The following is a 57671-nucleotide window of genomic DNA, read 5'->3' as shown; positions in this document are numbered from 1 at the left end:
GTCAAGGTCCGACACGTGCTGGTCCGGCACGAGCAGGGCGCAGGTCACGCGGCGACCGGGTACGCGCAGGCCACGGGCAGGGTCGGCGTGTGCATGGCCACCTCGGGCCCCGGGGCCACCAACCTCGTCACCCCGCTGGCGGACGCGCAGATGGACTCGGTTCCGATCGTGGCCATCACCGGCCAGGTGGGCACCGCGCTCATCGGCACGGACGGTTTCCAGGAAGCCGACATCTCCGGCATCACGATGCCGATCACCAAGCACAACTTCCTGGTCTCGCACGGGGACGACATCCCGCGGATGATCGCGGAGGCGTTCCACATCGCGCAGACCGGCCGGCCGGGGGCGGTCCTCGTGGACATCCCCAAGGACGTCCTGCAGGCCGAGATGACCTTCTCCTGGCCCCCGGAGATGAAGCTGCCCGGGTACCGACCGGTGACCAAGCCCCACGGCAAGCAGATCCGGGAGGCGGCACGGCTCATCGCCAAGGCCCAGCGCCCGGTCCTCTACGTCGGCGGGGGAGTCATCAAGGCGGACGCCTCGGCCGAGCTGCTGGCCCTGGCGGAGCTCACGGGAATCCCCGTGGTCACGACGCTGATGGCGAGGGGCGCGTTCCCCGACTCACACCGGCTCCACTACGGCATGCCCGGCATGCACGGCACCGTGGCCGCGGTCGCCGCACTGCAGAAGTCGGATCTGCTCGTCACGCTGGGTGCCCGTTTCGACGACCGGGTGACCGGCCAGCTCGACACCTTCGCACCCGGGGCCAAGGTCATCCACGCCGATATCGATCCGGCGGAGATCGGCAAGAACCGCGCCGTCGACGTCCCGATCGTCGGCGACATCAAGGAGGTGCTGGTCGAGCTCGTCCAGACGCTGCGCGGAGAACGCGACGCCGGCTCGCTCGCCGAGCCCACCGGGTGGGTGGGCGAGCTGGACGCGATCCGGTCCGAGTACCCGCTGGGCTACGGGCCGCAGTCCGATGGATCGCTCTCCCCGGAGTTCGTGATCGAGCGACTCAGCGCGGCCGCCGGGCCGGACGCGATCTACTGCGCGGGAGTCGGCCAGCACCAGATGTGGGCCGCGCAGTTCGTCCAGTACGAGAAGCCGCGCACGTGGCTCAACTCGGGCGGACTCGGGACCATGGGGTACTCGGTGCCCGCGGCGATGGGCGCCAAGTTCGGTCGGCCGGAGGCCGAGGTGTGGGCCATCGACGGTGACGGCTGCTTCCAGATGACCAACCAGGAGCTCGCCACCTGTGCGATCGAGGGCGCCCCCATCAAGGTGGCCCTGATCAACAATGGAAACCTCGGCATGGTCCGCCAGTGGCAGACGCTGTTCTACGACCAGCGCTACTCGCAGACGGACCTGTCGACCCAGTCCATGCTCATCCCCGACTTCGTCAAGCTCGGGGAGGCACTGGGGTGCGTCGCGCTCCGGTGTGACCGCGAGGAGGACGTCGACCGGGTGATCGCCCGCGCCCGGGAGATCAACGACCGACCGGTGCTCATCGACTTCATTGTGGGCAAGGACGCCCAGGTGTGGCCGATGGTCGCGGCGGGCACGTCCAACGACGAGATCATGGCGGCGCGGGACATCCGGCCGCTGTTCGACGACACCGATTCCGTGGCCGACGACGCCGCGGACGTCCACGAGGTGACCGAGCGGATCGACGCCGCCGTGCTCGCCGCCCAGGAGGAGGACCAGTGACCGCCCGCTCCCACACCCTGAGCGTGCTGGTGGAGGACAAGCCCGGCGTGCTCGCGCGCGTGGCGTCGCTGTTCTCCCGGCGCGGGTTCAACATCGAGTCCCTCGCGGTGGGTCCCACGGAGACCGACGGCCTCTCGCGGATGACGATCGTCGTGGCCGTCGAGGACTTCCCCCTCGAACAGGTGACCAAGCAGCTCAACAAGCTGGTCAACGTGATCAAGATCGTGGAGCAGGACCCGGCCGGTTCGGTCGCCCGGGAACTCACGCTGGTCAAGGTCCGCGCCGACACCACCAACCGCGGCCAGATCGTCGAGATCGCCAGTCTGTTCCGCGCCCACGTCGTGGACGTCTCCCCGGAGTCGCTCACGCTCGAGGCGACCGGCACCCCCGACAAGCTCGACGCGCTGCTGCGCATGCTCGACGGCTACGGGATCCGCGAGATCGTGCAGTCCGGCATGGTCGCGCTGGGACGCGGCCCCAAGTCCATCACCACCACTCGATAGTCTCGACTTCTACACAAGTCTCGGCTTCACGAAAACAACACGAAGGGAATCCACCATGGCAGTGGAGATGTTCTACGACGACTCGGCGGACCTGTCGCTGATCCAGGGCCGCAAGGTCGCGGTCATCGGTTACGGCTCGCAGGGGCACGCGCACTCGCTGAGCCTGCGTGACTCCGGTGTCGGGGTCGCGATCGGTCTGCGCGAGGGATCCAAGTCGCGCGCGAAGGCCGAGGAGGCCGGACTGAAGGTCATGACCGCCGCCGAGGCCACCAAGTGGGCCGACGTGGTCATGCTGCTGGCCCCCGACACCTCGCAGGCCCAGATCTTCACAGAGGACATCGAGCCCAACCTGAACGACGGCGACGCGCTGTTCTTCGGACACGGCCTCAACATCCACTTCGGTCTGATCACGCCCGCCGAGGGCGTCACCGTCGCGATGGTCGCCCCGAAGGGCCCCGGCCACCTCGTGCGTCGCCAGTTCGTCGACGGCAAGGGCGTCCCGGCGCTCATCGCCGTGGAGCAGGACCCCAAGGGCGAGGGCGAGGCGCTGGCGCTGTCCTACGCCAAGGCGATCGGCGGAACCCGCGCGGGAGTCATCAAGACCACCTTCAAGGACGAGACCGAGACCGACCTGTTCGGTGAGCAGGCCGTGCTCTGCGGCGGCACCGAGGAGCTCGTCAAGACGGGCTTCGAGGTGATGGTCGAGGCGGGATACGCACCCGAGCTCGCCTACTTCGAGGTGCTGCACGAGCTCAAGCTCATCGTCGACCTGATGTACGAGGGCGGCATCGCGCGGATGAACTACTCGGTGTCCGACACCGCCGAGTTCGGTGGTTACCTCTCGGGCCCGCGCGTCATCGACGCCGGCACCAAGGAGCGTATGAAGGAGATCCTGGCCGACATCCAGAACGGCACGTTCACCAAGCGCCTGGTGGCCAACGTCGAGGGTGGCAACAAGGAACTCGAGCAGCTCCGCAAGGAGAACGCCGAGCACCCGATCGAGGTCACCGGCCAGAAACTGCGCGATCTGATGAGCTGGGTCGACCGGCCGATCACCGAGACCGCCTGAGACCCATGTAGGGTCCAGCGGGATCGTTTCCCGACTGTCAGGAGGACCGCCGTGCGCTACTTCAACCGAGGAGTGGGGGCGGCGGTTCTCTCGTTCTGTCTGGTCGCGTCCACCGCCGCGTGCACCTCCGGGCCCGACGACGCCGCGCCGGGCATCACCGCCGCGCAGGTCGAGGGCGCGAGGGTCGCCGAGGACACCGACGAGTCCGGTGTCGAGGCGACCCGCCTGCTGGTGGAGTCCGCGCCGGTGGTCGTGGTGGCGGCGCCGGACGAGGCCGCCCAGGCCCGCGCCGCGTCGGTGGCCGTGGGGCTGCGCGCGCCGATGCTCACCGCGGTGGCCGGTGGCGATGACGCGCTCGCGGGCGAACTCGACCGGATGGGCACGGAGCGGGTGCTGCGGGTCGGCGAGGTGACGTTCAACCCCGACGACGGCGAGGTCGTCGATTCCCCTGAGGACCGCGCCGATCTGGAGGAACTGACCGGGATCACGTTCCACTCGGAGCAGCAGATCCCCGGCGACCGCGTGGACGACGTCACCGTCCACCAGTCACCGGGTTCGCCATCCCTGATGGTGGTCGGGCAGTTCACCGCCGGCGGCGAGACCGCGTCGGACACCGAGCAGTTCACCGCGGGCGGGCCCGCCTGGTCCGCGGACGACGCCCCCCGCGTGCTCGTCCACGACCAGACGCCGGTGGCCGCGGTCGCGACCGCCGTTGCGGGCGGGGCGGCGGTCTCCCACCTCCGGGCACCGGACCCGCGCGTCGACGGCGGTTCGGTCGAGGCGGTGACCGACGCCGACACCGTGATCGCCCTCGGGCCCGGATGGGGCACCGAGGATGAGTTGGCCGAGAGGATCGACGAGGCCCGGTCCGTTCCCGAGCTCCCCGGCGGGGGGCAACTGCTCTTCCCGGGCCGACGGTTCGTGGCGGCGTACGGCTCGCCCATCACGCCGGCGCTGGGCATCCTCGGCGAGCAGGGACCCGCGGAGAGCGCGGAACGGGTGCGTCGGTTGGTCGAGGAGTACCAGCCGTACTCTCCCGAGCCGGTCATCCCCGCGTTCGAGATCATCGCCACCGTCGCGGCGACCGAACCCGGGCCCGACGGCAACTACACCAACGAGTGGCCGCCGGAGGAGTTCGAGCCGCTCGTCGACGCGATCACCGAGGCCGGCGGCTACGCCGTGATCGACCTGCAGCCCGGGATGGCGGACCTGCTCGACCAGGCCCGGTTGTTCGAGGATCTGCTCCGGCGGCCCAACGTGGGACTGGCCCTGGACCCCGAGTGGAAGCTCGAGCCCGGACAGCGCCCGGGGGCGCAGATCGGCAGCGCGAGCGCCGAGGAGATCAACCGGGTCACCCACTGGCTCGCCGACCTCACCCGCGACTCCGGTGGCCCGCAGAAGCTGCTCATCCTGCACCAGTTCAGCCTGGCGATGATCACCGACCGCCAGGACATCGACACCTCGCGGCCCGAGGTGGCGATCTCCCTCCACGCCGACGGGCACGGCACGCCGGAGATGAAGATGGAGACGTGGGAGGTCCTGCAGCAGGGACTGTCACCCGACATCTGGATGGCGTGGAAGAACTTCTACGACGAGGACACGCCGACCTTCACTCCGGAACAGACGATGGCGGTCGAACCCCGGCCCTGGTTCGTGTCCTACCAGTAGGCGGCCCGACCGCCCGACCGCCCGGCCGAGACGGGTCGGGCGGTCGAGCCGACCCGTCAGCCGCGGAGGATCCGCTCGGCGACGTGCTGGCCCGCCATTCCGTGGACGCCCGGCCCCGGGGGCGTCGACCCGGACGCGTGCCACACACCGGGCACGCCGGTGGCGAAGGGGTCGACACGGGGGACCGGACGGGCGACGAGGCCGCGCAGGTCCACGCGGCCCGCGGCGATGTCCCCACCGGCGTAGCTCGCATTGTGCCGATCCATCCGGGACGCGGGAGTGCACCGGGTGGCCACCACCACGTCGCGGACCCCGGGTGCGACCGCCTCGAGCGCGGCGAGCACCTGCTCGGTCTGGTCCTGCCCCGAGTAGGCGGGCACGTGGGCGTAGGTCCACAGTGGCCGTCGTCCGTCGGGAGCGATGCGACCCGGATCCGTCACCCACGGCTGGGAGACCAACACCATCGGACGGTCCGCGTGACGGCCGTCCGCCACCGCGCGCTCGGCCGCGTCGATGTGGGCCGAGTTCCCGCCCAGGTGAATCGTGCCCGCATCGCGCAGGCGTCGGTCTCTCCACGGCACCGGACCCGACAGGACGATGTCGACCTTCGCCGCGGCGCCACCCACGGGCGCGCGGGTGAGTCGGCGGGCCCGTCGCTCCACGGCCGGCGACGGCGAGGACGACAGCAGGATCTCGCCGAGGATCCGCGAGGAGGTGCTGAAGACGATGTCCCGCGCGTCGATCCGCGCCAGCGACTCGACGCGGACCCCCGTGCGGATCTCCCCGCCGGCCCGGCGCAGCGCCTCTGCCAGTGCGCCGGTGATCGCACCGCTCCCCCCGACGGGAAGGGCCCACCCGAGCGGGGAGTGCAGGAGGGAACCGAGGACCAGTCCGACCCCGGTCGCCGCCGGCGAGGAGAGGCGCGAGATCGCGTGGGAGGCGATCCCCGAGAGCAGTGTCCGGCCATCCGGTCCGAACCGGTCGCCCGTGATCCCCAGGGGATGTGCCCGGGCGAAGGCCCTCGCCAGCGCCGCTACCGCCGTGACCGGCGGGATCGACCGCTGATCGGACAGCGCCGTGGCCGCCACCTCGAGCGACCGCCCGGCCAGCGGTCCCATGACCTGCCACCAGGCCCGGGCCTCCGCCTCGGACCCCATCCCCTCGGCCAGGGTCGCGGGGGAGGGGTCGGAGGGCACCACGATCGCGTCGCGACCGGGGAGCGCGTGGCCCAACTGAACCGGCGGCGTTCTCAACTCGACGCCGTGCGCGGCCAGGTCGAACTGCCGGAAGAACGGTGCGGCTCCGGCCATCGGGTGGACAGCCGAACACGGGTCGACCAGCAGGCCCTCGCCGAGATCGCCCGGCATGCCGTCCATGGGCAGGGTGCGACACCCGCCCCCGATGGTGTCCTCGGCCTCGAGGACCACGACCCGTCGGCCGGCGCGGGCGCACAGGAGTGCGGCGGCGAGTCCGTTCGGACCCGACCCCACCACCGCGACGTCGGCGCGAACCGGGGCGGAACGGGTCATTCGAAGACTGCCAGACCGTAGGTGCGTCGCAGTTCCTCGAGCAGGACCGCCTGTGCCGCGGCCTGTTCGGCCAGGTCCATCAGGACGCGTCGGGTCCCGGGGCCGCCCACCGTCGCACCCTCACCACCGGAGGGCGCGTCCGCGACCCAGGACTCCGCGAGCAGGTCCCACATCGAGCGTTTGGCCACGACAAGGGTGCGTAGCGCCTCCAACACCCCCAGGCGGGCGAGCGGGTCGCTGAGCACCGGCCCCACGGGCAGGACGCCCAGCGCGATCCCGGAGGATCGGCGCAACAGCCCCCGACCCGGCGTCCCGATGGGGGTCAGCCGGGACAACACCTCGGAGGCGAAGGTGATCTCCTGCTCGAACTGTTCCCGCAGTGGCTCGAGGCGGGCCCGGTCGGGATCGTCGACCGCCCGGATGCAGCGGTCGAGCAGGCTGCGCCCCACTGCAGCCCCGTACAGGTGAGCCCTCAGGTAGGTGGCCACCGCGGTCGAGCCGCGAGCGGGCGCGAGGACGGGCAGCCAGGGACTGGGCAGGCCGGCCGGGAATCCGGTCGACCGGGGAGTGCGCGGCATAGGTGTTCCGTTCGTCTGGCGGAGGTCGGGTCCTGCGGTGACACGGTCGGGTGCTGCGGTGACATCAGCCACGGTAGGCCTCCGTCGCCACCCCGGCCACTGGTCGTGGGCGGGGTGCGGTGACCTAGACTGTCGGTGCCCGAATTGACACCGAGGAGATCCCACTGTGACAGCATCCGGACGTCCCGTCGTCCTCATCGCCGACAAGCTCGCCCAGTCGACCGTCGACGCACTCGGCGACGCCGTCGAGGTCCGTTGGGTCGACGGCCCGGATCGCCCCAAGCTCCTCGACGCGGTGAAGGACGCGGACGCGATCCTCGTCCGCTCGGCCACGACGGTCGACGCCGAGGTGCTCGCCGCGGCGCCCAAGCTCAAGATCATCGGCCGCGCGGGTGTGGGACTGGACAACGTCGAGATCCCCGCCGCCACCGAACGCGGCGTCATGGTGGTCAACGCGCCCACCTCCAACATCCACTCGGCCGCCGAGCACGCGGTGGCGTTGCTCATGTCCGCGTGCCGCCAGATCCCCGCCGCCGATCGCACGCTGCGCGAGCACACGTGGAAGCGGAGCTCCTTCAACGGCGTCGAACTGCTCGGCAAGACCGTCGGTGTGGTGGGCCTGGGTCGGATCGGCCAGTTGGTGGCACAGCGCCTGGCGGCGTTCGAGACCACCCTCATCGCCTACGACCCCTACCTGCCCGCCGCCCGCGCCGCGCAGCTGGGCATCGAGTTGGTCGACATCGACGAGCTGGTTTCCCGCGCCGACATCATCACCATGCACCTGCCCAAGACCAAGGAGACGGCCGGTCTCCTGGACGCCGAGCGGCTGGCCCGCGCCAAGGACGGCGTCGTGATCGTCAACGCCGCCCGCGGTGGGCTGATCGTCGAGGACGCCCTCGTCGACGCACTGAAGTCCGGCAAGGTCCGGTCCGCCGCCCTCGACGTGTTCGACACCGAGCCCTGCACCGATTCGCCGCTGTTCGAGCTGGAGAACACCGTCGTCACCCCCCACCTGGGCGCCTCCACCAGCGAGGCCCAGGACCGCGCCGGCACCGACGTCGCCCGCAGTGTGCTGCTGGCCCTGCGCGGCGAGTTCGTCCCGGACGCCGTGAACGTCTCCGGCGGCCCGGTCGGCGACGAGGTCGCCCCCTGGCTCGACCTGGTCCGCAAGGTCGGCCTGATCGCCGGCCACCTCTGCCCGGGTGTGCCGACCACGGTCAACGTCGACGTCGCCGGTGAGCTCGCCGCCGAGCAGGTCGACGTGCTCGGGCTCGCGGCCCTGCGTGGCCTGTTCTCCGCGATCACCGACGAGCCGGCCACGTTCGTCAACGTGGGTCAGATGGCCGAGCAGCGCGGCGTCACCCACTCGGTGGAGACCCGCAGCGAGTCTAAGTCCTACCGCAGCACCGTGACCGTCACCGCGGTGGCCGCGGACGGCGCGACCGGAAAGGTCACCGGAACCCTCTCGGGCCTCGAGAAGGTCCAGAAGATCGTCCGGATCAACGAGCGCGGCTTCGACCTGCGCGCGCAGGGCCAGAACCTCTTCGTGCACTACTCCGACCGACCGGGTGTGCTCGGCAAGGTCGGTTCCATCCTCGGCGGGGAGGGCATCGACATCCAGGCCGCCGCCCTGAGCCAGGACGCCACCGGTGAGGGCGCGTCGTTGATCCTGCGGGTCGACCGCGCGGTCGCCGATCCGACGGTCGACCGGATCGTCTCCGAGCTCGGGGCCACGGCCACCCAGATCAACCTGGACTGAGAGAGACGGGACCGGTGGAGAGGAACACGCAGACGATGAAGCTCGCAGTCATCCCCGGCGACGGGATCGGTGTCGAGGTGACGGCCGAGGCGATCCGGGTACTGGACGCGCTCGTCCCGGGGGTCGAGAAGACGGAGTACGACCTCGGGGCGCGACGCTATCTGCGCACCGGTGAGACGCTCACCGACGCGGATGTCGAGAGCCTGAAGAGCCACGACGCGATCCTGCTCGGCGCTATCGGGGACCCGCGCTCCGTGCCCGCCGGCGTGCTCGAACGCGGGATGCTGCTGCCCCTGCGGTTCGCGCTCGACCACCACGTCAACCTCCGCCCGTCGCGTCTGTACCCGGGCTCGGCGACCCCGCTCAAGAACCCGGGGGAGATCGACTTCGTGGTCGTCCGCGAGGGGACCGAAGGGCTCTACACCGGCAACGGTGGTGCGATCCGGGTCGGGACGCCCCAGGAGATCGGGACAGAGACCTCGGTCAACACCCGGTTCGGCGTGGAGCGGGTGGTGCGCGACGCCTTCGACCGCGCGCGGGCCCGCCGCGGCAAGCTCACACTCGTCCACAAGACCAACGTCCTGGTCAATGCGGGCGGACTCTGGCAGCGCACGGTCGACGAGGTGGCCCCGGAGTTCGCGGACGTCGAGGTGGATTACTGCCATATCGACGCGGCGACGATCTACATGGTGACGGAGCCCTCGCGCTTCGACGTCATCGTCACGGACAACCTCTTCGGCGACATCATCACCGATCTCGCCGCGGCCGTCACCGGGGGGATCGGCACCGCGGCGTCGGGGAACATCGACGCATCCGGGACCAATCCTTCCATGTTCGAACCGGTGCACGGTTCCGCCCCGGACATCGCGGGCCAGGGGAAGGCCGACCCCACCGCGGCCATCCTGTCCGTCGCTCTGATGTTGCGGCATCTCGGGAAGGCCGCAGAAGCCGACCGGGTGGAGGCCGCGGTCGAGGCGGACCTGGGGTCCCGCGGGGACGGGCCGGTGTCGACGTCCGAGGTCGGGAACCGGATCGTGGCGGCGCTCGGAGGCTAGGACCCGCCACCCACCCTCGCGGCCCGCGGGTGTGAATCGCAGGAAGCGCGTCACACCGCGGGCCGTCGACGTCCACAGTGGACCCATGGACGTCGAACTCGTCGAGGTGAGAGATTTCCTCGCCCGGTGCGCCCCTTTCGACCAGCTGACCGTCGATCAGCTCGACCGGATCCCCGCGCAGCTCTCGCAGCGGTACCACCGCCGGGGGACGGTGATCCTCGACGCGGGTGCCCGGAACGACACCCTGCACCTCATCCGCTCGGGCGCCGTGGAGGTGTGTGATCCGGACGGGGCGCTGCTCGACGCGCGAGGAGAGGGGGACTGCTTCGGCTACTCGTCCCTGGCGAGTGGCGGGCCGTCGCGCTACCGGATGGTGGCGGTCGCCGACACCCTGCTGCTCGAGATGCCCCGCGACGTCCTGGACTCGCTACTCACCGACCACCCGCAGCTGGGCCTGTTCTTCGGCGAACGCAGCGAGCGGATCCGTCAGGACCTCGCCTCGGCCCGACTCGAGGCCGCGGGAGGGGACGCGCTCGGTACGCCGGTCGGGGAGTTGCTCGCCCGCGACGCGGTGACAACCGGACCCGACACCGCCATCCGTGACGCCGCATGGTTGATGACCGAGCGCCGCGTATCCGCGCTGCTCGTCGTTGAAGCGGGTCGCGTGGTGGGCATCTTCACCGACCGGGACCTGCGCTCGAAGGTCGTCGCGGTCGGCGGCGACACCGGGGGCCCGGTGTCGGCCATCATGACCCCGGACCCCGTCACGGTCGACGCCGGGACCCGCGCGTTCGACGCCACGCTCCTCCAGATCGACCGCGGGGTCCATCACCTGCCGGTCTGCGAGGACGGCGCGCCGGTGGGGATGGTGACCAGCGGGGACCTGCTCCGCCTGGCGCAGACCGACCCCGTCTACCTCGCGGCCCGCATCGCCCGCGCACCCGACGCAGAGGGGGTCGCGCACCTGGCCGCGAGGCTGCCCGCGCTGGTCGGGGAGTTCGTCCGCCGCGGCACCGCCCCCCAGGACATCGGGCGGGTCGTCACGGCCACCGCGGACGCGGCGACCCGTCGACTGATCTCCCTGGCCGAGGGCGAGCTGGGACCACCGCCGGTGGCGTACTGCTGGGTCGGGCTCGGTTCCCAGGCACGAGGGGAACTGGGCGTGGCGAGCGACCAGGACAACGCGCTCATCCTGGCCGATGCGGCGGAGACGACACCCGACGCGGACCGGTACTTCGCCGAGCTGGCCGGGCAGGTGTGTGCAGGTCTCGACCGGTCGGGGTTCCCGCTGTGTCCGGGCGACGTCATGGCCTCCACCCCGGCGTGGCGTCGCACGTGCGCGTCCTGGGAACGCCAGGTGGGGGACTGGGTCCGGGCACCGGGAGCGGACGCCGTCCTGAACACCCAGGTCTTCCTGGACATCCGCCCCGTCCACGGGGACACCTCGCTGTTCATGAGGGTCCGGGACGAGATGCTCGCGCGCGCCGAGGGCAGCCTGCGGTTCCAGGCCCACCTCGCCCGGATCGCCTGCGAGTGGCGTCCGCCGCTGGGGTTCTTCCGCGGGCTGGTGGTGGAACGGCGGGGCGAGTACCGCAACACCCTCGACCTCAAGGCCGGGGGGATCGCGCCGGTGGTGCAGATCGCCCGCGTGTACGCCCTCTCCGCAGGGCTCGACGAGGTCTCCACGCTCGGTCGCCTCGACGCCGCGGCCGGGGCGGGTGTGATCGCGCGCGCGGATGCGGAGGACCTGTCCGAGGCCTTCCGGTTCCTGCGCGGCCTGACCTACAGCCATCACGCACGCCAGATCGCGGACGACGACCCGCAGGACAACCACCTCGACCCGGGAACGCTGAGCTCCGCCGACCGCCACCGTCTCCGCGCCGCGTTCCGGATCATCGCCGGGGTGCAGGGCTCGCTCGGCTTGAAATACCGGGTCGGGCAGATGTGATGCGCGACTTGTTCACCCGGTCGGGGCGTCGGCGGCGCACTGCACGGCGGCTTCCCGACGGCCCGCTGCGTCGCTACCTCGAGACCCCGCCGCCGGCGTCGTCGACCCCGTTGGCCGATCTGCGGCTGCTGGCGGTGGACGTGGAGACCACGGGGCTCGACCCCCGGCGCCACCGCGTCCTGTCCGTGGGGCTGGTGCCCGTGGACGGCGACCGGATCGACCTCGGCGGTGCGCGGTCCATGATCCTCCGAGACGACCACGCCGACGAGGCCGAGGGGGTGGGGCAGAGCGCCACGCTGCACGGCATCACCGACGACACGGTGGCCACCGGAGTCGGGGTCGGCGCGGTCCTGGACCAGGTCTTCGCCGCGTTGACCGGGCGGGTGCTCGTCGCCCACTACAGTCGTATAGAGACAGAGTTCCTCGGCTCGCTGTGCTCCACCGCCCACGACGTGCGGCCACCGTTCGTGCCGGTCGACACCCTCGAGCTGCACCGCCGCGTGCTCGGTGGGGGGGTCGACATGGGTTTCGCCCCGGAAGCCTCCCCGGACGAACTGCGGTTGTGGCGTGCGCGGCGGCGGTACGGACTCCCGCGCTACCGGGCGCACGACGCACTGATCGACGCGCTCGCCTGCGCGGAGCTGTACCTGGCGCAGACGGCCGAGCTGCGCGACCGCGGGGTCACGACGCTCCGGGATCTGGGAACGGCATAGGATCGCGGGTATGCGTCTCGCCCGTATCGCCCACCCGCAGGGATTCGCCTTCGTCGAGGTTCGAGGGGACGTCACCGACCCCGCCACCCTCACCTGCGCGGAGATCTCGGAACACCCCTTCGGCACCCCGGAGTTCACCGGTCGCGAATGGCCGCTGGCCGACGTGCGCCTGCTCGCTCCGATCCTCGCCTCAAAGGTGGTGTGTGTGGGCAAGAACTATGCCGAGCACGCGCAGGAGATGGGCTCCGAGGCGCCCGCCGAGCCGCTGATCTTCCTCAAGCCCAACACCTCCGTCGTCGGCCCCGAGGCCGCGATCGCCTACCCTCCCAGCTCCGAGCGGGTGGACCACGAGGGCGAACTCGCCGTGGTGATCGGGCAGCCCTGTCGCGACGTCGCGGCCGCCCGGGCCCACGAGGTCATCCTCGGCTACACCTGCGCCAACGACGTGACGGCCCGTGACCAGCAGCTCGCGGACGGTCAGTGGACGCGGGGGAAGGGGTACGACACCTTCTGCCCGCTGGGCCCGTGGATCGTCACCGACCTCGACCCGAACGGCCTCGACGTCCGCACCACCGTGCACCACCCGGACGGCTCCTCGGAGGTACGCCAGGACGGCAACACCTCCCAGTTCATGCACACCGTGGGGGAGATCATCGAGTACGTCAGCAGGGTCATGACGTTGCTTCCGGGCGACGTCGTGTTGACGGGCACGCCCGCCGGGGTGGGGCCGATGCTGCCCGGTGACCAGGTCACCGTGGAGATCGAGGGCATCGGGTCGCTGAGCAACCCCGTCGTCGACAGGTAGGTCGGGTCACACGGCGCCCAGGGCGGTGAGGACCGTCCGGAGCTTGGCGGCGGTCTCGGCGACCTCGTCGTCCGGGTCGGAGTCGGCGACGAGGCCCCCGCCCGCCCAGGCGAGCGCCCCGGTGCGATCCGCGTCGATCTCGGCGCAGCGGATGGTGACCATCCAGTCCCCGTCGCCGCCCGCGTCCGCCCAGCCGACCGCCCCCGAGTAGAAGCCGCGCTCGCCCTCGAGTCCCGCGATCACGCGCCTGGCCTCGTCGGTGGGGGTCCCGCACACCGCGGGCGTCGGATGCACGGCCAACGCGAGGTCGAGCGCCGTGGTCCGGGGGTCGGCGATCCGTCCGCGGATCCGGGTCCCCAGATGCCACATCTCACGGGTCGAGGTGAGCGAGGGGCGCTCCGGGATCTGCAAGTCCCGGCAGAAGGGCGCCAGGGCCGACGCGAGGGAATCCACGACGAACGCGTGTTCCGCGGCGTCCTTGCCCGAGGCCCGCAGTGCGCGCCCCGCGGCCTGGTCCTCGGATGTGTCGCGGGAACGGGGAGCCGAACCGGCGAGGGGGTGGCATTCCACCACGTCCCCCCGGCGGCGCACCAGGAGTTCCGGGCTCGACCCCACCAGTATTCTGCCGGTGTGTCGCCCACCGGCGGGGGTCAGGTCGACCAGGAACCCGTCGGCGGACGGGCTCGAATCGATGAGCGCCGCGCACACCGCGTGGGGGTCTATCGGGTCCTGCGCGAGCAACCGGACCGCGCGGGCGAGCACCACCTTGGACAGTCCACCGGCGCGGATCCCGGCGATCGCGGTCGCCACGCGGTGCCGGTGGACCTCCGTGGAGGGGATCTCCTCGGCGACGCGGGCACGTGTGCGGATCGAGCGGAAGTAGGCGGGGGGTTCGAGGGGGCCGTCGGTCCGGACCACGATGTCGGGCTCCACCAACGCCGCCCGCGCATCGGGTTCGAACCCCAGGGCGCCCACCACCAGGCCGCAGTCCCCGGACCTCAGCGCCAGCGCGGCGTCCGCCGGATCGGGGAAGGAGCGGAGGGACCCCTGGGTGCGCAGTGAGCCCGTGGGGCGGGACAGGAGGAAGTCCGGAGCGGTGACAGGCCTGGCGGCGTCGGGGTGGAGCCCTGACGCCACGGTTCGCCTCCTCGACTCCGACCGGGTGTGGATCGCGCGTGAAGGGCGCACCACGGGTACCCGGCCGATCCTAGGCCGGTCCTGCGCGGGGGTGCGAGCCGGGACCGTCTCTAGGATGGTGGGCATGACAGCACAAGACGTCCGTGTCCGCTTTTGCCCCTCGCCCACCGGGACACCCCACGTGGGACTGGTCAGGACGGCGCTGTTCAACTGGGCCCACGCGCGGCACACGGGCGGGACCTTCGTCTTCCGTATCGAGGACACCGACGCCGCACGCGACTCGGAGGAGTCGTACCAGGCGTTGCTCGACGCGCTCCGGTGGCTGGGACTGGACTGGGACGAGGGGCCGGAGGTGGGCGGACCGTACGCCCCCTACCGCCAGTCCGAGCGACGCGACCAGCACCTCGACGTGGTGCGCAGGCTCGTCGACGCCGGCGAGGCCTACGAGTCCTTCTCGACGGCCGAGGAGGTCGAGGCCCGCCACCGCGCGGCCGGGCGTGATCCCAAACTCGGGTACGACGGGTACGACCGCGACCTGACGGAGGAGCAGAAGCAGGCCTACCGGGATGAGGGGCGTGGCGCGGTGATCCGGCTCCGGATGCCGGACGAGGACCTGGGGTGGGACGATCTCGTCCGCGGCGAGACCGTCTTCAAGGCCGGCACCGTTCCGGACTTCGCGCTCACGCGGGGCAACGGGGTCCCCCTCTACACCCTGGTGAACCCGGTGGACGACGCACTCATGCAGATCACCCATGTGCTCCGGGGCGAGGACCTGCTCAGTTCCACTCCCCGGCAGATCGCGCTCTACCGCGCACTGACGCGGATCGGGGTGGCCGAGCGTGTCCCCGAGTTCGGGCACCTGCCGTTCGTCATGGGCGAGGGGAACAAGAAGCTGTCCAAGCGGGACCCGGAGTCGGATCTGTTCCTGCACCGTGATCGAGGGATGTTGCCCGAGGGACTGCTCAACTACCTGGCGCTGTTGGGGTGGGGGTTGTCGGACGACCGCGATGTGTTCTCCCTGCAGGAGATGGTGGAGGCCTTCGACGTACGTCAGGTCAACGCCAACCCCGCCCGCTTCGACCAGAAGAAGGCGGACGCGATCAACGCCGAGCACATCCGGCGGCTCCCCCCTGAGGTGTTCGCGCGACGGCTGCGGGACTACCTCGAGGCGCACCCGTCCGAGGACGGCCTGACGCTGCCGGCCGGGCTGGACGGCGAGCGGTGGGCGGTCGTGGCCGATCTGCTGCAGACCCGCATCGTCGTCCTGTCCGACGCGTGGAACCTGATCCGCTTCCTCGTGGTGGACGAGGCGCAGTTCGTCGTCGATCCCGGATCCGCCGCCAAGAACCTCAAGGCCGACTCCCGCGAGGTCGTGGACGCGGCCGTGGGCGCGTTGGACGCGATACCGGAGTGGACCACCCCGGCGATCGAGGCGGCGCTCTCCGGTGCGCTGGTGGACGGCCTCGGGATCAAGCCACGCAGGGCCTATGGTCCGATCCGGGTCGCGGTGACCGGATCGCACATCTCGCCGCCCCTGTTCGAATCGCTGGAACTGCTGGGTCGTGAGCTGACCCTGGCCCGGCTGCGGGCCGCGCCGATCGCAGACTGACCAGGCGATTTGCTATTCACCCTCGGTGCTTTGATAGTCTCTTCGAGGTCGCCCCGCACGGGCGGACAAGTGAATACAGTGGCCTATGGTGTAATTGGCAACACAGCGGTTTCTGGTACCGTCGTTCTAGGTTCGAGTCCTGGTAGGCCAGCTGAGCGCGCACAGCGCTCACTGCAGCGGTTCCTTCAGCGGAACCGCGTCCTGAGCCCCCGTCGTCTAGCGGCCTAGGACGCCGCCCTCTCACGGCGGTAGCGTGGGTTCGAATCCCATCGGGGGTACACACGAGAACACCCGGAGCGCTCATGCTCCGGGTGTTCTTCTCGTCATGGCCTTTCCCGTGTCGCCCGCGGTGGCCGCCGCTCATGCGGCCCCGACGACCCGTCCCCGTCCCCGCAGCCGGATGAGGTGCCGCGCGTGCTCGTCGAGGGCGTGGTCCTCCGCGCTCCTCGGGGTCCAGTGCGGTACCGGGGTGGGGGTGAGATCCGGTCCCAGCGCTGCGCACACCGCCAGGCAATGGGTCGTCAGGACCCGATCCGGCGACGTGGGCTCACCGGACCGGACGTGGACGGAGACGTGCATGGTCTCATGGCCGGTGTGCAGGAGTCGGGCCTCGACCTCCACGACGTGGCCGATGCTCACCGGGTGGTAGAACCGCACGCCGCCGGCGTACACGGACGTACACGGGGTGCCCGACCAGTGGGTCGCGCAGAGGTTCGCGGCGTCGTCGATCCACGACATGATCCGCCCACCGTGGACGTTGCCACCCCAGTTCACGTCAGCGGGTGCCGCGAGGAACCGCAGGGTCGACCGGGGTGCGGTCCCCTCGGTGGTGTAGCGCTGCTGTGCCATGGCGTCCTCGATGTCCCTGCGCAGCGCGATACGCATCACCGCTTCATCGGACTCGTGCACCTCCAACCGGGAGGCGGGTCGCCACGACGGCACTGGGGTGGGTCTGCCCTCGCGCACGGCGATGAAGACCACCAGACACTCGGCGCAGTGGCGGTACTCGAGCGCGACGGGATCGCAGGCCCGGACATCACACTGGATGTGCATCGAACTCGACCCGGTATGGACGAGGCGCGCTGACACCTCGACGAGTTGCCCGGCCTCGATCGGCCGCGAGAAGCGGACGTTGCCCACGTACGCGGTGACGGCATACCCACCCGACCACACCGCCGCCTGGGCGTACGCGGCCTTGTCGATCCACTCGAGGATGCGGCCTGTGTGAACCTGGTTCCCGGTGCCCACGTCGGTCGGAGCGGCGAGGAATCTCAGGACGGTCTCTCGGGGAGTCTGCACGCCGGGAAAACTATCGGCGTCGCGTAACGGTGCGGTTGCGGCGGATGTGGATCTCGTGTCGGTGTGCTCACCCCGGGATGGCGACGCGGTGAGGGCGGAGCGGGCCCGCTCAGGCCCGCTCAGGCCCGCTCAGTCAACGGTCTCCTTGAGCGGGTCCTCGCGGATGAACAGCAGCAGTCCGGTGGCGACCACCAGCAGGGGCACCACGACGAGGAAGATCGGCACCAGGGCGTCGTTGTAGGAACCCACGATCGCGTCGTGGAGGGGTCCGGGCAGTCCGGCGAGGATCTCGGGACTCATCGAGTTGGCCGCTCCGGAGCCGTTCGAGAACGACGTGGCCATCTCAGCCCCCTCCGGTCCCATCGCCGCCGCTGCGGCCGGGATGCGGTCGCCCATGAGATCGGACAGACGACTGACGAAGAGCGACCCCACGATGGCCGATCCCAGGGTCCCGCCGATCTGGCGGAAGAAGTTGTTGGACGCCGTGGCGGTCCCGACCATCGACACGGGAAACGAGTTCTGGACGATCAGCACGAGCAGCTGCATGCACAGGCCGAGACCGAAGCCGAAGACGAAGAGGACCACGCCGAGGTGGAGCAGGGTGTCCGTCTCCTCGAGAGTGCTGATGAGAAACAGTCCCACGGCCATAATGATGCTGCCCACGACCGGGTACCACTTGTACCGGCCGGTACGGCTCACGATGTTGCCCACGATGATGGAGGTCCCCATCATCCCCGCCATCATCGGGGTCATCATGAGGCCGGCGTGGGTGGGTCCGAGCCCGTGGACCATCTGGATGTAGGTGGGCAGGTAGGTGATGGTGCCGAACATGGCGATGCCGATGATGAGCCCCGCTGCCGTCGAGAGTGCGAAGTTGCGCTCGGCGAACAGGGTCATCGGGATCAGGGGATGCGGTGACCGCAGTTCGACCCGCACGAACGCCGCCGCGCAGACCAGGAAGAGGGCGGCGAGGCCGAGGATGACCGGGTCGGTCCAGGAGTAGCGGTTGCCGGCCCACGAGCAGACGAGGATGAGCGCCGTGGTGCCCGTGACCATGAGCACGGTGCCCGGCCAGTCGGTGCTCCGGCCGGTGCCGCGGGCGGGCAGTCTCAGGTAGAGAACCGCGACGGCGAGGGTGAGCAGGCAGATCGGCAGGTTGAACCACAGTGCCCAGCGCCAGCCCGGGCCCTCGGTGAAGAACCCGCCCAGGAGCGGACCGAGGATCGACGAGAGCCCGAACACCGCCCCCATCACTCCCATGTACCGACCCCTCTGACGGGCGGGGACGACGTCGGCGACGATGGCCTGGGACAGCACCATCAGGCCTCCGCCCCCCAGGCCCTGGATGGCCCGGGAGACGATGAGGACGTCGATGCTCCACGAGAGGGCTCCGAGTACGGAACCACCGAGGAACAGCAGGATGGCGGCGACGAAGAGCGGTTTGCGTCCGATCTGGTCTCCGAGCTTGCCGTACACGGGCAGCCCGATGGTCATGGTCAGGAGATAGACGGTGATGACCCAGCTCATCTTGTCGACCCCGCCGAGGTCCGCGACGATCGTGGGGAGCGCGGTGGCGAAGATCATCTGCCCCAGGGACACGATGAGCATCCCGAGCAGGAGCGAGGTGAACACCAGCGGCACGTTGTGGGACGGCGCGCGCTCGGCGGTCTCGTGACCGTCCGCCGCGAGGGTGCTGGTGTCACTCATGACGTGGATCCCGTCTTCTCGGAAGAGGTCGCCCGTACCGACGCCGTGTCGGTGCCCGCCCTGTCGTTGGGTGAGCTGACGAGGAGTGCGAGCTGTCGCAGGGCGAGGGCGCACTCGGAGTCGAGGTCGTCGAAGGTCGCGGCCTCCCGTGCCAGCCAGCTCGACAGGCCCAGGTTTGCCGATGCGGCCACGAGGGCGACGCAGGCGCGTGCCTCGGCCTCCGCCGCGACCCCCTCGAGTCGGCGGAGATGCGGCTGGCGTTCGAAGAGCTCGGTCACCAGGTCCACCAGGCGGAGCTGGAAGCGCGAGGACGCGGTCACGCGGGCCACCCCGAGGTCGGGCTCGGCCCGGAAGATCGCGCCCCGACGGTGGGCGAGTCGCGCGGTCTGGGCGTCGTTCCCGATGCGCGCGGCGGCGAATGCCGCGAGGAACAGCCGGAGGAGCGCCCCGGGCACGTCCGGGTCGGCGGCGTCGAGGAACTCACGGCGGGGTGTCGGGGGGACGTCCCGGGGCGGGGAACCGATGACGGCGGCTTCCTTCGAGGGGACATAGTTGAAGAAGGTGCGCTTGGAGACGTGGGCCGCCGCGCAGATCTGATCCACCGTCACGCAGTCGTACCCGTGCTCCAGGACGAGGGAGGTCGCGGCGTCTTCGATGGCCAACAGCGTGGCTCGACGCTTTCGCTCGCGCAGGGAGTCCTGGTCCGGGGGGGAGGTCACCGAAGCAGTCTATATGGAAAGTGCACCGAGTGCATATTTGCACCTGGTGCACGGGTGTCGGTGTCGTGATTTTGTGGTGGACCGGTGGTGTCGCTAGAGTTGACGTGTACCAGGCCCCCGTCGTCTAGCGGCCTAGGACGCCGCCCTCTCACGGCGGTAGCGTGGGTTCGAATCCCATCGGGGGTACATGAGCGACAGGTCCCGGTTCCTCGCGAGAGCGAGGAGCCGGGACGTCGCGTTTGTCGGGGCGTGAGACGATCTCCCCGTGAACTCTCGTCGCGACGTCCTCCGGGTGGCCCTCGGCGCCGGGCTCGGGCTCGCGTGCCTGACCGCCTGCGGGCCGGACGGCGGGACGACGAGCCCGGCCACCACATCGAGGGACCCGTTGGCCCCACCGAGTCCCGTCCGCACTCCGACCGACGACCCGCCCGTCCGGCGTGTCGTCGCCCTCTCGTCCGCGGACCTGGACGCCCTGGTGGCGCTGGGGATGGAGCCGGAGGCGGCCTGGGCCGTGGACGGCACGGGCCCCCGGCCCTGGCGGGACCGTCCCTCCCCGCCCGCGCCGGACTGGGGCGGGCCGGGGTTGCCGAGTCTGCGTTCCCTCCTGCCGTTCGGGGCCGACGCCTTCGCTCTCGCCGCGGCCGACGTCTCCGAGGCGCAGCTGAGAGGGTACGAACAGCTCGCCACGGTCATCGCCGACCCCGACGGGCGTCCGGGCTGGCGGCGGCACCTCGAGTTGGTGGCCGAGGCCGTCCACCGCGACCCGAACCGGGCCGCCGCGTCCGCCGAGGAGGCACTGGACGGGTGGGCGGAAGGCCAGCGGCGGCTCGGAGTGGAGGCGCTCGCCGTCGTCGTCGGGACCGGCGCGCGCCCCGACACCCCGGTCGCCACCCTCGACGGACGGTCGCCGCTCGCAGACGAGATACGCGAGCTGGGATTCGACATCGTGTCCCACCGGGAGCCCGTCCCGTATCGACAGCTCAGGCGACCGGGCGTCCAGGTGGTCAGGGTGGATCCGCGCGACGACGACCTCGTGGCGGCGGTCCGGCAACCGAGCGTGAGCAGCCTCCCGTGGGCGCTCGGCCGTCTGGTCGAGGGCCGGCGGCCGGCCTAGGTGGTCGGGGCGACCTGGGCGCACGGGCCTACAACCGCTTGTGGATCGCCTCCGCGGCGGCCAGGAGGTCGGCCGCCCAGCGCACCCCGGGGCGTCGACCGATGCGGTCCACCGGGCCCGAGACGGAGATCGCGGCCACGACGCTGCCCGCCGAGTCCCTGATCGGAGCCGAGATGGAGGCGACACCGGCCTCTCGCTCGGCGATGGACTGAGCCCACCCGCGTCGCCGTACCTCGGCCAGCTGCCGCTCGGTGTAGGTGGCGTCCGCCAGGAGGGCGCGCTGGGTGGTGGGGTCGGCCCACGCGGCCAGGACCTTCGCTCCCGACCCCCTGCTCATGGGCAGGATGGCCCCCACGGGGACGGTGTCCCGCAGGCCGGTGGGGGGCTCGGCCGAGGCCACGCAGATCCTCCGGTCGCCGTCGCGGCGGTACACCTGGACGCTCTCCTCCGTCGCCTCGCGCAGGCGCGGGAGAACGCTGGACGCCGCTTCCGCCAGGGAGTCGGCGGCGTGGGAGGCGAGTTTCGCCAGCCCGGGGCCGAGGCTCCACACCCCGGCGTCGTTCCGGGACAGGAGCTGGTGGATCTCGAGGCCCACCGCGAGCCGATGGGCGGTGGCCCGGGGGAGTCCGGTGCGCTCGCAGAGGTCGGCGAGGACACACGGTTGCTCGGCCACCGCGTGGAGCACCGTCATGGCTTTGTCGAGGACTCCGATCCCGCTATACTGTCTCACAGTTCGACTATAGCGTCCTACATGGTGAGAATCCATCGGTTCGTCACCCGGGGCGGGTACTGGAGGCGTGATGAGTGTGACACCGTCCGGAGGCGCCCGGGGCCGAACCCTGGCGGAGAAGGTGTGGGACGACCACGTGGTGGTCAGGGGCGAGGGGGAGGGCGAAGCCCGGCAACCGGACCTCATCTACATCGATCTCCACCTCATCCACGAGGTCACCAGCCCTCAGGCCTTCGACGGGTTGCGACTGGCGGGCCGCGGTCTGCGTCGCCCGGACCTCACCCTCGCGACAGAGGACCACAACGTCCCGACCGACCTCGTCGGCGGCGCCGTCGACCTCATCGCCGACCGCGTCTCGCGCACCCAGATCGAGACGCTGCGCACCAACTGCGAGGAGTTCGGCGTCCGGGCGTACCCGATGGGTGATCCGGGGCAGGGCATCGTCCACATCATCGGGCCCCAGCTCGGACTGACCCAGCCCGGCATGACGGTCGTGTGCGGCGACTCCCACACCTCCACGCACGGTGCCTTCGGCTCCATCGCGATGGGTATCGGGACGTCCGAGGTCGAGCACGTCATGGCCACCCAGACGCTCTCGCTTCGGCCGTTCCGGACCATGGCCGTCACCGTCACCGGCGAACTGCAGCCGGGGGTCTCGGCCAAGGATCTCATCCTCGCGGTGATCGCCCAGATCGGGACCGGTGGGGGGCAGGGGCACATCATCGAGTACCGCGGGGAGGCCATCGAGAAGCTGTCGATGGAGGCGCGGATGACCATCTGCAACATGAGCATCGAGGCCGGCGCCCGGGCCGGGATGATCGCCCCGGACCAGACGACCTACGACTACCTCCAAGGGCGCCCCCACGCCCCGGCGGGCGACGAGTGGGACGCCGCGGTCGACTACTGGAACGGTCTGAAGACCGACGACGACGCGGTGTTCGACACCGAGGTGGTGATCGACGGCTCGGCCCTCACCCCGTTCGTCACCTGGGGGACCAACCCCGGTCAAGGGGCGCCCCTCGGGTCCGCCGTCCCGCATCCGGAGTCCTTCGGGGACGAGAGCGACCGGGTCGCCGCCGAGGGTGCGCTCGAGTACATGGATCTGGAGGCCGGGACACCCCTGCGTGAGATCGCAGTGGACGTGGTCTTCGTGGGGTCGTGCACCAACGGACGCATCGAGGACCTCAGGACGGTGGCGGAGATCATCGACGGCCGCGAGGTCGCCGACGGCGTACGGATGCTGGTCGTCCCGGGATCGATGCAGGTGCGTCAGTTGGCGGAGCAGGAGGGCCTGGACGAGGTGTTCACCGCGTTCGGCGCCGAATGGCGTCAACCGGGCTGCTCGATGTGTCTCGGGATGAACCCGGACTCGCTGGAGCCGGGTCAGCGCTGCGCCTCGACCTCCAACCGCAACTTCGAGGGTCGTCAGGGCAAGGGCGGCCGGACCCATCTCGTCAGCCCGGCGGTCGCCGCGGCCACCGCCGTCGTCGGGCGGCTGGCCTCGCCCGCAGATCTCGAGCCCGCGAAGGGGGCATGATCCACATGGAGCCGATCACCACCCACACCGGCATCGGGGCCCCGCTGCACCGGTCCAATGTGGACACCGACCAGATCATCCCGGCCGAGTACCTCAAGCGCGTCACACGCACCGGGTTCGAGGACGGGCTCTTCTCGTCCTGGCGAGGAGGCGAACCCGACTTCGTCCTCAACCGCGCTCCGTACGACCGGGCGTCCGTGCTCGTCGCGGGCCCGGACTTCGGCACCGGCTCGTCCCGCGAGCACGCGGTGTGGGCCCTGAAGGACTTCGGTTTCCGCGTGGTCATCTCCTCGCGGTTCGCCGACATCTTCCGGGGCAACTCGGGCAAGTCCGGTCTGGTGGCCGCACAGGTCGAACAGCAGAACGTCGATCTCTTGTGGAAGATAATGGACGAGCGTCCGGGGATCGAGCTGACCGTGGACCTCGGGTCCAGGACCGTGACCGCGGGCGACCTGACCGTCCCGTTCGAGATCGACGACTACACCCGGTGGCGTCTCATGGAGGGGCTGGACGACATCGGTCTCACGCTCCGGAAAGCGGAGGCGATCGCCGCGTTCGAGGAGCGTCGACCGTCGTTCAAGCCGGTCACCACCGTGCCCGACCGGGGGTGACCGGCGGATCGCGTCGGCCCGTCCGGAACGGCCCCCGAGCCAGCAACGTGTGAGTATGCTTATCTTTATGTGGCGCGGTGCTCTGCCGCGTCGGCGTACTCACCTCTAGGGGGACACCCGTGAACAAGGCCGATCTGATCGCCGAGCTGGCGGAACGTATGGACGGAGACCACCAGCTCGCCACAGAGGCGTTGGAGAACACTCTCGACATCATCGTGCGGGCGGTAGCGGCGGGTGAGTCGATCACCATCATGGGATTCGGCATCTTCGAGAAGCGCGCGCGTGCGGCCAGGGTCGCGCGCAATCCGCACACCGGTGAATCCATTCCGGTGCCGCCCACCTACTCACCGGCGTTCCGGCCCGGTCAGTACTTCAAGTCCGTCGTCCAGGGCTCCGAGACGCTCCCCGAGGGCCGCCTCGCGGCGAAGCGCACCAGCTCGCACCAGTCCTTCGGCGGAGTCGGCAAGAACGGCGTGAACCGCCGCGACAAGGTCGGCTGAGCAGCCGCCTCACCTCGCGGGGAGCGGGCTCGGATAGTAGTCGGCGAACGTTAGCCGCCCGTCCGCGAACCCCAGCCCCCACGTCCCGGACTTCTTGGTGGAGGTGTCCGCCACGTCGAGCCCGGCCTGCCGGGACAGGTCCCCGATCAGCCCGGGGATGGCCGTCCCCTGTGAGCTCACCGCCGCGACCCCGTCGCCGTCGGCGATCTCGATCACTCTGGTGCGGGCGGCGACGGGGTCGTCGAGGTAGGCCTCGTCGCTCAGAGCCGGCTCGAGGCGGACCTCGACCCCCAGCTCATCGGCGAGGGGGCCCACCGTCTGCTCGCACCGCACCCGGGGAGCACTGTGTAGCCTCCGGACACCGAACGCCCTGAGCATCGGTGCCAGGAGCTCGGCCTGGGTTCGTCCGGTCTTGTCGAGCGGACGCGCGGAATCGTCCCCACTCCACTCGGAGCGGCTCCCCGCCTTGGCGTGTCGGACCAGCAGGAGCACCGAGTCCACCGGCCGGGCCGCGGCGAAGCGGCCGAGGATCTTCCGGTCCAGGCCGTACGAGACCACATCCTTGGCCTCGTCCACCGGAAGCCACCGGATCTCGTCGACCTCGGAGTTCGGCTCGAAGTCACCCCCGGTCGCGCGAGCGGACCAGTAGGTGACCTCTTTCCTGGTGTTCTCCTTGAGGGGGTATGCGGTGGTCCCGATCCTCGATTCGAGGACGGCGGTGTGGCCCGTCTCCTCCTCGATCTCCCGCACCGCGGTGACCGGAAGTGACTCGCCGGGATCGACCTTGCCCTTGGGCAGCGACCAGTCGTCGTACCGGGGACGGTGGACCACGGCACAGCGGGCCTCCCCGCCGTTCATGCGGTAGAGGACGGCTCCCGCAGCGGGGACCACCCTGACGCGGTTGCCTCCGTTCGACTTCCTGCTCATCGGTCCCGGAACCCCGCGTGGACGGAGGCCATGCGCTCCTGGTGGTCGACCGAGTCGGACCGGTCCCCGGGGGCGGGCATCCGCGCCCACGAGGCGTCTGGACGCAGGTGGAAGCTGCGGGTGGCCGGATCCAGAGCGGAGTCGAAGATGCGGTGGATCTGACCCTTGAGCCGGGGGTCGGTGACGGTGGTCATCACCTCGACCCGGCGGTCGAGGTTCCGGTGCATCATGTCGGCGCTGCCGATGAGCACCTCGTCCGCCCCGCGGAAGTTGAGGATCCGCGAGTGCTCGAGGAAGCGTCCGAGGATCGAGCGGACGTGGATGTTCTCGCTGAGCCCGGGGACACCGGCGCGCAGGGCACAGATCCCGCGGACCACGATGTCGACCTGCACGCCCGCCTGCGAGGCCCGGTAGAGGGCGTCGATGATCTGCTCGTCGACCAGCGCGTTGGCCTTGAGCCGGATCCCCGCCTCGCGACCCTCGGCCGCGAAGCCGATCTCGCGGTCGATCCGCTCGATGATCCCCGAGCGGATCCCCTCGGGGGCCACGAGCAGTCGTCGGTACTTGGAGACGTTGGAGAACCCGGTGAGGTGGTTGAACAGGTCCGTCAGATCGGACACGACCTCCTCGTCCGCGGTGAACAACCCCACGTCCTCGTACAGGCGGGCCGTCTTGGGGTTGTAGTTCCCGGTGCCGATGTGGGCGTAACGCTGTAGCCGGTCGCCCTCCTTCCGGACCACCAGGCAGGTCTTGCAGTGTGTCTTGAGTCCCAGCAGGCCGTACACCACGTGGACACCGGCCTGTTCGAGCTCTCGCGCCCAGCGGATGTTGTTCTGCTCGTCGAAGCGGGCCTTGATCTCCACCAGTGCGACGACCTGCTTGCCAGCCGCCGCGGCGTCGACGAGAGCGTTGACGATGGGGGAGTCGCCGGAGGTCCGGTACAGGGTCTGTTTGATCGCCAGCACGTTCTCGTCCGCAGCAGCCTGTTCGATGAACCGCTGGACGGTGGTCGCGAACGAGTCATACGGGTGCTCGACGAGGACGTCGCCCTCCTGGAGGGACGCGAAGATGTTCCGGGCGGTCTCACGCTCACCGAATGCCGGGGGGGTGGCGGGGACCATCGCCGGATCCTTGAGGTCGGGCATGTCCAGGCCGTGGATCTGCCACAGCCCCGTCAGATCGAGCAGTCCCGAGAACCGGATCACGTCCTCGGAGTCCACGTCGAGTTCGTGCTGGAGGATCCGGAGCATCCGCGGCGTCATGTCCTCGGCGATCTCCAGCCGCACGGCGGAGCCGAAGCGGCGGCGGGCGAGCTCGCGCTCGAGCGCCTGCAGCAGGTCCTCGTCACGGTCCTCCTCGACCTCCATGTCCGCGTTGCGGGTCACGCGGAAGACGTGGTGCTCGACCACCTCCATGCCCTGGAACAGGTCGCCGAGGTGGGCCGCGATGATCTCCTCGGCGGGCACGAACGAGTACTCGTCCTCGACACCCCGGTCGACCCTGACGAACCGGGGCACGTTGTGGGGGATCTTGACCCGGGCGAAGTGCTCCTGCCCCGAACCGATGTCGCGGATGATCACCGCGAGGTTGAGGCTGAGTCCGGAGATGTAGGGGAAGGGGTGCGCCGGGTCGACGGCGAGCGGCGTGAGGACGGGGAAGATCGAGTTCCTGAACAGCTCCGCCAGGGAGAACCGCTCGTCGGCGGTGAGCTCGCCCCAGGGCAGGATCCGGATCCCGTGCTCCTCGAGCTCCGGCCTGATCTCGTCGTGGAACAACCGGGTCTGCTCGTCGCAGAGTTCTCGTGTGCGGACACTGATGCGGCCGAGCTGCTCGGCAGGCGTCTGACCGTCGGCGGACCTGACCGACAGACCCGTCTTGTCGCGGCGCTTAAGGCCGGCCACCCGCACCATGTAGAACTCGTCGAGATTCGATGCGAAGATCGCGAGGAACTTGGCCCTCTCGAGTAGCGGCAGGTCGTTCTCGCCCGCCAGGGCCAACACCCGGGCATTGAAGTCGAGCCAGCTGAGTTCTCGGTTGAGGTAGCGGTCACGGGGTCGGGGGAGTTGCTCGAGCACGGGATCGTCTGCGGTCACCGGACCATTGTGGCTGATACACCCGCGGCGTGAGGACGTTGACGTGCCGAGGGGGTCCGGATGACGGCGGCGGTGGCCGCACCCACCGTTCGACCGGTCAGCGCCAGGACGTCCTCGGGGGTGTCGACGTCGCGACCGGATGCGCCCGACGGGTCGGCACCGTCGAGCGCCACCGCGCCGCCGTCGGAGACGTGGCGAGCCGCCGACCCGGGCCCGAAACGAGGCCGTCGCTCCTCGACCGGGCCCGTCCAGAAGGCCATGGTCGTCCCGGCGCCGTGATGGTCGGGGACGATCGAATGCGGGTGCCCGGAGGCGGCCGACAGGACCCGGGCGAGTTGGCTGGTGCCGAGCTCGGGCAGGTCGGCGGTCACCACGCCGACCGGCCCGGGCACACCGCGGATCGCCCCGGTCAGCGCAGCGTTGAGCGGGTCGTCCCCCGTCATCCCCGCGGTGCCGGGCGGCTCGGCGACGATCTCGACCGGGAGCAGGCGCGCGAGTGCCGCCACGTCCGGATCCGAGGTCACCACTCGCACCCGTGAGACACCGGGGGTCGCGACGCAGGTTCTCAGGACGTCCGAGGCCATGGCCAGCGCCAGCTCGCGGCGGTCGGACGCGGGCAGAGCGCGGGCGAGACGGCTCTTGGCGCGGTCGAGGGCCTTGACGGGGACGACTATCGTCCACCCGCCGTCAGTCGCCCCGTGACCCGACACCGTACTCATCGACCGCCATCCTGCCAGCAGACCCTCGCGAGCGCGCCGGGCCGGGTAGCGTTTGCTCACGATCCACCGGCGAGGGCCCCGGTGGTGAACGACGAGCCAGGAGGCGAAATGGCGCGGGTCGCGGTGATGGGTGCGGGGTCGTGGGGGACCGCCGTCGGGAAGGTCCTCGCGGACGCGGGGTCGGAGGTCGTGATGTGGGCGCGCCGTGACGAGGTGGCCCAGGGGATCAACGAGCGGCACTGTAACGAGAAGTACCTGCCGGGCATCGTCCTGCCCGCGACGGTGACCGCCTCGACGGACCCCGCCGAGGTCCTCGCGGGCTCCCACGAGGTCGTCCTGGCCGTTCCGTCCCAGAGCCTGAGGGGCAACCTCGAGACGTGGGTCGGCCTCCTCGAGCCGGACGCCGGGGTCATCTCCCTGGCGAAGGGTATCGAGACGGGGACGCTGATGCGTATCAGCGAGGTCGTCGCAGAGGTGACGGGATTGACGGAGGACAGGATCGCCGCGCTGTCCGGACCCAACCTGGCGCGGGAGGTCGCCGAGGGACAGCCCGCGGCGACCGTCATCGCTTGTACGGACGCCGACCGGGCCGCCCGGCTGCAGGACGCGTTCGCCACCCCCTACTTCCGGCCGTATACGAACTCCGATGTGGTGGGCTGCGAGATCGGTGGTTCCACCAAGAACGTCATCGCGCTCGTGTGCGGGATCGCCTCCGGCATGGGCCTGGGCGACAACACCATGGCGTCGTTGGTCACGCGCGGATTGGCGGAGTCGACGAGGCTGGGGGTGGCGCTCGGCGCCAACCAGATGACCTTCGCAGGCCTCGCGGGGCTCGGCGACATGGTCGCCACCTGCACCTCGCCGCTGTCGCGCAACCGCACCTTCGGAGAGCGACTGGGCAGGGGCGAGACCCTGGAGCAGGCACAGGAGGCCACAAACGGCCAGGTCGCGGAGGGGGTCAAGTCCTGTACGTCGATCCGTGCGCTCTCCCGGCAGGTCGGGGTCGAGATGCCCCTGACCGAGGCCGTCCACGAGATCTGCCACGAGGGGGGTGACGCCGTCGAGGTGGCGGTGCGCCTCATGAGACGCAGCACCAAGCCCGAGTAGCCTCGGCCCGGTGAATCGCATCACCGTTGCCGTCCTGTACGGCGGGCGTAGCTCGGAGCACTCCGTGAGCTGCGTGTCCGCCGGTGCCGTCATGACACACCTCGACCGAGCCGTGTACGAGGTGGTCCCGGTCGGGATCACCGGATCGGGGACGTGGACCCTGGGTCCCGACGACGTCTCGGGGTTGCGGATCATCGACCGTGTCCTGCCGGAGGTCGACCCGGGACGACCCCGGGTGGCACTCGGCCTGTCCGCCGACGACCGCGGGGTCCTGCGGTTCGCGGACGGCGAGCGTGCCGGCGAAGAGGTGGCCCGGGTGGACGTGGTGTTCCCCGTCATGCACGGCACCCATGCGGAGGACGGCACCGTCCAGGGGCTGTTGGAGCTCTCGGGCGTCCCCTACGTGGGCCCGGGGGTGTTCGCCAGCGCGGCCGGCATGGACAAGGAGTTCACCAAGGTGGTGTTGGGCGCGGCCGGACTGCCGATCGGCGAGCAGGTGGTGTTGCGTCCGGGGTCCGGGACGGTGCCGGAGTCGGAGTTGGACCGGCTCGGGCTGCCGTTGTTCGTCAAGCCCGCCCGCGGTGGGTCGTCCATCGGGATCACCAAGGTCTCCCGCATCGAGGAACTCGAGGCGGCCATCGCCGAGGCCCGCCGGTTCGACCCCAAGGTGATCGTCGAGGCGGCCATTGTGGGTCGCGAGGTCGAATGCGGCGTCCTGCAGTATCCGGACGGGCGCGTGGAGGCTAGCCTGCCCGCCGAGTTGCACATCCCCGGGGAGCCGACCGGTCTGGACGGCGAGACCGAGGGCGACTCCTTCTACGACTTCGACACCAAGTACCTCGACGACGTCTGCACGTTCGACCTGCCCGCGCGGCTGCCCGCCGCGGAGACCGATCGCCTGCGGGCCCTGGCCGTCGAGGCGTTCCACGCCCTCGACGCCCGCGGGTTGAGCCGCGTCGACTTCTTCGTCACCGACCACGGGCCGGTGATCAACGAGGTCAACACCATGCCGGGATTCACCCCGATATCGATGTACCCACAGATGTGGGCGGCCTCCGGAGTCGACTACCGGACCCTGCTCGACACCCTCGTGCGGACCGCGCTGGCCCGGTGTTGACAGAGTGCTGACCGTGCGGGTCAGCTGATCGGCGCGGGCCGCGGTTCGACGGCCTCGAGTCCGGCGGAGAGCGCGTCCGACAGGTCCTGGATCGGTCCCGTGCCGCCGGCCGCGGGGAGCGTGACCGCGATGTACTCGGGCCGGTCCACGGCCACCCAGGTGGATGAGGTCACGGCCGGGTCCGGATCCGGTTCGTTGAACCACTGCACACCGTTGACCTCCTGGAGAGACACCCCGACCGTGAACGTCGGCGGTGCGGGCAGACCGCAGCGGACGACGACGGTCTCGGCGTCGGGCAACCGGTACGCGGCCGCGCCCGGCGGCGCGGGCTCGACGAACGGGACCCGGTTCGCCTCCCCCAGGGAGTCCGGAAGCGACTCCAGCAACGACAGGCACTCCTCGGATTCGGCCCCGGGGGCCGGTATGCTCACGGCGGTGACGGGCTCGCTCGCGGCGGTCTCGGCCGCCTCGTCGCTGACGTTGCGTACCAGGACCAGGACCACCGCGAACAGCACTAACGGGATGAGGACCGCCGCGATCACGACGACGGTCGAGACCGGTGGCCGGTGGCCGTCGTGGGGTGCCGGGTCCTGCGCTGCCGCGGGTCCGGACGAACCCGCGTCGTGCCGATCACCCGAGTTCGTGTCCGTCGTGTCCACCTCGAGGCGTCCTCTCTCCTACGATCGGCCGCCCGGGTCGCGGCCGCTAGCCTGTCGGCAACGCTACAGACACCCGCCGGGTCTCCCGGCGCCTGACCACCGAGGACACCGATGAGCGCTGCCAGCGACCGGCCACCGACCGTGGCGGAGGCCGGGGAAGCCGCGGTCCTGGAAGTGTTGAGCAGGCCGGGTCAGGCCGGTTCGGGCGATCCCGTGGGCAACGGGGACGACGCCGCGGTACTCGGTCCCGCCGCGGCGACCGTGGTGACGACCGACATGCTGGTCGAGGGCACCCACTTCCGTCTGGACCTGACCACATGGAGGGACATCGGCCGCCGCGCCGTCGCACAGAACGTCTCCGACGTCCTGGCCATGGGCGCCGACTGCTCCCGCGTCCTCGTGGCCCTGGCGGTACCCGGCCGGACGACCATGGACCAGATCGGTGAGCTGGCCGAAGGAATCCACGGTGAGGCCGCGCGGTCCGGTGCGGTGGTGGTGGGCGGCGATCTCACCAGCGCGACCCTCATCGTCGTCGGGGTCACCGCGATGGGCACTCTCCCGGACGGCGCGCGCCCCCTGCGGATCGACGGCGCCGCCCCCGGCGACCGGGTGGCGCTCACCGGTGCGCCGGGGCGGTCCGCCGCGGGGTTGGCACTCCTGCTGGCCGGCCACCACGACGGCACCCTGCAACAGGCCCACCGGGTTCCCGAGCTCCCGATCGGCTCCGGGAAGGCGGCCAGGCTCGCCGGCGCCAGCGCGCTCACCGACGTCAGCGACGGCCTTTTGCGGGACCTGTCCGGGATGGCGCGCGCCTCCGGGGTGGCCGTGGACCTCGTCGTCGAGGCGCTCCCCGTCGATCCCCGGCTGGGCGAGGCCGCCGCGGCACTGGGGCTGCGCGATTCCGAGGCGCAGATCGTGGACTGGATTCTCGACGGCGGGGAGGACCACGGCCTGCTGGGCACCTTCCCTCCCGGGACGACCGTGCCCCCGGGCTTCACCGTGATCGGGACGATCCGCGAGGGGGACCCCGGGGCCGTCTTCCTGGACGGCCGCCCGCGCACCCCGGGGGGCTGGGACTCCGCGCACGGTGCGAACTAGGCTGCCCGCATGGCTGTCTACGCACTCGGAGACCTCGAACCCGACATCGCTCCCGACGCCTGGGTGCACCCCGACGCCGTGGTGATCGGCCGCGTCCGCCTGGGACCGGGCGTGTCGGTGTGGCCGACCGCCGTCCTCCGCGGAGACTACGGGCGCATCGAGGTCGGCGCGATGACCAACATCCAGGACGGCACGATCGTCCACTGCACCGAGTCGGAACCGACGGTGTTCGGAGAGCACTGCATCGTGGGCCACAACGCGCACATCGAGGGAGCGACGATCGGGGACGGTGCTCTCGTCTCCTCCGGGTCGATCGTGCTCAACGGCGCCGTGATCGGTGCCGGGGCGGTCGTCGCCGCCGGGTGCCTGATCCCGCCCCGGTTCGAGCTCCCCCCCGCACGCATGGCGATGGGGGCACCGGCGAGAATCCGCGAGGGGTACGAGGTGGACCCGGCGATGCTCGACGGGAACACGCAGAAGTACCACGACAACGCGATACGGTACCGCTCCGAGCTCCGACGGATCGACTGACCGGGTGGTCGGGGGCGACGCGGGCCGGCGCCCGCTGGGCGAGCTCGTCGACCCGGGCTGGGCGCGCGCGTTGGAGCCGGTCGAGGACCGTATCCGGCGGATGGGCGACTTCCTGCGCGAGGAGGATTCCGCGGGCCGTGGTCACCTCCCCACCGGCGAGCGGATCCTGCGCGCGTTCACCCAGCCGTTCGACGACGTCCGCGTGCTGATCGTGGGTCAGGACCCCTATCCGACCCCCGGCCACGCCGTCGGCCTGAGCTTCGCCGTGGACGGGCACGTCCGCCCCCTGCCGCGGAGTCTGGTCAACATCTACCGCGAGTACACCGACGACCTCGCACTGCCGGCCCCCGCACACGGTGACCTGAGTGCCTGGACGCGCAGCGGCGTACTCCTGCTCAACCGGGTGCTCACCGTGGCGCCCGGGCAGCCCGCCTCCCACCAGCGCAAAGGATGGGAGGAGGTCACCGGGCGGGCGATCGAGGCGCTGACGGAACGCGACCGACCGATGGTCGCGATCCTCTGGGGGCGCCAGGCACAGTCCCTCGCGCCGATGCTCGGGGACACACCGGTCATCGCCTCCGCGCACCCCTCGCCGCTGTCGGCCTCGCGGGGGTTCTTCGGGTCCCGCCCGTTCAGCCGCGCGAACGAGGAGCTGGGCCGGCTCGGTGTGGACCCCGTCGACTGGCGGCTGCCGGACCTGCCGGAGCAGACGTAGGGGCGCGCTCAGACTCCACCGAAGCGCGGGGCGCGCTCAGGCCCCACCGAAGCGCGGGGCGCGCTTGGCGACGAACGCGTCCACGCCCTCGATCCCGTCGGGTGACACCGCCAGCGCCGCGATGGAGTCCCGTTCCGCGTCGAGCTGCTCGGCGAGGGTTCTCTCGCCGGACCGGCGCAGCAGCTCTTTGGTAGCGGCGTACGAGGCCCGCGGGCCGGACGCGAGGCGGACGGCCAGGTCGCGAGCAGTGGTGGGGACGTCCTCCTCCGTGAAGGTGGTGAGCAGTCCGATGGCGTGGGCCCGCGCCCCGTCGACGGGCTCGTTGCCGAGGATGAACGCCCGGGCCGCTGCCGGCCCGATCGCCCGGGGCAGACGCCACGACATGCCACCGTCCGGGGACAGGCCGATGCCCGGGTAGGCCGCGAGCAGGCGGGTGTCCGGGCCCCCGACGGAGAAGTCGGCGGCCAGGGCGAGAGAGAGTCCCGCACCCGCCGCCCACCCGGCCACCGCGGCCACCACCGGCACGGGCGCCTCCTCGAGTTGTCGGACCACCGCGTGCAAGCGGTCGGCCAGCTCCCGGACGTGCTCCGAGCGATCCTCGGCCGCGGCGAATCCGGGCACGTTGCCGCCCGCACAGAAGTTCTTGCCCAGCCCCACCAGGAGGATGGCACCGGCCTCGATCTCGCCCGCCAGAAGGGCGGTCAGCGCGGCACCCGCCTGGGTGACGGCATCGGAGTCCAGAGAGTTCCCCCTGCCCTCGAGGGAGACCGGGATGGTGAGGACGCCGTCCTCGAGAGTGACGAGGGGAGTGGCGGTCAGGTCAGGGGTCATCTGGTCTCCAGAAAGGGGTACGGGTCGTCTCGGCCTGTTCGACAGGGTGTCGCACGGTGAGGGTACTAGGCTTGGCCGGGCCGGCCGACGGAGTCGGACTGCTGGGGTCAACGGCGCCGAGGAGGGGTGATGGCACACGAGGCGACGAGTGTCGAGGAACGTCCGTCATCGCTGGACGCCCACGGGCTCCTGAACTGGGCCCGCCGGTGCGTGGAACACCTCGCGACCCATCGCGAGGAGATCAACGCACTCAACGTCTTCCCGGTCCCGGACTCCGACACGGGGACCAATCTGCTCTACACGATGAGAGCCGCCGTCGACCGCGCCGAGGGTGAGGAGGCATGGATCTCCGAGGGCGGGGGGAGCGCCGGTGCCCGTGAGATCGCCGTGGCGCTCGGCCACGGGGCCGTCCACGGCGCTCGGGGCAACTCCGGCGTCATCCTGTCCCAGGTCCTGCGGGCGGTCGGCGAGGCGGCGACGTTCACGGTCGTCGACGCCTCCACCTACCGCCGAGCTCTCCGTACGGCGGTCACCCTCGTGGACCACGCGCTGAGCGATCCGGTCGAGGGAACCATCGTGACCGTGCTCCGCGAGGCGGCCGCGGGCGCCGGCCGGTCGTCGGCCAACTCGCTCATCGAGGTCGCGCGATCGGCTGCGGACGCGGGGGCCCAGGCCCTCGACCGCACGACCTCCCAACTGCCCGCGCTCGCCCGGGCCGGCGTCGTGGACGCGGGCGGCAGAGGCCTGCTGGTGTTGCTGGACACCATGGTCGAGGTGCTCGGGGGACAGGCGCCGGAGCGACCGCACTACTTCGTCCCCGAGGACCCGTTCACCGAGCCGTCCGCGCAGTGTGACGGGACGGACGGTGGTGCCCCGGAGGCCTCCTCTGACACCCGGTACGAGGTCATGTACTCCCTGACCCATTCCGACGACGCGCGGGCCGATGAACTCAGATCGGCGCTCCGGACTCTGGGCGACAGCGTGGTGGTCGTCGGCGACGGCGGAACCGGCGACAACGCCCGCTGGGCGGTGCACGTCCACACCGACGACATCGGATCGGCGGTCGAGGTCGCACTGTCCCTCGGGCGCGTCACCGAGATCCGTGTGACGGACATGTTGGACCCGGTGGGCGGCTGCCCGTCGACCGGGCACGGACGACGGGCTGCCGCCGGGGATGCCGGGGACCGGGTGGTGCGCGAACTCGAGCGGGTCGTGGTGGCGATCGTCCCGAACGGGCCACTGGCCGAGTTGTTCTCGGAGGCGGGAGCGCGCACGGTCGATGCGGACGAGGGCGGGGTGATCGACGCCGTGCTCGCGTTGTCCGCGGACGAGTTGCTCGTGTTGCCCAATGGCGAGCTGCCCAGGGCCCAGATCGAGGCACTCGACGCCGCGCTGCGCGACGTCGACGGCAACGCCCTCATCCTCCCGACGGGTTCCGTCGTCCAGGGATTGTCCGCCCTCGCGGTCCACGACCCCTCGACAACCCTGTCGCTGGACGGATTCGGTATGGCGGATGCGGCGGCGGCCACCCGGCACGCCCATCTGGTACGGGCCCAACACGACGCGCTCACATTGGTGGGTCGCTGCGAGGCCGGTGATCTCCTCGGCATGGTGGGCCACGACGTCGCCCTCATCGAGACGGACCCGGTGGACGCGGTGTGCGCGCTCGCGGACCGCCTGCTCTCCTCCGGCGGTGAGCTGGTGACCCTTCTGCTCGGCTCCGAGTACGACGACGCCGCGACCGAGACCGCTCTGGCCAGGATCCGCCACGGGCACCCTGACGTGGAGGTCGCCGGATACGCGGCCGGCCCAGGCCGCGTGCTCGCCCACGTCGGGGTCGAATGACCGCGTTCGTCACCACGGACACGGTGCTGGGGGAGGTCCTCGACGCCGGGCTTGCCGAGCGGATCAACACGGCCTTCGGTCACCGGACCGTCGGCGACCTGCTCCACACCCTGCCCCGCCGCTACCGGCAGCACGGGCAGCGCTACGACAAGCGGGAACTCGTCGAGGGCGAGCGGGTCACGATCATCGGGACGGTCACCACCTCAACGACCCGCAACTACACCACCAAGCAGGGCCAGTCGCGGGAGATGCTCACGCTCACGGTGGAGGACGAGGACACCACGTTCAAGGTGGTCTACTTCGCCGGACGCAAGATCAAGTTCATGCTCCCGGTGGGCACGGTGGCGATGTTCGACGGGACCGTGTCACGGTTCCGCCAGTCCCTGGACCTCACCCACCCGGAGTTCCTTGTCCTGCGCTCTGTCTCGGGTCCGGGTCGTGAGCTCAAGGGCTCGGGTGATCTTGCCGCCCTGGCCCGGCTGTCGGCCGAGATCGACGCCGAGGGTGGCCCGAGTCTGTTCGACCGCCCCCTTCTTCCGATCTACTCGGCCAGCAAGAGTGTGACGTCGTGGGACCTGCTCGGAGCGGTAGTGACCGCGATCCGTGCCCTGGTCCCCGTCGTCGACCCCCTCGACGACACGGTGCTGGCGGCCGGCGGTCTGATGGGCCTCGACGAGGCGCTACGCAAGGCCCATCTGCCGGAGACCGTCAAGGACGCCGACAGGGCCGGGTACCGCCTCCGGTTCGACGAGGCCATCGCGCTGCAACTGCTCCTGGGAGCCCGGCGCCGCGCGGTCGCCCGCGACCCCGCGCCGGCCAGTCCGGTGCGCCCGGACGGCATCCGCGCCGCGATGGAGGCGCGGATGCCGTTCGAGCTCACCGCCGGGCAGACCGCCGTGCTGGAGGAGATCTCCACCGACCTCGCCCTGGACGAACCGATGAACCGCCTCCTGCAGGGGGAGGTCGGCTCCGGTAAGACGATCGTCGCGCTGCTCGCGATGCTCCAGGTGGTCGACGCGGGTCGTCAGTGCGTGATGCTCGCCCCCACGGAGGTCCTGGCCACCCAGCACCACCGTTCGCTGACGGCCATGCTCGGCGATCTGGGGGAGCGGGGCCGGCTGGGCGCCGCCGACGAGGCCACCAGGGTCGTGCTGTTGACGGGGTCCATGTCCACCGCGGAGCGGCGGGCGGCGCTCCTGGACATCGTCACCGGTGAGGCCGGGATCGTCGTGGGCACGCACGCGCTCATCCAGGACTCGGTGGACTTCTTCGACGTGGGACTGGTGGTGGTTGACGAGCAACACCGCTTCGGGGTCCGTCAGCGCGATCGGCTCCGCGCCAAGGGGCGGGACGGAACGGTCCCACACCTGCTGGTGATGACGGCGACGCCGATCCCCCGCACCATCGCGATGACCGTCTTCGGCGACCTGGAGGTCTCGGAATTGGACGAGCTCCCCGGCGGCCGCAGGCCGATCTCCACCTCGGTCGTGCCGGCCCGGGACAAGCCGCGCTGGGTGCAGCGAGTCTGGGAACGGGTGCGGGAGGAGGTCGAGGCGGGCCACCGGGCGTACATCGTGTGTGCGCGGATCGACGCCGACACCGGCGACGCCCCGGGTGGTACGTCCGGAGGGGACGACGACCGCGGGAGTGACCGGCCCCCTCTGGTCGCCGCCGTGGACCTCTACGAGTACCTGTCCACCGGGCCACTGGCCGGACTCCGCCTCGGTCTCATGCACGGCCGACTTCCTCCCGAGGAGAAGGAGTCGACCATGAGTGCGTTCGCCGCCGGTGATCTGGATGTCCTGGTGTCGACGACCGTGATCGAGGTCGGGGTGGACGTCCCGGAGGCCACCGTGATGGTGGTGATGGACGCCGACCGGTTCGGCGTGAGCCAACTCCACCAGCTCCGGGGCCGGGTTGGTCGGGGTGGCCTGCCCGGGCTCTGCCTCCTGGTGACCAACGCCCGCGAGGGGGGGAAGTCGATGGAACGACTGGGCGCGGTCGCCGACACCACGGACGGATTCGTGCTGGCGCAGCTCGACCTGGTGCAGCGCCGTGAGGGAGATGTCCTGGGAGACGCCCAGTCGGGTGCATTGGCCTCGCTCCGACTGCTGTCCGTCGTCGACGACGGCGAGGTCATCGAGATCGCACGCCGTCACGCCGAGGAGATCCTCGACTCCGATCCCGGACTCGACCAGCACCCGGCGTTGGCCGAGCGGGTCCGTCGACTGTCCGGCTCGGACGAGTCGGACTACCTGTTCAAATACTGACCACCAGCATCTCGACCATCGGGGGATCCATGACCCGCATCATCTCGGGCCGCCTGCGCGGGCGCTCGATCACCGTTCCGCCCGCGGGGACCAGGCCCACTACAGACCGTGTCCGCGAGGCCCTGTTCAGCGCGATCGTGAGTCGCATGGACCTGGACGGCGCCGCAGTGCTGGACCTGTTCGCGGGGTCCGGCGCGCTCGGGTTGGAGGCGGTCTCCCGGGGCGCGGACGTGGTGTGGTTCGTCGAGGACAACCCCCGGGCCGTCGCGACGATCCGCGCGAACACGTCGGGCCTGTCGTCGTCGTTCCCGTCGGTCCGGCCGACCGTCAGGCGGGCGGCGCTGCCCGCCGCCGTCGCCGGGCCGTGCCCCGTCGCCGGAGGCTTCGACCTGGTTCTGGCCGACCCGCCGTACGAGCGCTCGGGGGACCTCGACGCTCCCGTCCTGGAGGCGTTGGCGGACGGGGGCTGGCTCGCCGGGGACGCCCTCGTGGTGTGGGAGAGGTCCAGGCGTGACCCGGCGGTGCGGTGGCCCACCGGATACGAGGTGGAGTTCGAGCGGACCTACGGGGAGACCGCCGTCGAGATCGCCCGCCCGGTTGATACGGTCGCCCGATGACCACCGTCGTGTGCCCAGGCTCGTTCGACCCGGTGACCCTCGGGCACCTCGACATCATCCGGAGGGCTGCGGACCTGTTCGACGACGTGATCGTGTGCGTGGTGGCCAATCCCAACAAGCAGGGGACGTTCACCATCGATGAGCGTAAGGCGCTCATCGAGGAGGTCTGCGCGGACCTGACCGGCGTCCGCGTGGACAGCTTCTACGGACTGCTCGTCGACTACTGTCGCGAGACGGGCGCCACCGCGGTGATCAAGGGTCTGCGCGATTCGACCGACTACGACTACGAATTGCCGATGGCCCACATGAACCGGTCGATAGCGCGGGTGGACACCGTGTTCCTGCCGACCCGGGCGGACCTGGCCTTCATCTCCTCCTCGTTGTGCCGCGAGGTCACGCGCCTGGGCGGGGACGTCTCGCATCTCCTGCCGGATCCCGTCGCCCGGGCGCTGAAGGAGCGGCTCGGCTGAACCGTGGCGCCCGGCACCGGGGGTCCTGCCCGCTGCGGGGCGTCGGTATCGCGGACCACCGGACACACCGCCGCCGCACCGGCCCTGGAAGGCGGCTTACGGGCACACTGGTGTGGCAAGAGTGACGATCCGGTGAAGGGACGAGCGTGTACCGAGTGTTCCAGGCCCTCGACGAGCTGAACGCGATGATCGAGGACGCCCGCAGTCTGCCCATGACCGCGAACTGCGTGGTACCCCGGCACGAGTCCCTGCTGTTGCTCGATGACATACGGGACTCCTTCCCCGGCGAGCTCGACGACGCGCAGGACGTGCTGGACCAGCGCGACAGCGTGCTCGCCGAGGCCGATGCGACCGCTCGCGACACGGTCTCGGCCGCCGATGCCGAGGCCGAGCGCACCCTGCGCGAGGCCCGCGCGGACGCGGACTCGATGCTCGCCGACGCCAAGGCGCGGGCCGACCGCATGGTCGCCGAGGCCACGGCGCACGCCGACGGGCTCGTGGGCGACGCCCGCGCGGAGTCCGCCGACCTGCTCGACCGGTCCCGCCGCGAAGCCGAATCGACCACCTCCCGCGCCCGCGCCGAGTCCGACCGGCTGGTGGAACAGGCCAACATCATCTACGACCGCACCATCACCGAGGCCCGCCAAGAGCAGCAGCGGATGCTGTCGGAGTCCGAGGTCGTCCGGATCGCCGACGAGGAGGCCAGCAGGATCCGGGACGCCGCGCACGCGGAGAGCGATCGTCGGCGTGAGGAGTGCGACGCCTACATCGACGACAAGATGGCGCGGTTCGAGGAGTTCCTCGGCTCGACCCTCCGCACCGTGTCCCGCGGGCGCGAAGAACTCCACGGGGTCGCCCCGGTCGGCCGTCGTGAGGCCCCCGACCGCCGCGGGGGGCGCGAGGGCGATCAGTACGGCGACGGGTACGGGGGTTACTGATCGACGGCGGGTAGTCTGCTGGGCGTGTCCACCACCTCTCGCCCCCGACATCAAGGCCGCCCGGCCGCCGATTCCCTCGTCCTCGACACCCGCAGCATCACCCGGACCCCGGGCGCGATGATGCAGGTCCGGCGCGCTGCGGTGCTGCCGTCGTCGATCGGGGTCGAGCTGATCCGCATCCCCGAGGGGGACGAGGTCGACCTGGACCTGGACCTGACCTTCGTCGAGGAGGGCGTCCTGGTGACCGGCTCCGTCGCCGGATGCGCTGAGGTGGAGTGCGCACGGTGTCTCGGCGAGTTCACCACCGAGGTCTCCGTGGATCTGACGGAGATGTACGCCGCCGAGGGCACGGCCGCGGCCGCCGGGGTGGAGCAGGACGAGGTGCGTCTGCTCGACGGCGATCTGCTGGACCTGGAACCGGCTCTGGTCGACGCCTTCGGCCTGGAGTTCCCGATGTCGCCCACGTGCACGGACTACGGCCACAGTGGCTGCGTCAACCCCGACACCCCCGCGCCGGACGGGGTCTCCGGCGACACCGAGGGACGAATCGATCCGCGATGGGCCGGTCTGGCCGAGAAGTTCGCCGACCCCGGGACCGACGAGGGTGCCCGGTGACGGACCCCTCCCCGGAACTCGGCGCGGTCCTGGGTGTCCAGCTCCCCGCGGAGCTGTCCGCACAGGCGCTGACCCACCGGTCGTACGCCTACGAGCACGGGGGACTCCCGCACAACGAGCGGCTCGAGTTCCTCGGCGACGCGGTGCTGGAACTCGTCGTGACCGAACACCTCTACACCGCGTACCCGGATCGGCCGGAGGGTGATCTCGCGAAGATCCGCGCCAGCCTGGTCAACACCTACGTCCTGGCCGACATCGCCCGCGAGCTGGGCCCGGAGGGGCTGGGGGCGCTCCTGCGGCTCGGTAGGGGAGAGGAGCTGACCGGCGGTCGTGACAAGCACTCGATCCTGGCCGACACGCTGGAGGCCGTCTTCGGCGCCGTGTACCTGACCCACGGGCTGGAGGTGGCGCGGGGGATCGTCGAAGGGATCATCGGCGATCGCCTCCGGGTGGTCCCCACCCTGGGGGCGGCGCTCGACTGGAAGACCAGCCTGCAGGAGAAGTGCGCGGCCCTCGGCCGGCCCAAGGCCCGGTACGAGATCACCTCCACCGGACCGGACCACGACAAGACCTTCTCCGCGGTGGCGCTGGTCGGCGACGACCCGTTGGGCGAGGGCGTCGGCCGGACCAAGAAGGAGGCCGAGCAGAAGGCCGCCGAGCAGGCCTGGGCGGCTCTGGACCGGGCCACGGGCTGACATGCCGGAGCTACCCGAGGTCGAGGTGGTGCGTCGCGGCCTCGAGACCCACGTGGTGGGCCGTCGGATCCTCGACGTCGACGTGACCGGCGCCCGCACGGCCCGCCGGCAGCCCGGCGGCCCGGCGGAGATCGTCGCCCGGCTGCGAGATCGGGTGGTGACCGGTGCCGGCCGGCGCGGCAAGTACCTGTGGCTGACGCTGGACGGTGACCACACCGCCGGAGCCGACTGCCTGTTGGTCCACCTCGGGATGAGCGGTCAGATGCTGGTCACGGCCACCAACGCGCCACGGGTACGGCATTTGCACGCCCGCGCCCGACTCGACGACGGCAGGGAACTGCGGTTCGTGGACCAGCGGACATTCGGCGGATGGACCGTCGTGCCCCTGGCCGAGGCCGCCGACGGCACCGGGGTGCTCCTGCCCGCGCCGGCCGCCCACGTGGCCGCCGACCCCTTCGAGCCGGGTTTCGACGAGCTGGCCACCGCGCGGGCGATCCGGCGCCGGGACACCGAGATCAAACGGCTCCTGTTGGACCAGACCGTGGTCTCGGGCATCGGCAACATCTACGCGGACGAGGCGCTCTGGCGTGCCGGTGTCCACGGCCGTCGGCGCGCCGGATCGTTGACGCTGAGCACCGTCCGCGGGCTCCTGGGCCACGCCCGCGAAGTGATGTCCGATGCGTTGGACGCCGGGGGCACGTCGTTCGACGCGCTGTACGTCAACGTCAACGGCGCGTCCGGGTACTTCGACAGGTCGCTCGACGTCTACGGGCAGGCGGGGAGGCCGTGCGCGCGATGCGGGACGCCGGTGGTCCGGGAGGAGTTCATGAACCGTGGTTCGCACTTCTGCCCGGGCTGCCAGAGGCCGCCCCGGCGGGCTGTGGCGCGGCGGCCCCGCTCCGTACGATGACCGACATGACGATGACCGGTAAGGACGACACTTCTCAGTCCCCGCCGCCCGCCACCGATCTCCGGGTGGAGCGGATCGGGACCCGGCGGTACGTGGGACACTCTTCGCGGGGCGCGAGGGTCGAGATCGGATCGGCGGACGTCGAGGGGGTGTTCACCCCGGGGGAACTGCTCAAGATCGCGCTCGGCGCGTGCACGGCGATGGCCTCGGATTTCACGATCTCGCGCCGCCTGGGTGATGACTATGCCGCGACCGTCCGCGTCTCCGGCGACGCCGACCGCGAGGACGAGCGGTACCCGCGACTGGAGGAGACCTACGAACTCGACCTGTCCGGGCTCGACCCGGCGATGGCGGACCGGGTGCTCGGCATGATCCGTCGGTCGGTCGACGCCACCTGCACGGTCGGCCGGACCCTCACCGCGGGCACGGAGATCGGGCTGCGGTTCGACACCGGTGGTGACGCGCCGTGACCGCACCGGCGCCCGACCCGGTCCGGCTGGTGGCCTGGGTCCACGGCCACGTGCAGGGCGTGGGTTTCCGGTGGTGGACGCGGTCCAGAGCACTCGAACTCGGACTCGTGGGCTACGCGGCCAACAAACCGGACGGACGGGTCCACGTCGTGGCGGAGGGGCCCCGCCGGGCGTGCCTCCAGCTCGTCGAGCTGCTGCGGGGCGGGGACGGACCGGGCACGGTGGAGCTCGTGGTGGACTCCTGGGACCGGGCCCGGGGGGACCTGACCGGATTCCGCGAGCGCTGAACGCACCCTCGGCCGGGGGCCCGGAACGGGTCAGGAGCATGCTGGGGGTGGACCGATCGCGATGTGTGAGACAGACCGGAGGACCGGACCATGACCTCATTCAGGACCTCAGGCACCGGAGACGGTGGCGTGACCGCCGTCGCCTGGCACGCACTGGAGGTGCCGGACGTACTCGACCGGGTGGGCGCCGGCACCACGGGACTGACCTCTGAGGAGGCGACGCACCGTCTGGAGCGCCACGGCCCAAACCGCTTGGAGGCGACCGACGCGACCGCCGCCTGGCGGGTGCTGCTCCGGCAGTTCCGAAGCCCCCTGGTCCTGTTCCTGATGGTCTGCGCCGCCATCACCCTGGTGCAGGGTCACCTGGTGGACACCGCCGCGATCACAGCGGCGGTCGTGCTCAACGCGGTGATCGGGTTCTGGCAGGAGCGCAAGGCGGAGACAGAGGTCCGGGCCCTGCAATCCCTCGCCTCACCCACCGCCCGCGTGCGCCGGGACGGTCACGTCCAGACCATCGACTCGGCCGCTCTGGTGCCCGGAGACCTCGTGCACCTCGACAGCGGCGATCGCGTCCCGGCCGATCTTCGGCTGATCGAGGCGGTGTCCCTGCGTGTCGACGAGTCGATGCTCACAGGTGAGTCCCTGGCCACGGACAAGGACACGGATCCGGTCGCCCCCGAGGCGCCGACCGGTGACCGGACCGGCATGGCGTTCAGCGGCTCGCTCGTCTCGTCGGGCCGTGCGACGGGTGTCGTGGTCGGCACCGGCGCGGGTACCGAGCTCGGGGCCATCAACGAGCTGGTCCAGGACACCGCGGCGGCGGCACCGCTCACCGCCCTGATCCACTCCATGGAGCGGTGGATCGGCCTGATCGTGGGGATCTCCGCTCTGGCCGTCTTCGCCGCCGGGCTCGCGCTCGGACACGACGTCTCGCTGATGTTCCGGACCGCGGTGGCTCTCGTGGTCTCCGCGATCCCCGAGGCGCTACCCGTGGTGCTCACCGTGGCGATGAGCGTGGGCGTGGCCAGGATGGCGCGGCGCAATGCGATCGTGCGGCATCTGCCGTCGGTGGAGACCCTCGGGTCCACGACGGTGATCGGGTCGGACAAGACCGGGACCCTGACACAGAACCTGCTCACCGTGGAACGGCTGTGGACCACGGAGGGGGAGATCGCTGTCGACGCCGCGACCGGGGTCGGCACCGACACCGGTCGGATCAGCGCCGTCGCGGAGTCCGCCCTGCGCGCGGGCGCGCTGACCAACGAGGCCGTCCCGACACGGGACGACCCCCTTCGCTTCACCGGCGACGCGGTGGATGCGGCGATGGCCGCGGTGGCGGTGGGACTGGGCGTCGTCACGCCGACCGAACGGGCCGCCGCCCCGGTGGCGCACATGCCGTACGAGCCCGAGCTCGGGTTCTCGCAGACGATCCGGAGCGAGGGCGGTCGGCCGGTGCTGTACGTCAAGGGCGCGCCCGACGCGGTCTCCGCGATGTGCTCGAGCATGCTCACCGCAGGGGGCACCACGACCCTCGATCGGGCAGCCGTCCTGGCAGCCAACGACGCCCTGGGCTCGGAGGGGCTGCGGGTGATCGCCACGGCCCGCCGGGAGCTCGAGGACGGGGATCCGCGGCTGGCCGGCGACACCCTGGAGGGCGCACCGGAGGACCTGACCTTCCTCGGCCTGGAGGGGATGACCGATCCTCCACGTCCGGGCGTCCAGGAGGCGATCGCCGGCTGCCGGTCGGCGGGGATCCGGGTGATGATGATCACCGGTGACCACCCGGTCACGGCCACCGCGATCGCCGGGAGGCTCGGGCTGGACACCGGCACGCCCCCGCTGACCGGGGCCGAGATCGCGGCCCTGGACGACACGATGCTCCGGGCCCGGCTGGCGGATGCGACGGTCGCGGCCCGGGTGTCGCCACAGGACAAGATGCGGATCGTCGAGCAGCTCATGGCGATGGGCAACGTGGTCGCGGTGACCGGGGACGGTGTCAACGACGCGCCCGCACTACGCGTCGCCTCCATCGGGGTCGCGATGGGCGACTCGGGCACGGACGTCGCCCGCGAGGCCTCCGACGTCGTCCTCACGGACGACGACTTCAGCACGATCGTGCACGCCGTGGAGGAGGGGCGGGTCACCTTCGCGACCATCCGCAAGGCGACCTTCTTCCTCCTGTCCTCGGCGATCGCGGCGTTGATGGCGGTCGCGATCAACGTCTTCACCAATTCCCCGCTGGTCCTGCTGCCCGTCCAGATGTTGTGGGCCAACCTGGTGACCTCGGGGATCCAGGTGATCGCCCTGGCATTCGAACCCGGCGAGGGCGACGAGCTGGAGGTCCCCCCGCGCGACCTTCGTGAGGGTGTCCTCGATGCCACCATGTGGTGGCGTACCGCGCTGAGCGGGGTGTGGATGGCGGTGGTGACGCTCGTCGTCTACGAGCGCGCGATCTGGGAGGGAGTGGACACCGATCACGCCCGCACCCTGGCACTGACAGTGCTGGTCGCAGCCAGTTTCTTCCACGTGATGAACGCCCGTGCCCTCCGTCGGTCGGTGTTCACCCTCAGCCCGCTGGCGAACCCGCTGTTGATGGCCGCGACGGCGGTCGCCGCCTGCCTCCAGGTGCTGGTCGTGAGCTGGCCGGTCCTGGCCGGCCCGATGGGCCTGAGCGCGCTGAGCCCCGGTGAGTGGGTGCTGTGTGTGGCCGTCGGCGCCACGGTCATCGCGGTGTCGGAACTCCATAAGTTGGCGGTGAAGCCGGCTGCCCGGCGGCGTGCGGCGGCGATTGTCGCCGTCGGGGTCACGCCTCCGGGGCGGTAGCCGGCCGTGCCATAGGATCGACAGTCGTGTACCTCAAGTCGCTGACGCTCAAGGGCTTCAAGTCCTTCGCGGCACCGACGACGCTGAGGTTCGAGCCCGGCATCTGCTGTGTGGTCGGACCCAACGGTTCCGGCAAGTCCAACGTCGTCGACGCGCTGACCTGGGTGATGGGTGAGCACAGCGCCAAGTCGCTGCGCGGCGGCAAGATGCAGGACGTGATCTTCGCCGGGACCGCCGGCAAGTCGCCGCTCGGTCGCGCGGAGGTCACGCTCACCCTCGACAACTCGGACGGCACCCTGCCGATCGACTACGCCGAGGTGTCGTTGACCCGCCGGATGTTCCGCGACGGCGCGGCCGAGTACGAGATCAACGGGGACCGTGCCCGGCTGATGGACGTCCAGGAGCTGCTCTCGGACTCGGGCATCGGGCGCGAGATGCACGTGATCGTGGGCCAGGGCAAGCTCTCCGAGATCCTCGAGTCCAAACCCGAGGAGCGCAGGGCCTTCATCGAGGAGGCCGCCGGGATCCTCAAGCACCGCCGCCGCAAGGAGAAGGCCCAGCGCAAGCTCGCCGGGATGCAGGGCAACCTCGATCGGCTGACCGACCTCACGGGCGAACTGCGCCGTCAACTCAAGCCGCTCGGACGTCAGGCGGAGGTGGCGCGGCGGGCCCAGTCCGTCCAGGCCGACCTCCGCGACGCGACGTTCCGGTTGGCCGCGGACGACCTGGTGACCCGGCGCGCCGAACTGGCGGACGCGGAGAGCGTGCGGGCGCGGCTCTCCGGGCAGGTGGCCGCGGCCGTCGATCGGCGGGACGACCTCGCCGCGTCGGTCGGCCGGACCCAGACCAGGCTCGACCGGCTCTCCCCGGAGGCCGACGCGGCCCAGCAACGGTGGTTCGCCCTGTCCACGCTGGCCGAACGGGCCCGCGCCACCGCCCGCATCGCGGCCGATCGCGCGCGGTCTCTCGCAGCGGAGTCGGCGGTCCACCACGGCACCGATCCGGACGAGTTGGATCGACAGGCCGACCGCGCCGAGGCGCACGAGCAGGAGTTGGCGGCCGAGGTCGCCCGCGCCGCGGACCGGGCAGGCCGGGCGACGGAAGCCCTGAAGTCGGCCGAGGCCACCCTGGCCGGGTTGGAGGCCGAGCACCTCAAGGCCGTGCGCGCCATCGCCGACCGCCGCGAGGGCGCGGCGCGGCTCGCGGGAAAGGTGGAGACGCTCGCCGCCCGGGTCGAGTCGACCGAGGCGGAGATCGCGCGTCTCGACGCGGAATCGGAGAACGCGCGCGCCGCGGTGGCGGACGCGGAGGCCGAGTTCGACGCCGTCCACGCCCGTGTCGACGTCCACGCCGAGGGCGAACGCACCCTCGACGAACACCTGGGGCGAGCCGAACGCGCGCACCTCGCGGCCCGGGCGCGCCTGGCCGAATTGCAGGCGAGTGAGCGGGAGGCTGACCAGCGGATCGCCAGATTGGCCGCCAGGATCGAGACGCTCGAGCAGAACAAGGGGGCCGGTGACGGTGCCGACTGGGTCCTGCGCCACCTGGGCCCGGAGAAGTCCGCGGGCACCGTCGGGGAGCTGCTCGGCGTGGAACCGGGATGGGAGCGCGCGGTGGGCGTGGCACTCGGGCCGGCAGTCGACGCCGTCGTCGTCGACCGCGGCGTCGACCGCCGCTCGGTCCTGGTCGCGCTGCGGGAGGCCGACGCGGGTCGGGCCGGTCTGGCGGGCGGGGGGACCGCAGGCGACGACTACCGCCTGGAGGCGGATCTGGTCCCCGGTGCGCGGTGGGCTCTCGACGTGGTCGAGGTCCCCGCGGACCTCGTGGCCGCGGTCACGGCCCTGCTGGTGGACGTGGTGGTGGTCGACGACCTGGCCGGGGCCCACGCTCAGGTGGAGGCCGATCGACGCGTTCGCGCGGTGACCAGGGACGGCGAGATCGCGGGTGCGGGATGGACCGTCGGGGGGTCGACCGCCGGCCGGACGGGACTCGAGATCCAGTCCGCCATCGACGCGGCCGTCGCGCAGAGGGACGCCGTGCGGGCCGAGATCGAGACCACCCGTGCGGAACTCGCCGGCGCCGAGGCGGAGGACCTCGAACGGGCGGACCGGTTCTCCGAGTCCCTCGCCGCGATCAGCGAGTCCGACGCGGCGATCGAGGAGATCTACGCCGAGCTCGCGAGGATCGGCACGCGACGTCGGCGCGCCGAGGCGGAGGTGCGGCGACTCGAGCAGGCCCGGAGGATGGCCGTCGACAAGCTCGATGCGTCCCGCGCCGAACACGCCGAACTCACCGACCGCCTCGCCCGCGCCGGGGACGACGACGGGGTCGAGCTCCCCGCGGACGACGGGCGGGTCGCCGCCCAGGCGGAGGTCGCCACCGCCCGGGCGGACGAGCTCGAGGCCCGGCTGGCGCACCGGTCGGCCGAGGAGCGCGCGTCCGGGGTCCGCGGGAAGTCGGCCTCGCTGCGCAGAGCCGCCCAGTCCGAGCGGGAATCCAGGGCCCGGGCGGCGCGGGCCGCCGCGGCCCGTCGGCGCGGCGCCGAGGTCGCCGGAGTGGTGGACGAGCTGAGCGGGCGGCTGCTGGCCCGGCTCGACGAGCTGATCGCCTCGGCCGGCGCAGAACGTGACCGGCTGGCGTCCGCGCGGACGGAGGCCTCCGACCGGGCGGCCGCGCTCCGGACCGAACTCGCGGCCGCGGAATCCGAGGTCACCAGACTCGGCGACGCCGCGCACCGCGACGAGATCGTCCGGGCCCAGCTCGAGGTCAAGGTGTCCGAACTGGAGTCCGCGGTGCTGGAGCGTCATGGCATCGAGCCCGAGGCACTGGTCGCGGAGTACGGGCCGGAGGTGCCGCTTCCACCGTCCGCGCTGGAGATCGAGGAGTACGAGGCGGCCCGCGAGCGCGGTGAGGACGTCAGCCCGCCCCCGCCGATGCCCTACCACCGTGCCGAGCAGGAGCGTCGGCTGAAGCAGGCCCAGAAGGATCTCGCGACTCTGGGCAAGGTCAATCCGCTGGCGCTCGAGGAGTTCGCCGCTCTCGAGGAGCGGTACGCGTTCCTGTCCACCCAGCTCGACGACGTCAAGAAGGCCCGGGCCGACCTCGAGGGGGTGATCGACGACGTCGACGAGAGGATCGAGCAGATCTTCACCGAGGCGTGGGTGGACGTCGAACGCGAGTTCCGCGACGTGTTCTCCGTGCTGTTCCCCGGCGGTGAGGGCCGGTTGGTCCTCACGGACCCCACGGACATGCTGGCCACGGGCATCGAGGTGGAGGCCCGGCCGCCGGGGAAGAAGGTCAAGCGGCTGTCCCTGCTGTCGGGTGGGGAGAAGTCGTTGACGGCCGTGGCGATGCTGGTGGCGATCTTCAAGGCCCGCCCCAGCCCGTTCTACGTGATGGACGAGGTCGAGGCCGCGCTCGACGACACCAACCTGCGCCGCCTCATCGGATTGTTCGAGCAGCTGCGGGAGACCAGCCAGCTCATCGTGATCACCCACCAGAAGCCCACGATGGACGTGGCCGATGTGCTCTACGGGGTGTCCATGCAGGGTGACGGCATCTCCAAGGTGATCTCCCAGCGCATGCGGTGATCGCGTGCCACCACAGTGCTGATCAGGCACCATGGGGCCATGACTGATCGAGAACTGCACATGGACGCGAGCCTGGCGCGGTCGGCCCGGATCCTGTGTCTGGTCTCCACCGGGGTCATCGCCGCACGGTCGGGGCTCGACCAGCAGAAGATCCGGGACTACGAACGCGGGGTGGGCGACCTCGACGACGCGGAAGTGCAGTCACTCTCCGACGCCCTCACGTATTACGGCGCCCGGTTCATCCCAGAGGACGAGAACGGGGGTGTGGGCGTGCGGCGCAAGTTCACCCGGACGAAGGTCAAGATGATCGACCGGTGGGAGAGCGAGGGCGGCCCGGTCAGGGAGGACGACGTCTAGAGACCGGCGGTCGAGATGGTCGGCGACACTCTCGTCACTCCCTCCGACGGCTCGCAGGCCGCGACCTCGCCGTGCCCGTCACCGCCCCGCTCCGCTTGGGACTGACCCCGGTCACGAGCGCCTGAAGACCGCGCGGAGGCGCTCCCGGTTGACCATGCCGATCGCACGCAGCGGAATCCCCGCCGGGCACACCCGGGAGCACTCGCCGTAGAGGGAGCAGGAGCCGAACTCCTGATCCGCCGCGCCGACCATCTTGCGTGCCCGGGACCCGCGTTCGCGGCTCGCCACCGGCATCAGGGCCAGATGCCCCAGCTTCGCACCCAGAAAGAGATTGGCCGATCCGTTGGGGCAGGCCGCCACACACGCACCGCAGCCGATACAGGCCGCCAGATCCAGTGCCGTCTCCGCATCGTCGTGCCCCTGCGCGGTGAGGTCGGCGTCGGGGGCCGTCCCCGCGGGCAGCGACACATGGGCCCCGGCCTCGACGATCCCGTCCAACGCGGAGCGGTCCACGACGAGGTCCCGGATCACGGGGAACACGGCCGAGCGCATCGGCTCGATGCGCAGGGTGTCGCCCTCGGAGTAGGAGTCCAGGCGCTGGTGGCACGAGGGGGTGTTCTCGGCGGGGCCGTGCGGACGGCCGTCGACGCTCACCCCGCACGCACCGCAGATGCCCTCCCGGCAGTCGGAGTCGAACGCCACCGGCTCCTGCCCGTCGTCGATCAATAGGCTGTTGAGCACGTCGAGAAGCTCGAGCAGGCTCATCTCCGGTTCGGCATCCGGGACGAGGTACTCCTCGTACGCGCCGGCCTCCTCGGGACCGGTCTGCCTCCACACGCGCAGGGTCAGCCTCACGATGCGGTCCTCCTGGTCGGCCCGGGTGTGGATCTCATCGGTAGTCCCTCGTGGTGAGCTCGACCGCGGCGAAGTCGAGCGGTTCGGCGTGGCGGGTGAACGTGCGCGGGCCGCCCCGGTCGTCGCCCTCGGATCCCCAGGCGGAGACGAACCGCCACTGGTCGTCCCGGCGCAGTGCCTCACCGCCCGGGGTCCGGTGCTCGTCGCGGAAGTGGGCACCGCACGACTCGTCGCGGTCCAGGGCGTCGACGCACATCAGCTCGGCCAGCTCCAGGTAGTCGGCCGTCCGGCCGGCCAGTTCGAGAACTTGGTTGAGGTGCCCCCCGGTTCCCGTCACCCGGAGGTCCGACCAGAACCGGGTCCGCAGGTCGCGGATCCGGTCGATCGCGGTGGAAAGACCCTCGGCGGTGCGGGTGACCCCGCATCCGGCGTAGAGGATCTCGCCCAGTTCGCGGTGGAAGTGCCCGGGTCCGGTCGAGCCGCCCACCGCGAGCAGCGCCTCGACGCGGCCCCGGGCTCGGGCCACAGCGGTGGTGACCACCTCGTCGTCGTCGTCCGGTGGGTGGTCACCCAGGCGGGTGGCCAGGTGCGCCGGCACCGAGTACGGGAGGGTGAACCACCCGTCGACACTGGCGCTGAGCAGGGAGTTGGCGCCGAGCCGGTTTGCGCCGTGGTACGCCCAGCCACATTCGCCGCCCACGAACAGCCCGGGGATCGAGGTCTGCAGGTCGTAGTCGCTCCAGAGCCCTCCCATGGTGAAGTGGCAGGTGGGCGCGATGCGCATCGGGACGCAGTACGGGTCCTCGCCGGTGGCGTGGGAGTACATGTCGAAGAGGTTGCCGTAGCGTTCGGCGATCCGTCGTCGCCCGCCGCCCACGAGAGCGTCCCGGAAGTCCAGGTACACCGAATTGTGCCGGGGGCCCACCCCACGCCCGTCGCGGATCTCCGCAGTGATCGCCCGTGAGGCCACGTCGCGGGGGACCAGGTTGCCGTAGGCGGGGTAGCGGCGTTCGAGGAAGTAGTCGCGATCGGAGTCCGGGATGTCGCCGGGCGGCCGGTCGTCGCCCGCGCGCAGCGGCACCCAGATCCGGCCGTCGTTGCGCAGCGACTCGCTCATGAGGATGGTCTTGGACTGCCACGCCGAGTCCTTGGGCAGGGCGGTGGGGTGGAACTGCACGAACGACGGCGAGGCGAACAGCGCCCCTCGCTGGTGAGCCCGCCACACGGCCGAGGCGTTGGAGTTCACCGCGAGCGTGGAGTCGTGGAAGACGTTCCCGTAGCCACCCGTCGCCAGCACCACGGCGTGAGCGGTCTCGGCGCGGATGCGTCCGGTGACGAGATCGCGGACCACGACCCCGTGACATCCGGCGTCGTCGACGATCAGATCCAGCATCTCGTGGCGGGTGTGCAACCGCACCGAACCCGCCCGGATCTGTCGCTGGAGGGCCTGGGTGCCGGCGATCTGGAGTTGCTGCCCGGTCTGTCCGCGGGAGTAATAGGTCCGGGAGACCTGCACCCCGCCGAACGATCGCGTGGACAACACGCCCCCGTACTCCCGGGCGAACGGGGTGCCGATCGCCGAGAAGTGGTCGATGACGCGCGCCGACTCCTCGCCCAGCCTGAACGCCTCGGCCTCCCTTCCCCGGAAGTCACCACCCTTGACCGTGTCGACGACGAAGCGGTGCAGTGAGTCGCCGTCGACCCGCCGCGCGCGGGCCGCGTTGATCCCGCCCTGGGCCGCCACGGAGTGCGCGCGCCGCGGCGCGTCATGGTAGGTCAGCGCGGTGACCCGGTACCCCAGCTCGCCGAGCGCGGCCGCGGCTCCGGCACCGGCCAGGCCCGTGCCCACCACGACCACGTGGAAGCGGCGCCGGTTGCCGGGGGAGACCAGGGGATAGGCGTCCCGCCGCCGCGCCCAGGCCGTGGCGGGATCGCCGTCAGGGGCACCCGAGGACAGCACGTCCCCGGCCCGGGTGCCCGGGACCGTCACGGGCGGCGCCTCGAAGGTGCCGGACGTCCCCGGGACCCGTGGGCCGGTCACGCGAGCCACCCGGCCTGCACCGCGATCGGGATCATGGCGTTGCCCACCAGGACGGCGACGGCGGCGACACCGCCCACGACCGTCGCCGCGGCGCGGCTCCGGATGCCCGTCACCCCGAGATCGCCCGCCGCCGTGCGGACGCCGTGCGCGACGTGCACCGCCAACAGGACCATCGTGATCCCGTAGAACGCGGCCACCCAGGGCCTGGCGAGGCTGGCCACGAGGTTCGCGTACGCCGAACCGGGGACGAACGAGTCGCTGGCGGCCGGCGGTGTGCCGGTGGTCATGTCCAGGACGTGGAAGACCACGAACAGCAGCATCACCACGCCGGTCAGCATCATGGATCGCGCGCCGAAGGACGCGGCGGTCAGTCCGGTGCGACGACGACGAGGACCCGCCGACGCCCGGGACCGTCGCGCGAGCACCACCGAGCACCCGACGTGTGCCACCAGGCTCAGCACCAGCACCACCCGCAGCGCCCACAGCACCCCCTCGTGCGGTACCAGGGGGTGCAGCAGCGTCCGCAGCCACTCGGCGTAACCGTCGAAACCGGCCGCGCCGCCGAACACCTTGAGGTTGCCGATCATGTGCACCACGACGAACGAGGTGAAGACCAGGCCCGTCACGGCCATGACCGTCTTGGCGGCCCAGGTGGGAAACGCAGGGGCGCGCCGGAGGTGTGGCCTCCGGGCCCTGACGGGGACGTGCGGGGCAGCGACCTCGGTCACGCGCGGACACCTCCTTACGGGAACGCGCGTCAGTCTAGGTCCGCCCACGCCGCCCGGGGCCGGGATGAGGACGGGGGTCGTCGTCCATACTGGGCACCGTGAACACCACCTGGATCATCATCGCCGTCGTCGCCGTCCTGTTGCTCGCCGTCCTCGCGCTGGTCGTGGGACTACAGCTGCGCAAGAAGCGACAGATCTCGCTGAGCAAGCCGGAGGAGCGCAGGGAACTCACCCGTGAGGAACGCTCCGGCAACTACCAGGCGGGGACGGGGTTCTCGTTCACCGAGGCGGGCGGAACCGCCACTGCGGCACCCCCGAAGGAGCCCCTGCCGCGCGAGACGACCCGGCCGACCGCGCCGTCCACGCCCCGGATGCCCGGGGTCGACCGGGAAGCCGGGCCCGCGCGGCAGGCAGCGCCGGAGACCCCCGCAGCGCCGCGGACGCCGGTCGAGCCGCACACGCCCGACGAGACGCAGGCGCCGGTCGAGCCTCCTGTCGTGCCCGAGCCGGACACCCTGTCCGGTCCGAGCGAGGACACCGTCGTCGTCGAACCGGCGCCCGTCGAACCGGTCGTCGTCCCGCCGGAGGTCCCGGACGAGGAGGTCCCGGTCCCGACGACCGAGCTGATCACCGGTGCCCCCTCCCCGGTGGCCCCGGTCGAGCGGATCGACCCGTCCGAGGGGCGTCTCGACCGCCTCCGTGGTCGGCTGGCGCGCTCCCAGGGCGCCGTGGGGCAGGGCCTGCTCGGGCTCCTGGGCGCGGGTGATCTCGACGAGGACGCGTGGGAGGAGATCGAGGACACCCTGATCATGGCGGACCTGGGCACCGCGGTCACCCAGCGCGTCATCGACCGCCTGCGCGGGGACATCGCGACCCGGCAGGTCCGCACGGAGGCCGAGGTCCGCGACCTGCTGCGGCAGGCCCTGGTGGACAACCTGCATCCCGAGTACGACCGTTCGCTGCGTGCACTGCCGAACGATGGCACACCCGCCGTGATCCTTGTCGTCGGGGTCAACGGCACCGGCAAGACCACCACCACCGGCAAGCTCGCCCGCGTCCTGGTCGCCAACGGGCGCGACATCCTGCTCGGCGCCGCCGACACCTTCCGCGCCGCGGCCGCCGACCAGCTCCAGACGTGGGCCGAACGAGTGGGAGCGGAGGTCGTCCGCGGCAAGGAGGGCGCGGATCCCGCGTCCGTGGCGTTCGACGCCGTCGCCCGGGGAGTCGATACCGGGGTGGACGCGGTCCTGGTGGACACCGCCGGCCGCCTCCACACCAAGACCGGTCTCATGGACGAGCTCGGGAAGGTCAAGCGGGTCGTGGAGAAGAAGACCCCCGTCGACGAGGTGCTCCTGGTGATCGACGCGACGACCGGGCAGAACGGTCTCATGCAGGCGCGCGTGTTCAAGGACGTCGTCGACATCACCGGCGTGGTGCTGACCAAACTCGACGGCACCGCCAAGGGCGGCATCGTCTTCCAGGTCCAACACGAACTCGGCGTTCCCGTCAAGCTCGTCGGGCTGGGCGAGGGGGCCGACGACCTCGCGCCGTTCGCGCCCGAGGCGTTCGTCGACGCCCTTCTCGGAACCTGATCCGCGCGGGGTCCCGGGATCGCGACCGGGCCCAGGACACACGATCGGAACCACAGGGCGGGCCACGTTACAGCGCGGAAACATGACCGCGCACTCGCTGAAACAGCGGAAAGGAATTCTTCTGACCCGAAGAGTGAGTGATAAACGCTCACCATGGAGACGAGGAGGACCTCACCGTGAGAGGTGACAGTGTCTTGTTGCTCGCCCAGGAGGCGACGACGGAGATCGATACGGGAGACACGGCCTGGATGCTCATGGCGGCATCCCTGGTCCTGCTCATGACGCCCGCACTGGCGATGTTCTACGGCGGGATGTCCCGCCAGAAGTCAGTGCTCAACATGATGATGATGTCGTTCAGCGCGATCGGGGTCGTCGGCATCGTCTACGTGCTGTGGGGCTGGTCGATGTCCTACGGCGAGCAGGACATCCTCGGACTCTTCGCCAACCCCTTCGAGATGTTCGGTCTCGCCGGGGTGATCGGGGACGCCGAGAACTGGGTCATGTCCGGTGAGGGGGCCTACCCGCAGGTCGTGGACGTGGGATTCCAGGTCACCTTCGCCATCATCACCGTCGCCCTCATCTCGGGCGCCATCGCCGAGCGCGTGAAGTTCGGGACCTGGCTGGTCTTCGCCGCGGTGTGGGTGACGCTCGCCTACTTCCCCATGGCTCACATGGTCTGGGGTGGCGGCCTGCTTTCGCACTCCGAGAACAGCCTCGCCGCGATGATCTTCGGCACCGTCGACGATGGTGAGGGCGGCCTCGTCGCCGCCGTCGCCCCGGTCGACTTCGCCGGCGGCACCGTGGTCCACATCAACGCCGGTATGGCCGCGCTGGTCCTCGTCCTGCTCATCGGCAAGCGCTACGACTTCGGACGCACCGCCTTCCGTCCCCACAACCTCCCGCTGGTCATGCTCGGTGCCGGTCTCCTGTGGTTCGGTTGGTTCGGGTTCAACGCCGGTTCGGCGTTCGGCGCCAGCGGGGCCGCCGGCCTGGCCTGGATCAACACCACCGTCGCCACGGCCGCCGCGATGCTCGGGTGGCTCCTCACCGAGCGGATCAGGGACGGCCACGCCACCAGCCTCGGTGCCGCCTCGGGCGTCGTCGCGGGCCTGGTCGCCATCACCCCGGCCGCAGGGTCGGTCCATCCCCTCGGCGCGATCGCCCTCGGCGCCGTGTCCGGCGCCCTGTGTGCCCTCGCCGTGGGACTCAAGCACCGCTTCGGCTACGACGACTCGCTCGACGTCGTGGGTGTCCACCTCGTGGCGGGTCTCTGGGGCACCGTCGCCATCGGCCTCCTGGCCACCGGCACCTACGACACGGACGCCGGCGTGTTCTACTCGGCCGACGGGTGGAGGCTGCTCGTGGTCCAGATCGTGATCGCCGTGGCGGCACTCGTCTTCACGGCCATCATGACCGCGATCGCCTACGGGATCTGCCGCCCGCTCGGGTGGCGCATCACCGAGACGGACGAGCAGTCCGGCATCGACGGCGCCGAGCACGCGGAGTCCGCGTACGAGGCCTCCACCAACGCGCTCATCCGTTGAGCCGACCACTGCGAAAGGAACCCCTGACATGAAGCTCGTCACCGCGATCGTCAAGCCGTTCACGCTCGATGACGTCAAGGCAGCACTCGAACAGGCGGGAATCCACGGACTGACCATCAGTGAGGTCCAGGGTTACGGCCGACAGAAGGGCCACACCGAGGTCTACCGCGGTGCGGAGTACGCCGTGGACTTCGTGCCCAAGATCCGGGTCGAGGTGGTCGTCGACGACGAGACCGCCGACACCGTGGTCCAGCTGATCGTCGACGCCGCGCGCACCGGCAAGATCGGCGACGGGAAGGTCTGGGTGACCCCCGTCGAGACGATCGTCCGGGTCCGGACCGGCGAGGCGGGCGACGCCGCGATCTGACCGTCGACACCACGAGGCGCGGTCGACCCCGGAACCGGGGTCGACCGCGTTTGTCGATGACTCCGCCTGCCTCACCGAGCATCTCGGTGGGCGTGCGTGCGCGTTCACCGAAGCGAAACACCGTAGCCGCCGCCAGGTGACACGGGGCCTACAGTCTGGAGACACACTAATGAGGGAAAGAGGGACGTCGTGAGCGTGACCGGGGACGGTGAGCGGGCCATGGCGCTGCGGGACGGACGCGAGCAGATCCTCTCCGCCACGTCGGCCGACCTCCCGGCCGCGGACCTGCGGGACGCCCTGTGCGAGCTGTACGAGATGGAGCTGGGGCGGCTCGCGGACGAGGCGGGGATCGGCCCGGGATCCGGATTCGCCCTGGTCGCGTTCGGGGGACTCGGCCGACGCGAGGTGCTCCCGTACTCCGACCTCGACCTGGTGCTGGTGCACGAGCGGCGGCCCGACCGGGACGTGGGCGAGCTCGCCGACGCCATGTGGTACCCCCTGTGGGACTCGGGCGTGGGCCTGGACCACAGTGTGCGGACCGTCGACCAGTGCCTCGCGGT

The 57671-nt window shown here is 71.0% G+C and carries 51 protein-coding genes and 3 tRNA genes (1 of these 54 only partly in view); 39 read left to right on the top strand and 15 right to left on the bottom strand.

What is annotated here, in order from left to right; all coding sequences use genetic code 11:
* The 4 genes in view from H483_RS30150 to H483_RS30135 are tightly spaced (at most 55 nt apart) and all read left to right on the top strand, a layout consistent with a single transcriptional unit that may run on beyond the window.
* Positions 1-1710, top strand: the 3' portion of a protein-coding gene (locus H483_RS30150) for an acetolactate synthase large subunit (protein ID WP_081615182.1). It extends 186 nt beyond the left edge of the window; the window shows 1710 of its 1896 coding nt (coding positions 187-1896); the start codon falls outside the window, past its left edge; the stop codon is at positions 1708-1710.
* Complete coding sequence (gene ilvN / locus H483_RS30145) at positions 1707-2213, top strand: acetolactate synthase small subunit (protein WP_017837033.1); 507 nt, start codon at positions 1707-1709, stop codon at positions 2211-2213. The genes H483_RS30150 and ilvN overlap by 4 nt, the downstream gene beginning before the upstream one ends.
* Positions 2214-2268: 55 nt before the next feature.
* Positions 2269-3282 (top strand): ketol-acid reductoisomerase, encoded by a 1014-nt coding sequence (gene ilvC / locus H483_RS30140; RefSeq protein WP_017837032.1) that lies wholly within the window; start codon positions 2269-2271, stop codon positions 3280-3282.
* Positions 3283-3333: 51 nt separating this feature from the next.
* Positions 3334-4950 carry a hypothetical protein gene (locus H483_RS30135; RefSeq protein ID WP_017837031.1) on the top strand — a complete coding sequence of 539 codons (1617 nt, stop codon included), beginning with the start codon at positions 3334-3336 and terminating at the stop codon, positions 4948-4950.
* Positions 4951-5006: 56 nt separating this feature from the next.
* On the opposite strand, the gene H483_RS30130 is transcribed toward H483_RS30135, so the two are convergent.
* Positions 5007-6479 (bottom strand): NAD(P)/FAD-dependent oxidoreductase, encoded by a 1473-nt coding sequence (locus tag H483_RS30130; protein ID WP_017837030.1) that lies wholly within the window; start codon positions 6477-6479, stop codon positions 5007-5009.
* Positions 6476-7057 (bottom strand): hypothetical protein, encoded by a 582-nt coding sequence (locus H483_RS30125; RefSeq protein WP_017837029.1) that lies wholly within the window; start codon positions 7055-7057, stop codon positions 6476-6478. Before H483_RS30125 ends, H483_RS30130 begins: the two co-directional genes overlap by 4 nt.
* 166 nt (positions 7058-7223) lie before the next feature.
* On the opposite strand from H483_RS30125, the gene serA reads away from it, so the two are divergent.
* The 5 genes from serA to H483_RS30100 all read left to right on the top strand — a co-directional run bounded on the left by serA (position 7224) and on the right by H483_RS30100 (position 13337).
* Positions 7224-8816, top strand: a complete 1593-nt coding sequence (serA, locus tag H483_RS30120; RefSeq protein WP_017837028.1) for a phosphoglycerate dehydrogenase — start codon at positions 7224-7226, stop codon at positions 8814-8816.
* Positions 8817-8851: 35 nt separating this feature from the next.
* Positions 8852-9871: a 3-isopropylmalate dehydrogenase gene (locus tag H483_RS30115; RefSeq protein ID WP_017837027.1), complete on the top strand. Its 1020-nt coding sequence runs from the start codon at positions 8852-8854 to the stop codon at positions 9869-9871.
* Positions 9872-9956: 85 nt separating this feature from the next.
* Complete coding sequence (locus tag H483_RS30110) at positions 9957-11819, top strand: putative nucleotidyltransferase substrate binding domain-containing protein (protein ID WP_017837026.1); 1863 nt, start codon at positions 9957-9959, stop codon at positions 11817-11819.
* Positions 11819-12532: an exonuclease domain-containing protein gene (locus H483_RS30105; protein WP_017837025.1), complete on the top strand. Its 714-nt coding sequence runs from the start codon at positions 11819-11821 to the stop codon at positions 12530-12532. The genes H483_RS30110 and H483_RS30105 overlap by 1 nt, the downstream gene beginning before the upstream one ends.
* Before the next feature lie 10 nt (positions 12533-12542).
* A complete protein-coding gene (locus H483_RS30100) occupies positions 12543-13337 on the top strand; it encodes a fumarylacetoacetate hydrolase family protein (RefSeq protein ID WP_017837024.1) in 795 nt (264 codons plus the stop codon).
* Between the two features lie 6 nt (positions 13338-13343).
* On the opposite strand, the gene H483_RS30095 is transcribed toward H483_RS30100, so the two are convergent.
* Positions 13344-14474 carry an isochorismate synthase MenF gene (locus H483_RS30095; RefSeq protein ID WP_017837023.1) on the bottom strand — a complete coding sequence of 377 codons (1131 nt, stop codon included), beginning with the start codon at positions 14472-14474 and terminating at the stop codon, positions 13344-13346.
* A gap of 124 nt (positions 14475-14598) precedes the next feature.
* Here H483_RS30095 and gltX point away from each other — a divergent pair, with 124 nt between their 5' ends.
* The 3 genes from gltX (at position 14599) to H483_RS30080 (ending at position 16361) form a co-directional block, all read left to right on the top strand.
* Positions 14599-16083, top strand: a complete 1485-nt coding sequence (gltX, locus tag H483_RS30090) for a glutamate--tRNA ligase (protein WP_031264905.1) — start codon at positions 14599-14601, stop codon at positions 16081-16083.
* 79 nt (positions 16084-16162) lie between these two features.
* Positions 16163-16234: transfer RNA gene (locus H483_RS30085), tRNA-Gln, on the top strand.
* A gap of 54 nt (positions 16235-16288) precedes the next feature.
* A tRNA-Glu gene (locus tag H483_RS30080) sits at positions 16289-16361 on the top strand.
* 82 nt (positions 16362-16443) lie between these two features.
* Here the strand turns inward: H483_RS30080 and H483_RS30075 are convergent.
* The 3 genes from H483_RS30075 to H483_RS30065 all read right to left on the bottom strand — a co-directional run bounded on the left by H483_RS30075 (position 16444) and on the right by H483_RS30065 (position 19808).
* Positions 16444-17382, bottom strand: coding sequence for an acyl-CoA thioesterase (locus H483_RS30075; RefSeq protein WP_017837021.1), 939 nt, complete (start codon positions 17380-17382; stop codon positions 16444-16446).
* A gap of 129 nt (positions 17383-17511) precedes the next feature.
* Positions 17512-19089 carry an MDR family MFS transporter gene (locus tag H483_RS30070; protein ID WP_017837020.1) on the bottom strand — a complete coding sequence of 526 codons (1578 nt, stop codon included), beginning with the start codon at positions 19087-19089 and terminating at the stop codon, positions 17512-17514.
* Positions 19086-19808, bottom strand: a complete 723-nt coding sequence (locus H483_RS30065; RefSeq protein WP_017837019.1) for a TetR/AcrR family transcriptional regulator — start codon at positions 19806-19808, stop codon at positions 19086-19088. The genes H483_RS30070 and H483_RS30065 overlap by 4 nt, the downstream gene beginning before the upstream one ends.
* A 113-nt stretch (positions 19809-19921) precedes the next feature.
* On the opposite strand from H483_RS30065, the gene H483_RS30060 reads away from it, so the two are divergent.
* Both H483_RS30060 and H483_RS39225 read left to right on the top strand, forming a co-directional pair.
* Positions 19922-19994, top strand: a tRNA-Glu gene (locus tag H483_RS30060).
* A gap of 79 nt (positions 19995-20073) precedes the next feature.
* Positions 20074-20922, top strand: a complete 849-nt coding sequence (locus tag H483_RS39225; protein ID WP_017837018.1) for an ABC transporter substrate-binding protein — start codon at positions 20074-20076, stop codon at positions 20920-20922.
* Positions 20923-20950: 28 nt separating this feature from the next.
* On the opposite strand, the gene H483_RS30050 is transcribed toward H483_RS39225, so the two are convergent.
* Positions 20951-21652, bottom strand: a complete 702-nt coding sequence (locus H483_RS30050; RefSeq protein ID WP_031264904.1) for an IclR family transcriptional regulator — start codon at positions 21650-21652, stop codon at positions 20951-20953.
* 70 nt (positions 21653-21722) lie between these two features.
* Between H483_RS30050 and leuC the strand changes: the two genes are divergently transcribed.
* The 3 genes from leuC (at position 21723) to H483_RS30035 (ending at position 24300) form a co-directional block, all read left to right on the top strand.
* Positions 21723-23189, top strand: coding sequence for a 3-isopropylmalate dehydratase large subunit (gene leuC, locus H483_RS30045; protein ID WP_017837016.1), 1467 nt, complete (start codon positions 21723-21725; stop codon positions 23187-23189).
* A gap of 5 nt (positions 23190-23194) precedes the next feature.
* A complete protein-coding gene (leuD, locus tag H483_RS30040; protein ID WP_031264903.1) occupies positions 23195-23800 on the top strand; it encodes a 3-isopropylmalate dehydratase small subunit in 606 nt (201 codons plus the stop codon).
* Between the two features lie 119 nt (positions 23801-23919).
* Entirely contained in the window at positions 23920-24300 is a 381-nt protein-coding gene (locus tag H483_RS30035) for an HU family DNA-binding protein (protein WP_031264902.1), read from the top strand.
* A 9-nt stretch (positions 24301-24309) separates the two neighbouring features.
* On the opposite strand, the gene H483_RS30030 is transcribed toward H483_RS30035, so the two are convergent.
* From H483_RS30030 to cofC, 3 genes are read right to left on the bottom strand one after another with little or no spacing between them, the layout of a single operon-like run.
* Entirely contained in the window at positions 24310-25227 is a 918-nt protein-coding gene (locus H483_RS30030; protein WP_017837014.1) for an NUDIX hydrolase, read from the bottom strand.
* Complete coding sequence (locus tag H483_RS30025) at positions 25224-27320, bottom strand: RNA degradosome polyphosphate kinase (RefSeq protein ID WP_017837013.1); 2097 nt, start codon at positions 27318-27320, stop codon at positions 25224-25226. Before H483_RS30025 ends, H483_RS30030 begins: the two co-directional genes overlap by 4 nt.
* Positions 27317-28039 carry a 2-phospho-L-lactate guanylyltransferase gene (cofC, locus tag H483_RS30020; RefSeq protein WP_017837012.1) on the bottom strand — a complete coding sequence of 241 codons (723 nt, stop codon included), beginning with the start codon at positions 28037-28039 and terminating at the stop codon, positions 27317-27319. Before cofC ends, H483_RS30025 begins: the two co-directional genes overlap by 4 nt.
* A gap of 108 nt (positions 28040-28147) precedes the next feature.
* Here cofC and H483_RS30015 point away from each other — a divergent pair, with 108 nt between their 5' ends.
* Together H483_RS30015 and H483_RS30010 are read left to right on the top strand one after the other, a co-directional pair.
* Entirely contained in the window at positions 28148-29146 is a 999-nt protein-coding gene (locus tag H483_RS30015; RefSeq protein WP_017837011.1) for an NAD(P)H-dependent glycerol-3-phosphate dehydrogenase, read from the top strand.
* Between the two features lie 10 nt (positions 29147-29156).
* Positions 29157-30263, top strand: a complete 1107-nt coding sequence (locus H483_RS30010) for a D-alanine--D-alanine ligase family protein (RefSeq protein ID WP_017837010.1) — start codon at positions 29157-29159, stop codon at positions 30261-30263.
* A gap of 20 nt (positions 30264-30283) precedes the next feature.
* On the opposite strand, the gene H483_RS30005 is transcribed toward H483_RS30010, so the two are convergent.
* Entirely contained in the window at positions 30284-30922 is a 639-nt protein-coding gene (locus H483_RS30005; RefSeq protein WP_017837009.1) for a DUF3515 domain-containing protein, read from the bottom strand.
* 111 nt (positions 30923-31033) lie between these two features.
* Between H483_RS30005 and thiL the strand changes: the two genes are divergently transcribed.
* Genes thiL through H483_RS29990 form a run of 3 tightly spaced genes read left to right on the top strand, consistent with a single transcriptional unit; the run spans position 31034 to position 33266 of the window.
* The gene (gene thiL, locus H483_RS30000; RefSeq protein WP_031264901.1) at positions 31034-32020 is read left to right on the top strand and encodes a thiamine-phosphate kinase; all 987 of its coding nucleotides are present in this window, start codon (positions 31034-31036) and stop codon (positions 32018-32020) included.
* Positions 32021-32029: 9 nt separating this feature from the next.
* Entirely contained in the window at positions 32030-32551 is a 522-nt protein-coding gene (locus H483_RS29995) for a gamma carbonic anhydrase family protein (RefSeq protein ID WP_017837007.1), read from the top strand.
* 4 nt (positions 32552-32555) lie between these two features.
* Entirely contained in the window at positions 32556-33266 is a 711-nt protein-coding gene (locus tag H483_RS29990; protein ID WP_017837006.1) for a uracil-DNA glycosylase, read from the top strand.
* Between the two features lie 36 nt (positions 33267-33302).
* On the opposite strand, the gene H483_RS29985 is transcribed toward H483_RS29990, so the two are convergent.
* Entirely contained in the window at positions 33303-34097 is a 795-nt protein-coding gene (locus H483_RS29985; protein ID WP_017837005.1) for an enoyl-CoA hydratase-related protein, read from the bottom strand.
* A gap of 129 nt (positions 34098-34226) precedes the next feature.
* Here H483_RS29985 and H483_RS29980 point away from each other — a divergent pair, with 129 nt between their 5' ends.
* From H483_RS29980 to H483_RS29920, 13 genes are all read left to right on the top strand, one after another.
* On the top strand, positions 34227-35942 hold the full coding sequence (locus H483_RS29980) for a DAK2 domain-containing protein (RefSeq protein WP_017837004.1): 1716 nt from the start codon (positions 34227-34229) through the stop codon (positions 35940-35942).
* Complete coding sequence (gene recG, locus H483_RS29975) at positions 35939-38212, top strand: ATP-dependent DNA helicase RecG (protein WP_017837003.1); 2274 nt, start codon at positions 35939-35941, stop codon at positions 38210-38212. The genes H483_RS29980 and recG overlap by 4 nt, the downstream gene beginning before the upstream one ends.
* A gap of 29 nt (positions 38213-38241) precedes the next feature.
* A complete protein-coding gene (gene rsmD / locus H483_RS29970; protein ID WP_017837002.1) occupies positions 38242-38829 on the top strand; it encodes a 16S rRNA (guanine(966)-N(2))-methyltransferase RsmD in 588 nt (195 codons plus the stop codon).
* A complete protein-coding gene (gene coaD, locus H483_RS29965; protein ID WP_017837001.1) occupies positions 38826-39299 on the top strand; it encodes a pantetheine-phosphate adenylyltransferase in 474 nt (157 codons plus the stop codon). The genes rsmD and coaD overlap by 4 nt, the downstream gene beginning before the upstream one ends.
* A gap of 146 nt (positions 39300-39445) precedes the next feature.
* Positions 39446-40237, top strand: a complete 792-nt coding sequence (locus tag H483_RS29960) for a DivIVA domain-containing protein (RefSeq protein WP_017837000.1) — start codon at positions 39446-39448, stop codon at positions 40235-40237.
* Between the two features lie 24 nt (positions 40238-40261).
* The gene (locus tag H483_RS29955) at positions 40262-40852 is read left to right on the top strand and encodes a DUF177 domain-containing protein (RefSeq protein WP_017836999.1); all 591 of its coding nucleotides are present in this window, start codon (positions 40262-40264) and stop codon (positions 40850-40852) included.
* The gene (gene rnc / locus H483_RS29950) at positions 40849-41547 is read left to right on the top strand and encodes a ribonuclease III (protein WP_017836998.1); all 699 of its coding nucleotides are present in this window, start codon (positions 40849-40851) and stop codon (positions 41545-41547) included. Before H483_RS29955 ends, rnc begins: the two co-directional genes overlap by 4 nt.
* 1 nt (position 41548) lies before the next feature.
* Positions 41549-42457 (top strand): bifunctional DNA-formamidopyrimidine glycosylase/DNA-(apurinic or apyrimidinic site) lyase, encoded by a 909-nt coding sequence (gene mutM / locus H483_RS29945; RefSeq protein ID WP_017836997.1) that lies wholly within the window; start codon positions 41549-41551, stop codon positions 42455-42457.
* A 5-nt stretch (positions 42458-42462) separates the two neighbouring features.
* The gene (locus H483_RS29940; RefSeq protein ID WP_017836996.1) at positions 42463-42927 is read left to right on the top strand and encodes an OsmC family protein; all 465 of its coding nucleotides are present in this window, start codon (positions 42463-42465) and stop codon (positions 42925-42927) included.
* A complete protein-coding gene (locus tag H483_RS29935; RefSeq protein WP_017836995.1) occupies positions 42924-43214 on the top strand; it encodes an acylphosphatase in 291 nt (96 codons plus the stop codon). Before H483_RS29940 ends, H483_RS29935 begins: the two co-directional genes overlap by 4 nt.
* Before the next feature lie 90 nt (positions 43215-43304).
* Positions 43305-46037 (top strand): HAD-IC family P-type ATPase, encoded by a 2733-nt coding sequence (locus tag H483_RS29930; protein ID WP_017836994.1) that lies wholly within the window; start codon positions 43305-43307, stop codon positions 46035-46037.
* Positions 46038-46063: 26 nt separating this feature from the next.
* Positions 46064-49627 (top strand): chromosome segregation protein SMC, encoded by a 3564-nt coding sequence (gene smc, locus H483_RS29925; protein WP_017836993.1) that lies wholly within the window; start codon positions 46064-46066, stop codon positions 49625-49627.
* Positions 49628-49666: 39 nt separating this feature from the next.
* Positions 49667-49984, top strand: coding sequence for a hypothetical protein (locus H483_RS29920; protein ID WP_031264898.1), 318 nt, complete (start codon positions 49667-49669; stop codon positions 49982-49984).
* Between the two features lie 111 nt (positions 49985-50095).
* Here the strand turns inward: H483_RS29920 and H483_RS29915 are convergent, their stop codons facing one another.
* From H483_RS29915 to H483_RS29905, 3 genes are read right to left on the bottom strand one after another with little or no spacing between them, the layout of a single operon-like run.
* Entirely contained in the window at positions 50096-50839 is a 744-nt protein-coding gene (locus tag H483_RS29915) for a succinate dehydrogenase/fumarate reductase iron-sulfur subunit (RefSeq protein WP_017836991.1), read from the bottom strand.
* 34 nt (positions 50840-50873) lie between these two features.
* Entirely contained in the window at positions 50874-52829 is a 1956-nt protein-coding gene (locus tag H483_RS29910) for a fumarate reductase/succinate dehydrogenase flavoprotein subunit (RefSeq protein WP_042329864.1), read from the bottom strand.
* Positions 52830-52876: 47 nt separating this feature from the next.
* Positions 52877-53608, bottom strand: a complete 732-nt coding sequence (locus H483_RS29905; protein WP_017836989.1) for a succinate dehydrogenase cytochrome b subunit — start codon at positions 53606-53608, stop codon at positions 52877-52879.
* 98 nt (positions 53609-53706) lie between these two features.
* Between H483_RS29905 and ftsY the strand changes: the two genes are divergently transcribed.
* The 4 genes from ftsY to H483_RS39630 all read left to right on the top strand — a co-directional run.
* Positions 53707-55200, top strand: coding sequence for a signal recognition particle-docking protein FtsY (ftsY, locus tag H483_RS29900; protein ID WP_017836988.1), 1494 nt, complete (start codon positions 53707-53709; stop codon positions 55198-55200).
* 248 nt (positions 55201-55448) lie between these two features.
* Entirely contained in the window at positions 55449-56744 is a 1296-nt protein-coding gene (locus tag H483_RS29895; protein ID WP_042329863.1) for an ammonium transporter, read from the top strand.
* Positions 56745-56772: 28 nt separating this feature from the next.
* Entirely contained in the window at positions 56773-57111 is a 339-nt protein-coding gene (locus H483_RS29890; RefSeq protein ID WP_017836986.1) for a P-II family nitrogen regulator, read from the top strand.
* A 189-nt stretch (positions 57112-57300) separates the two neighbouring features.
* A partial coding sequence (locus H483_RS39630) for a DUF294 nucleotidyltransferase-like domain-containing protein (RefSeq protein ID WP_238556295.1) occupies positions 57301-57671 on the top strand: 371 nt, incomplete at its 3' end.

It is taken from the genome of Dietzia sp. UCD-THP (assembly GCF_000349585.1).
GTDB lineage: Bacteria > Actinomycetota > Actinomycetes > Mycobacteriales > Mycobacteriaceae > Dietzia > Dietzia natronolimnaea_A.
The sequence above is the reverse complement of the archived record's forward strand: the minus strand, read 5'-3'. Positions and strand labels throughout refer to the sequence as shown.

Bases quoted from the DNA above. Each gene is read 5' to 3' on its own strand.
- ilvC (WP_017837032.1), top strand. From the start codon at position 2,269: ATGGCAGTGGAGATGTTCTACGACGACTCGGCGGACCTGTCGCTGATC.
- H483_RS30130 (WP_017837030.1), bottom strand. From the start codon at position 6,479: ATGACCCGTTCCGCCCCGGTTCGCGCCGACGTCGCGGTGGTGGGGTCG.
- H483_RS30125 (WP_017837029.1), bottom strand. From the start codon at position 7,057: ATGCCGCGCACTCCCCGGTCGACCGGATTCCCGGCCGGCCTGCCCAGT.
- H483_RS30115 (WP_017837027.1), top strand. From the start codon at position 8,852: ATGAAGCTCGCAGTCATCCCCGGCGACGGGATCGGTGTCGAGGTGACG.
- H483_RS30110 (WP_017837026.1), top strand. From the start codon at position 9,957: ATGGACGTCGAACTCGTCGAGGTGAGAGATTTCCTCGCCCGGTGCGCC.
- H483_RS30105 (WP_017837025.1), top strand. From the start codon at position 11,819: ATGCGCGACTTGTTCACCCGGTCGGGGCGTCGGCGGCGCACTGCACGG.
- H483_RS30100 (WP_017837024.1), top strand. From the start codon at position 12,543: ATGCGTCTCGCCCGTATCGCCCACCCGCAGGGATTCGCCTTCGTCGAG.
- gltX (WP_031264905.1), top strand. From the start codon at position 14,599: ATGACAGCACAAGACGTCCGTGTCCGCTTTTGCCCCTCGCCCACCGGG.
- H483_RS30070 (WP_017837020.1), bottom strand. From the start codon at position 19,089: ATGAGTGACACCAGCACCCTCGCGGCGGACGGTCACGAGACCGCCGAG.
- leuC (WP_017837016.1), top strand. From the start codon at position 21,723: ATGAGTGTGACACCGTCCGGAGGCGCCCGGGGCCGAACCCTGGCGGAG.
- leuD (WP_031264903.1), top strand. From the start codon at position 23,195: ATGGAGCCGATCACCACCCACACCGGCATCGGGGCCCCGCTGCACCGG.
- H483_RS30030 (WP_017837014.1), bottom strand. From the start codon at position 25,227: ATGAGCAGGAAGTCGAACGGAGGCAACCGCGTCAGGGTGGTCCCCGCT.
- cofC (WP_017837012.1), bottom strand. From the start codon at position 28,039: ATGAGTACGGTGTCGGGTCACGGGGCGACTGACGGCGGGTGGACGATA.
- H483_RS30015 (WP_017837011.1), top strand. From the start codon at position 28,148: ATGGCGCGGGTCGCGGTGATGGGTGCGGGGTCGTGGGGGACCGCCGTC.
- thiL (WP_031264901.1), top strand. From the start codon at position 31,034: ATGAGCGCTGCCAGCGACCGGCCACCGACCGTGGCGGAGGCCGGGGAA.
- H483_RS29995 (WP_017837007.1), top strand. From the start codon at position 32,030: ATGGCTGTCTACGCACTCGGAGACCTCGAACCCGACATCGCTCCCGAC.
- H483_RS29985 (WP_017837005.1), bottom strand. From the start codon at position 34,097: ATGACCCCTGACCTGACCGCCACTCCCCTCGTCACTCTCGAGGACGGC.
- H483_RS29980 (WP_017837004.1), top strand. From the start codon at position 34,227: ATGGCACACGAGGCGACGAGTGTCGAGGAACGTCCGTCATCGCTGGAC.
- recG (WP_017837003.1), top strand. From the start codon at position 35,939: ATGACCGCGTTCGTCACCACGGACACGGTGCTGGGGGAGGTCCTCGAC.
- rsmD (WP_017837002.1), top strand. From the start codon at position 38,242: ATGACCCGCATCATCTCGGGCCGCCTGCGCGGGCGCTCGATCACCGTT.
- coaD (WP_017837001.1), top strand. From the start codon at position 38,826: ATGACCACCGTCGTGTGCCCAGGCTCGTTCGACCCGGTGACCCTCGGG.
- mutM (WP_017836997.1), top strand. From the start codon at position 41,549: ATGCCGGAGCTACCCGAGGTCGAGGTGGTGCGTCGCGGCCTCGAGACC.
- H483_RS29940 (WP_017836996.1), top strand. From the start codon at position 42,463: ATGACGATGACCGGTAAGGACGACACTTCTCAGTCCCCGCCGCCCGCC.
- H483_RS29930 (WP_017836994.1), top strand. From the start codon at position 43,305: ATGACCTCATTCAGGACCTCAGGCACCGGAGACGGTGGCGTGACCGCC.
- H483_RS29920 (WP_031264898.1), top strand. From the start codon at position 49,667: ATGACTGATCGAGAACTGCACATGGACGCGAGCCTGGCGCGGTCGGCC.
- H483_RS29895 (WP_042329863.1), top strand. From the start codon at position 55,449: ATGCTCATGGCGGCATCCCTGGTCCTGCTCATGACGCCCGCACTGGCG.
- H483_RS29890 (WP_017836986.1), top strand. From the start codon at position 56,773: ATGAAGCTCGTCACCGCGATCGTCAAGCCGTTCACGCTCGATGACGTC.